Origin of the sequence: Sphingomonas sp. PAMC 26621 (assembly GCF_000251145.1) — a bacterium.
GTDB lineage: Bacteria > Pseudomonadota > Alphaproteobacteria > Sphingomonadales > Sphingomonadaceae > Sphingomonas.
The window spans coordinates 1-55,399 of record NZ_AIDW01000004.1 but is presented as its reverse complement, the minus strand read 5'-3'; the positions used below and the strand labels follow the sequence as shown (position 1 = coordinate 55,399).

General features: G+C 67.3%; 57 protein-coding genes, 1 tRNA gene and 1 pseudogene (1 of these 59 cut by a window edge). 27 read left to right on the top strand and 32 right to left on the bottom strand.

Annotated features, from left to right (window positions below):
* The 4 genes in view from RI03_RS01525 to RI03_RS01510 are tightly spaced (at most 13 nt apart) and all read right to left on the bottom strand, a layout consistent with a single transcriptional unit that may run on beyond the window.
* Positions 1-417, bottom strand: partial view of a hypothetical protein gene (locus RI03_RS01525; RefSeq protein WP_010214686.1) — the 5' portion only. 666 nt of this gene lie to the left of the window's left edge; the window shows 417 of its 1,083 coding nt (coding positions 1-417); it begins with the start codon at positions 415-417; its stop codon lies off the left edge, out of view.
* A gap of 13 nt (positions 418-430) precedes the next feature.
* Entirely contained in the window at positions 431-868 is a 438-nt protein-coding gene (tolR, locus tag RI03_RS01520) for a protein TolR (RefSeq protein WP_010161331.1), read from the bottom strand.
* A gap of 3 nt (positions 869-871) precedes the next feature.
* Positions 872-1,564: a protein TolQ gene (gene tolQ / locus RI03_RS01515; protein ID WP_026046356.1), complete on the bottom strand. Its 693-nt coding sequence runs from the start codon at positions 1,562-1,564 to the stop codon at positions 872-874.
* Between the two features lie 5 nt (positions 1,565-1,569).
* Positions 1,570-2,157, bottom strand: a complete 588-nt coding sequence (locus tag RI03_RS01510; protein WP_010214684.1) for a YbgC/FadM family acyl-CoA thioesterase — start codon at positions 2,155-2,157, stop codon at positions 1,570-1,572.
* Positions 2,158-2,253: 96 nt separating this feature from the next.
* On the opposite strand from RI03_RS01510, the gene RI03_RS01505 reads away from it, so the two are divergent.
* Both RI03_RS01505 and RI03_RS01500 read left to right on the top strand, forming a co-directional pair.
* Positions 2,254-3,000 carry an ABC transporter ATP-binding protein gene (locus tag RI03_RS01505; RefSeq protein WP_010161335.1) on the top strand — a complete coding sequence of 249 codons (747 nt, stop codon included), beginning with the start codon at positions 2,254-2,256 and terminating at the stop codon, positions 2,998-3,000.
* Positions 2,997-4,454 carry a hypothetical protein gene (locus RI03_RS01500; RefSeq protein WP_010214683.1) on the top strand — a complete coding sequence of 486 codons (1,458 nt, stop codon included), beginning with the start codon at positions 2,997-2,999 and terminating at the stop codon, positions 4,452-4,454. Before RI03_RS01505 ends, RI03_RS01500 begins: the two co-directional genes overlap by 4 nt.
* 12 nt (positions 4,455-4,466) lie before the next feature.
* Here RI03_RS01500 and RI03_RS01495 read toward each other — a convergent pair whose 3' ends face one another.
* From RI03_RS01495 to RI03_RS01485, 3 genes are read right to left on the bottom strand one after another with little or no spacing between them, the layout of a single operon-like run.
* Positions 4,467-4,865 carry a type II toxin-antitoxin system VapC family toxin gene (locus RI03_RS01495; RefSeq protein WP_138995579.1) on the bottom strand — a complete coding sequence of 133 codons (399 nt, stop codon included), beginning with the start codon at positions 4,863-4,865 and terminating at the stop codon, positions 4,467-4,469.
* A 28-nt stretch (positions 4,866-4,893) separates the two neighbouring features.
* Positions 4,894-5,130 carry a FitA-like ribbon-helix-helix domain-containing protein gene (locus RI03_RS01490; protein ID WP_010214681.1) on the bottom strand — a complete coding sequence of 79 codons (237 nt, stop codon included), beginning with the start codon at positions 5,128-5,130 and terminating at the stop codon, positions 4,894-4,896.
* A 44-nt stretch (positions 5,131-5,174) separates the two neighbouring features.
* A complete protein-coding gene (locus RI03_RS01485) occupies positions 5,175-6,206 on the bottom strand; it encodes an NAD(P)H-dependent flavin oxidoreductase (protein ID WP_026046355.1) in 1,032 nt (343 codons plus the stop codon).
* 46 nt (positions 6,207-6,252) lie between these two features.
* Here RI03_RS01485 and RI03_RS01480 point away from each other — a divergent pair, with 46 nt between their 5' ends.
* The 4 genes from RI03_RS01480 (at position 6,253) to RI03_RS01465 (ending at position 9,830) form a co-directional block, all read left to right on the top strand.
* Positions 6,253-6,669 carry a secondary thiamine-phosphate synthase enzyme YjbQ gene (locus RI03_RS01480; protein ID WP_010214677.1) on the top strand — a complete coding sequence of 139 codons (417 nt, stop codon included), beginning with the start codon at positions 6,253-6,255 and terminating at the stop codon, positions 6,667-6,669.
* An 84-nt stretch (positions 6,670-6,753) separates the two neighbouring features.
* Positions 6,754-7,611: an NAD(P)-dependent oxidoreductase gene (locus tag RI03_RS01475; protein WP_010214676.1), complete on the top strand. Its 858-nt coding sequence runs from the start codon at positions 6,754-6,756 to the stop codon at positions 7,609-7,611.
* A gap of 374 nt (positions 7,612-7,985) precedes the next feature.
* Complete coding sequence (locus RI03_RS01470; protein ID WP_238542194.1) at positions 7,986-9,128, top strand: hypothetical protein; 1,143 nt, start codon at positions 7,986-7,988, stop codon at positions 9,126-9,128.
* A 36-nt stretch (positions 9,129-9,164) separates the two neighbouring features.
* Positions 9,165-9,830 (top strand): hypothetical protein, encoded by a 666-nt coding sequence (locus RI03_RS01465; RefSeq protein ID WP_010214674.1) that lies wholly within the window; start codon positions 9,165-9,167, stop codon positions 9,828-9,830.
* Between the two features lie 41 nt (positions 9,831-9,871).
* Here RI03_RS01465 and RI03_RS01460 read toward each other — a convergent pair whose 3' ends face one another.
* On the bottom strand, positions 9,872-11,131 hold the full coding sequence (locus RI03_RS01460) for an aspartate kinase (protein WP_010161345.1): 1,260 nt from the start codon (positions 11,129-11,131) through the stop codon (positions 9,872-9,874).
* Between the two features lie 66 nt (positions 11,132-11,197).
* Here RI03_RS01460 and ubiG point away from each other — a divergent pair, with 66 nt between their 5' ends.
* Positions 11,198-11,938: a bifunctional 2-polyprenyl-6-hydroxyphenol methylase/3-demethylubiquinol 3-O-methyltransferase UbiG gene (gene ubiG, locus RI03_RS01455; protein WP_026046354.1), complete on the top strand. Its 741-nt coding sequence runs from the start codon at positions 11,198-11,200 to the stop codon at positions 11,936-11,938.
* A 39-nt stretch (positions 11,939-11,977) separates the two neighbouring features.
* Here the strand turns inward: ubiG and murA are convergent, their stop codons facing one another.
* Positions 11,978-13,261 (bottom strand): UDP-N-acetylglucosamine 1-carboxyvinyltransferase, encoded by a 1,284-nt coding sequence (murA, locus tag RI03_RS01450; RefSeq protein ID WP_010214672.1) that lies wholly within the window; start codon positions 13,259-13,261, stop codon positions 11,978-11,980.
* A gap of 183 nt (positions 13,262-13,444) precedes the next feature.
* Between murA and RI03_RS01445 the strand changes: the two genes are divergently transcribed.
* The gene (locus RI03_RS01445; protein ID WP_010214671.1) at positions 13,445-14,143 is read left to right on the top strand and encodes a Crp/Fnr family transcriptional regulator; all 699 of its coding nucleotides are present in this window, start codon (positions 13,445-13,447) and stop codon (positions 14,141-14,143) included.
* A 413-nt stretch (positions 14,144-14,556) separates the two neighbouring features.
* On the opposite strand, the gene clpS is transcribed toward RI03_RS01445, so the two are convergent.
* From clpS to RI03_RS25030, 4 genes are all read right to left on the bottom strand, one after another.
* Positions 14,557-14,895, bottom strand: a complete 339-nt coding sequence (gene clpS, locus RI03_RS01440; protein WP_010161350.1) for an ATP-dependent Clp protease adapter ClpS — start codon at positions 14,893-14,895, stop codon at positions 14,557-14,559.
* A gap of 131 nt (positions 14,896-15,026) precedes the next feature.
* A complete protein-coding gene (gene phaP, locus RI03_RS24430; protein WP_238542193.1) occupies positions 15,027-15,806 on the bottom strand; it encodes a phasin family protein in 780 nt (259 codons plus the stop codon).
* 124 nt (positions 15,807-15,930) lie between these two features.
* A complete protein-coding gene (locus tag RI03_RS01430) occupies positions 15,931-17,691 on the bottom strand; it encodes a PHA/PHB synthase family protein (RefSeq protein ID WP_010214665.1) in 1,761 nt (586 codons plus the stop codon).
* Positions 17,692-17,718: 27 nt separating this feature from the next.
* Positions 17,719-17,844 carry a hypothetical protein gene (locus RI03_RS25030; RefSeq protein WP_274517548.1) on the bottom strand — a complete coding sequence of 42 codons (126 nt, stop codon included), beginning with the start codon at positions 17,842-17,844 and terminating at the stop codon, positions 17,719-17,721.
* Positions 17,845-17,926: 82 nt separating this feature from the next.
* Here RI03_RS25030 and RI03_RS01425 point away from each other — a divergent pair, with 82 nt between their 5' ends.
* From RI03_RS01425 to RI03_RS01415, 3 genes are read left to right on the top strand one after another with little or no spacing between them, the layout of a single operon-like run.
* Positions 17,927-19,135, top strand: a complete 1,209-nt coding sequence (locus RI03_RS01425) for an LL-diaminopimelate aminotransferase (RefSeq protein ID WP_010214664.1) — start codon at positions 17,927-17,929, stop codon at positions 19,133-19,135.
* A 10-nt stretch (positions 19,136-19,145) separates the two neighbouring features.
* A complete protein-coding gene (locus RI03_RS01420; RefSeq protein ID WP_010161355.1) occupies positions 19,146-19,919 on the top strand; it encodes a sulfite exporter TauE/SafE family protein in 774 nt (257 codons plus the stop codon).
* Between the two features lie 2 nt (positions 19,920-19,921).
* Complete coding sequence (locus RI03_RS01415) at positions 19,922-20,344, top strand: acyl-CoA thioesterase (RefSeq protein WP_010214663.1); 423 nt, start codon at positions 19,922-19,924, stop codon at positions 20,342-20,344.
* Between the two features lie 35 nt (positions 20,345-20,379).
* On the opposite strand, the gene RI03_RS01410 is transcribed toward RI03_RS01415, so the two are convergent.
* From RI03_RS01410 to RI03_RS01400, 3 genes are all read right to left on the bottom strand, one after another.
* A complete protein-coding gene (locus tag RI03_RS01410) occupies positions 20,380-21,117 on the bottom strand; it encodes a hypothetical protein (protein WP_010161357.1) in 738 nt (245 codons plus the stop codon).
* Between the two features lie 111 nt (positions 21,118-21,228).
* Positions 21,229-22,680, bottom strand: coding sequence for an ATP-binding protein (locus tag RI03_RS01405; RefSeq protein WP_026046353.1), 1,452 nt, complete (start codon positions 22,678-22,680; stop codon positions 21,229-21,231).
* Positions 22,681-22,768: 88 nt separating this feature from the next.
* Positions 22,769-23,968, bottom strand: a complete 1,200-nt coding sequence (locus RI03_RS01400; RefSeq protein ID WP_138995578.1) for a Y-family DNA polymerase — start codon at positions 23,966-23,968, stop codon at positions 22,769-22,771.
* A gap of 275 nt (positions 23,969-24,243) precedes the next feature.
* Here RI03_RS01400 and RI03_RS01395 point away from each other — a divergent pair, with 275 nt between their 5' ends.
* Positions 24,244-26,670 carry a TonB-dependent receptor gene (locus RI03_RS01395; protein WP_010214658.1) on the top strand — a complete coding sequence of 809 codons (2,427 nt, stop codon included), beginning with the start codon at positions 24,244-24,246 and terminating at the stop codon, positions 26,668-26,670.
* A 202-nt stretch (positions 26,671-26,872) separates the two neighbouring features.
* Entirely contained in the window at positions 26,873-27,502 is a 630-nt protein-coding gene (locus tag RI03_RS01390) for an outer membrane protein (protein WP_010214656.1), read from the top strand.
* 69 nt (positions 27,503-27,571) lie between these two features.
* Here RI03_RS01390 and RI03_RS01385 read toward each other — a convergent pair whose 3' ends face one another.
* The 3 genes from RI03_RS01385 to manD are packed head-to-tail and all read right to left on the bottom strand — an operon-like array spanning position 27,572 to position 32,467.
* On the bottom strand, positions 27,572-29,965 hold the full coding sequence (locus tag RI03_RS01385) for a glycoside hydrolase family 31 protein (protein ID WP_010214655.1): 2,394 nt from the start codon (positions 29,963-29,965) through the stop codon (positions 27,572-27,574).
* Positions 29,962-31,221, bottom strand: a complete 1,260-nt coding sequence (locus RI03_RS01380) for an MFS transporter (protein ID WP_010214653.1) — start codon at positions 31,219-31,221, stop codon at positions 29,962-29,964. The genes RI03_RS01385 and RI03_RS01380 overlap by 4 nt, the downstream gene beginning before the upstream one ends.
* 37 nt (positions 31,222-31,258) lie before the next feature.
* Entirely contained in the window at positions 31,259-32,467 is a 1,209-nt protein-coding gene (manD, locus tag RI03_RS01375; protein ID WP_010214652.1) for a D-mannonate dehydratase ManD, read from the bottom strand.
* 91 nt (positions 32,468-32,558) lie between these two features.
* Here manD and RI03_RS01370 point away from each other — a divergent pair, with 91 nt between their 5' ends.
* Positions 32,559-33,332: a FadR/GntR family transcriptional regulator gene (locus RI03_RS01370; protein WP_010214651.1), complete on the top strand. Its 774-nt coding sequence runs from the start codon at positions 32,559-32,561 to the stop codon at positions 33,330-33,332.
* A 165-nt stretch (positions 33,333-33,497) separates the two neighbouring features.
* Here RI03_RS01370 and RI03_RS01365 read toward each other — a convergent pair whose 3' ends face one another.
* Entirely contained in the window at positions 33,498-33,971 is a 474-nt protein-coding gene (locus tag RI03_RS01365; protein WP_010214649.1) for a GFA family protein, read from the bottom strand.
* Positions 33,972-34,069: 98 nt separating this feature from the next.
* Here RI03_RS01365 and RI03_RS01360 point away from each other — a divergent pair, with 98 nt between their 5' ends.
* The gene (locus tag RI03_RS01360; RefSeq protein WP_010214648.1) at positions 34,070-34,495 is read left to right on the top strand and encodes a DUF2946 family protein; all 426 of its coding nucleotides are present in this window, start codon (positions 34,070-34,072) and stop codon (positions 34,493-34,495) included.
* 188 nt (positions 34,496-34,683) lie between these two features.
* Positions 34,684-36,048: a PepSY-associated TM helix domain-containing protein gene (locus tag RI03_RS01355; protein ID WP_010214647.1), complete on the top strand. Its 1,365-nt coding sequence runs from the start codon at positions 34,684-34,686 to the stop codon at positions 36,046-36,048.
* A gap of 11 nt (positions 36,049-36,059) precedes the next feature.
* Here RI03_RS01355 and RI03_RS01350 read toward each other — a convergent pair whose 3' ends face one another.
* Positions 36,060-36,353, bottom strand: a complete 294-nt coding sequence (locus RI03_RS01350) for a 4a-hydroxytetrahydrobiopterin dehydratase (protein WP_010214646.1) — start codon at positions 36,351-36,353, stop codon at positions 36,060-36,062.
* A 51-nt stretch (positions 36,354-36,404) separates the two neighbouring features.
* On the opposite strand from RI03_RS01350, the gene RI03_RS01345 reads away from it, so the two are divergent.
* The 4 genes from RI03_RS01345 to RI03_RS01330 all read left to right on the top strand — a co-directional run bounded on the left by RI03_RS01345 (position 36,405) and on the right by RI03_RS01330 (position 39,290).
* A complete protein-coding gene (locus tag RI03_RS01345; RefSeq protein WP_010214644.1) occupies positions 36,405-36,812 on the top strand; it encodes a metallopeptidase family protein in 408 nt (135 codons plus the stop codon).
* Positions 36,809-37,405: a heme ABC exporter ATP-binding protein CcmA gene (gene ccmA / locus RI03_RS01340; protein ID WP_010214643.1), complete on the top strand. Its 597-nt coding sequence runs from the start codon at positions 36,809-36,811 to the stop codon at positions 37,403-37,405. The genes RI03_RS01345 and ccmA overlap by 4 nt, the downstream gene beginning before the upstream one ends.
* The gene (locus RI03_RS01335; RefSeq protein ID WP_010214642.1) at positions 37,399-38,034 is read left to right on the top strand and encodes a heme exporter protein CcmB; all 636 of its coding nucleotides are present in this window, start codon (positions 37,399-37,401) and stop codon (positions 38,032-38,034) included. Before ccmA ends, RI03_RS01335 begins: the two co-directional genes overlap by 7 nt.
* Positions 38,035-38,231: 197 nt before the next feature.
* Positions 38,232-39,290, top strand: coding sequence for a glycosyltransferase family 2 protein (locus RI03_RS01330; protein ID WP_010214641.1), 1,059 nt, complete (start codon positions 38,232-38,234; stop codon positions 39,288-39,290).
* Positions 39,291-39,324: 34 nt separating this feature from the next.
* On the opposite strand, the gene RI03_RS01325 is transcribed toward RI03_RS01330, so the two are convergent.
* Together RI03_RS01325 and RI03_RS01320 are read right to left on the bottom strand one after the other, a co-directional pair.
* Positions 39,325-39,398 (bottom strand) — tRNA-Gln (locus RI03_RS01325).
* 88 nt (positions 39,399-39,486) lie between these two features.
* The gene (locus RI03_RS01320) at positions 39,487-40,536 is read right to left on the bottom strand and encodes a glycosyltransferase 61 family protein (RefSeq protein ID WP_010214640.1); all 1,050 of its coding nucleotides are present in this window, start codon (positions 40,534-40,536) and stop codon (positions 39,487-39,489) included.
* A gap of 283 nt (positions 40,537-40,819) precedes the next feature.
* Between RI03_RS01320 and RI03_RS01315 the strand changes: the two genes are divergently transcribed.
* Together RI03_RS01315 and RI03_RS01310 are read left to right on the top strand one after the other, a co-directional pair.
* Complete coding sequence (locus RI03_RS01315) at positions 40,820-41,908, top strand: Ppx/GppA phosphatase family protein (protein WP_010161407.1); 1,089 nt, start codon at positions 40,820-40,822, stop codon at positions 41,906-41,908.
* Entirely contained in the window at positions 41,905-42,579 is a 675-nt protein-coding gene (locus RI03_RS01310) for an RlmE family RNA methyltransferase (RefSeq protein WP_010161408.1), read from the top strand. Before RI03_RS01315 ends, RI03_RS01310 begins: the two co-directional genes overlap by 4 nt.
* A gap of 215 nt (positions 42,580-42,794) precedes the next feature.
* Here RI03_RS01310 and rpoZ read toward each other — a convergent pair whose 3' ends face one another.
* Positions 42,795-43,139 (bottom strand): DNA-directed RNA polymerase subunit omega, encoded by a 345-nt coding sequence (gene rpoZ, locus RI03_RS01305; RefSeq protein WP_010161409.1) that lies wholly within the window; start codon positions 43,137-43,139, stop codon positions 42,795-42,797.
* 138 nt (positions 43,140-43,277) lie between these two features.
* Here rpoZ and RI03_RS01300 point away from each other — a divergent pair, with 138 nt between their 5' ends.
* Together RI03_RS01300 and RI03_RS01295 are read left to right on the top strand one after the other, a co-directional pair.
* Positions 43,278-44,450 (top strand): phospholipase D-like domain-containing protein, encoded by a 1,173-nt coding sequence (locus RI03_RS01300; RefSeq protein WP_010214637.1) that lies wholly within the window; start codon positions 43,278-43,280, stop codon positions 44,448-44,450.
* A complete protein-coding gene (locus tag RI03_RS01295) occupies positions 44,447-45,808 on the top strand; it encodes an MFS transporter (protein ID WP_010214635.1) in 1,362 nt (453 codons plus the stop codon). The genes RI03_RS01300 and RI03_RS01295 overlap by 4 nt, the downstream gene beginning before the upstream one ends.
* Here RI03_RS01295 and RI03_RS01290 read toward each other — a convergent pair.
* Positions 45,755-48,036: pseudogene (locus RI03_RS01290) on the bottom strand (CDC48 family AAA ATPase). The gene RI03_RS01295 and the pseudogene RI03_RS01290 sit on opposite strands and share 54 nt — an antisense overlap.
* A 334-nt stretch (positions 48,037-48,370) precedes the next feature.
* Between RI03_RS01290 and RI03_RS01285 the strand changes: the two are divergent.
* Entirely contained in the window at positions 48,371-49,261 is an 891-nt protein-coding gene (locus RI03_RS01285) for a LysR substrate-binding domain-containing protein (RefSeq protein WP_010214634.1), read from the top strand.
* Between the two features lie 130 nt (positions 49,262-49,391).
* Here RI03_RS01285 and RI03_RS01280 read toward each other — a convergent pair whose 3' ends face one another.
* Complete coding sequence (locus RI03_RS01280; RefSeq protein WP_010214633.1) at positions 49,392-49,847, bottom strand: peptidylprolyl isomerase; 456 nt, start codon at positions 49,845-49,847, stop codon at positions 49,392-49,394.
* A gap of 127 nt (positions 49,848-49,974) precedes the next feature.
* On the opposite strand from RI03_RS01280, the gene mgtE reads away from it, so the two are divergent.
* Positions 49,975-51,372, top strand: a complete 1,398-nt coding sequence (gene mgtE / locus RI03_RS01275) for a magnesium transporter (RefSeq protein ID WP_010161417.1) — start codon at positions 49,975-49,977, stop codon at positions 51,370-51,372.
* Positions 51,373-51,397: 25 nt separating this feature from the next.
* Positions 51,398-51,811 (top strand): DUF1489 family protein, encoded by a 414-nt coding sequence (locus RI03_RS01270; protein ID WP_010214632.1) that lies wholly within the window; start codon positions 51,398-51,400, stop codon positions 51,809-51,811.
* Between the two features lie 150 nt (positions 51,812-51,961).
* Here the strand turns inward: RI03_RS01270 and RI03_RS01265 are convergent, their stop codons facing one another.
* The 6 genes from RI03_RS01265 to RI03_RS01240 form a co-directional block, all read right to left on the bottom strand.
* Entirely contained in the window at positions 51,962-52,678 is a 717-nt protein-coding gene (locus tag RI03_RS01265) for a head GIN domain-containing protein (protein ID WP_010214630.1), read from the bottom strand.
* A gap of 44 nt (positions 52,679-52,722) precedes the next feature.
* Positions 52,723-53,442 carry a head GIN domain-containing protein gene (locus RI03_RS01260; protein WP_010214629.1) on the bottom strand — a complete coding sequence of 240 codons (720 nt, stop codon included), beginning with the start codon at positions 53,440-53,442 and terminating at the stop codon, positions 52,723-52,725.
* Between the two features lie 257 nt (positions 53,443-53,699).
* The gene (locus RI03_RS01255; protein WP_010161421.1) at positions 53,700-54,233 is read right to left on the bottom strand and encodes a CarD family transcriptional regulator; all 534 of its coding nucleotides are present in this window, start codon (positions 54,231-54,233) and stop codon (positions 53,700-53,702) included.
* Positions 54,234-54,479: 246 nt separating this feature from the next.
* Positions 54,480-54,821, bottom strand: a complete 342-nt coding sequence (fdxA, locus tag RI03_RS01250) for a ferredoxin FdxA (RefSeq protein ID WP_010161422.1) — start codon at positions 54,819-54,821, stop codon at positions 54,480-54,482.
* A gap of 33 nt (positions 54,822-54,854) precedes the next feature.
* On the bottom strand, positions 54,855-55,187 hold the full coding sequence (locus tag RI03_RS01245) for a S4 domain-containing protein (RefSeq protein WP_010214628.1): 333 nt from the start codon (positions 55,185-55,187) through the stop codon (positions 54,855-54,857).
* Positions 55,180-55,399, bottom strand: a 220-nt coding sequence (locus tag RI03_RS01240; protein ID WP_010214627.1) for a hypothetical protein, incomplete at its 5' end; no start/stop codon positions are given. The genes RI03_RS01240 and RI03_RS01245, both read right to left, overlap by 8 nt.

The window sequence follows — 55,399 nt, the reverse complement described above, 5'->3', positions numbered from 1 at the left end:
CTGCGGCTTGGGTACCGGAACGGGTTTCGGGACCGGCTTGGGCTCGGGCTTCGGCTGGGGAACCGGCTTCGGCACCGGCTTCGGCTGGGGTTTCGGTTCGGCCTTGGGCTGCGGCTGCGGCTTTGGCTGGGGTTGCGGCACCGGCACCGGCTCAGGCTCGGGCGCAGCCGCCGCTTCCTCCGCAGGCGGCGCGGCATCCTCGGGCGGGCCCGCATCGGGCGCGGCGGATTGCGCAGGCGGTTCCACGGCGGGCGGCGCGGTCTGCTCGAGCGCGACAGTGTCGACCAGCGATACGTCGATCGGCTTGGTTGCGGGCGGCGGCAGCTTGGCCGCGCTCCAGCTCAGCGACAGGATCGCGAACAGGACAACGTGCCCCAGCGCGGCAACGCCGAGCGCGATTCCCTCGCTGCGGGTCATCCGCCCGTCCATCTCAGTTGCCGTCCTGGCTGACCGTCACCAGCGCCACGCGGTTGAGCCCGGCGCGATTGAGTTCGCCCATCACGCGCATCACCTTGCCGTAATCGAGCTTGGTGTCCGCGCGCAGGAACACCTGCGGCGGCTTCGAGGGATCTGCCTTGGCGGCAAGCTGCGACAGGATGTCGGGGAGCATCGCGTCGCTCGCCAGATCCTTGCCGACGAACACCTTGCCTTCGTTGTCGATCGAGATCTCGATCGGCTTCTGGTCCTGGTCGAGCGCCTTGGCGCGGCTGTCGGGCAGGTTCACCGGCACGCCCGCGGTGAGCAGCGGCGCGGTCACCATGAAGATGATCAGCAGCACCAGCATCACGTCGACCATCGGGGTCACGTTGATGTCCGCCATCGGCGCGCGTCGACCGCGCCCGCGCTGCGAGGGGAGGTTCATCGCCATCGCTTAGCGCCGACCCTCGCTCTCGAGCTGCCGGCTGAGCGTCGCGTGGAAGCCGTCGGCAAAGCGGTTGAGCCGCGCCTCGATCCGGTTGATGCCGTGGCTGAAGCGGTTGTACGCGATGACCGCCGGAATAGCCGCGAACAGGCCGATCGCGGTCGCGAACAACGCCTCGGCGATCCCTGGCGCGACCACCGCGAGCGATGTGTTGTTAGCGCTGGCGATTCCCGTGAAGCTGCGCATGATCCCCCACACCGTGCCGAACAGCCCGACGAACGGCGCGACCGATCCGATCGTCGCGAGGATGTTGAGCCGGTCGGCCAGAATGTCGATCTCGTTCGCGACCGAAGCGCCCATTGCGGTTGCAAGCCGTTCGCGCGTCGCGCCGCGATCGACCTGACCGCCGACGGTCGAGCGCCGCCATTCCGCAACGCCCGCGACGAACACCCGCGCGATCGGCAGCTTGCTGTCGACATGCTCCTTGTAGAAGGCGTCGATATCCTCTGCCTTCCAGAACGCCTTTTCGAACGCCCCGATCTGGCGGCGGATCCCGCTCAGCTTGACCACGAACCCGATGATGATCGCCCAGGTCCACACGCTGGCAAGCAACAGCCCGATCATGATCGCCTTCACGACCACATCGGCCTGGAGGAACAAGGCGATCGGCGACATGCTCGCCGCGTCGGTATTCAGCATCATCTCGTTCACGACGTCTTTTCCCCTGATGGCATCTGCTTCGCACCCATCACTTGCTCGCCCATGACCTGCTCGCCCATGACCTGCTCGAACGCGGCGATCCATGCGCGCGGCTGGCGCACCGGTCGCCCGGCGGGCGAGACCAACGCCGCGGTCACTTCGGCCTCGGTGAGTATCTGGGCACCCAACATGACCTGTTGATGAATATCGACCGAAGCGGCGCGGATCTGGCGCAATCGCGTCACCACCACCAGCGCATCGTCGAGCCGTGCGGGCGCGCGGTAGCGGATCGACAGCGCAGTGACCGCATAGGCCCCGCCACCCGCTTCCTGATGCGCGCGCTGGTCGATCCCGGCGCGCACCAGCATGTCGGAACGTGCGCGCTCCATGTAGCGCAGGTAATTGGCGTGATAGACGATCCCCGAAAGATCGGTGTCCTCGAAATAGACGCGCAGCGGAAAGCGATGTTCGCCCCCGACGATCCGCCCGTTCGCGGGCGCGTCGAGCCCCTGCGTCGCGGGCACGACCGGGTCGCACGAGCGCTCGGCGCGGGCTGACCCCATCGGAACAGGCGTATCGGGATCGGACTGCGGCATTCCGTGTCGCTCTAGCGGCAAGCCGTCGGTACGAAAACCCCGCATGGCCCCGGCGATCCGGCTGGACGGGCGCAGGGTACCGCTTAAACAGAACAGATGACCGATTCAGCGCTGCGCATCCGGGGGCTTGCGAAGAGCTTCGACAAGCCCGTGATCCGGGATCTCGACCTCGATATCGCGGCGGGGCAACTCTATGCGCTGCTTGGCCCCAATGGCGCGGGCAAGACGACGACCTTGCGGATGGTCGCGGGTCTGGCCGTACCCGATGCCGGGACGATCGAGATCTTCGGGATCGACACCGCGCGCGATCCGCTGGGGGCGAAGGCGATCACCGCCTGGTTGCCCGACGAGGCGATGCTCTACGACAAGCTCACCCCGCTCGAATATCTCGCGTTCGTCGCGGGGCTGTGGCGGATGGACCCTGCCCGCGCCGCCGCCGAGGCTGACCGGCTGCTGCAATGGCTCGACCTGTGGGACCAGCGCGACACCCGCTGCGAGGGGTTCTCCCGGGGCATGAAGCAGAAGGTCGCGCTCGCGGGCGCGCTGATCCACGATCCGCGGCTTCTGATCCTCGACGAACCGCTGACCGGGCTCGACGCGACGATGGCGCGGCTGGTGAAAGATGCGCTCCGCGCGCAGGTCTCCGCGGGCAAGACCGTGATCATCACCACGCATATCCTCGAGGTCGCCGAGCGGATGGCGGACCGGATCGGGATCATCGCGGGCGGGCGGCTGCTCGCCGAGGGCACGCTGCAGGACCTGCGCGACCGCGCGGGGACCGAGGGGATGACGCTCGAGGACACGTTCATCCGCCTGACCAGCACGCCCGCGGTCGCCGCATGAGCCTGGCGCGCCCGGGAAGCTTTGCCTGGCTTGCGCTGCACGAATTGCGGCTCGCCTTCCGCGCGCGGCCGACCAAGGGGAAGACGCGCTGGATCGGCTATCTGCTGGTCGGTGGCTGGCTCGTGATCGGGTGCCTGGCGGGCTGGGCCCTTCGTAACAAAGCGATCCCCGTCCCGCCGGACGCGCTGATCGGCGTGCTCGCGGTCAGCACGCTCGCGCTCAGCTTCATGACCGCACAGGCGATGATCGGCAGCCAGCGGACTTTGTACGAACGCGGCGACCTGCCGCTACTGCTGTCCGCGCCGATTCCGGGGCGGAGCGTGTTGCTCGCGAAACTGCTCGGGATCGCCGCGACGATCGCGCTGACCTATGCGGTGCTGTTGCTGCCGATCGTGCTGCCGGTCGCGATCCTCGGGCATCCGCGGCTGTTCGGGCTGGTCGCGCTGCTGATTGCGCTCGCGCTGGTCGCGGCATCGCTCGGGCTCGCGTTGACGCTCGTCATCGCTGCGCTGGTCGGCCCGCGCGCGGCGCGCACCATCGGGCAGGTCGCGGCGGCGGTGCTGGGGGGGGCGCTGTTCCTGTTCACCCAGGTCCTGCCGCACAGCGAAGGGCGCACCAGCACCTTCACCGTGGTGTTCGAACGGCTGCGCGACGCCGGGATCGGCACGTCGGGGGTCAGCGGCCTGCCCGGTCACGCCGCGTTCGGCGATCCGCTTGCGATCGTGGTCCTGCTCGGCGTGGGGCTGGCGGCGTTCGCAGGGGCCGGCATCACGCTCGAACGGTGGTTCCTGTCGGGCTATTTCGACGGCGGCGCTAAACTCTCGCGCAGCCGCCCGACCGGTCGTGCGAGCGCGCGGCTGTTCCATGCCGGGCTGACCCGCACCGTATTCGCCAAGGAATGGCGGCTGCTCGCGCGCGACCCGGCGCTCGCGTTCCAGATCGTGCTCCGGCTGATCTACCTCGCGCCGCTGGTGCTCGGGCTGCTCGGTGGGCGGCATGCCGTCCCCATCCCCGCCGCGCTTGCCTTCGCCAGCGTATTGATCGCGAGCCAGCTCGTCGGCAGCTTCGCGTGGCTGACCGTCTCGGCGGAGGATGCGCCCGACCTGCTCCAGGTCGCCCCCGTCGCGCGCGCCACAATCGACCGTGCCAAGCTGCTCGCCGCGTTTGCGATGGCGGCGCCGTTCGCGCTGATCCTGCCGATCATGATTGCGCTGCAGACACCGCTCGGGGCGGCGATCACGCTGGTGATGACGGTGCTGGGCGGCGCGGCGGCAGGCTATGTCGAACTCAAGCTCGGCAAGCCCGGCAAGCGCGGCGCGTTCAACCGGCGGCGCTCGGGGTCGATCGTCGCGGGGATCCTGTCGCTCCTGATCGCGCTTGTGTTCGGCGGCGGTGCGGCGGCGCTGGTGTTTTGGGTGACCGGGGGGTTGGCGGGGGTACCGGCGTTTCAGTAAGGTATGCCGAGGTTACCGTCCATATTCCGCCAGCATCCGCGTCCCAGGATATCGGCCCGCAGATTTTGCGTGAGATTTTGCGTCACAGGTCGCGAGGTCGCAATCCAGTTCGATGGCAAGCGAGAGGTAGACGCAGTCCGCAAGCGGGTGCCCGAGTTCGAGCGCGATTCGCGCCGCACGCGCGACCCGATCGGTGGTGAGGCGGTGCAACGCGATCCCGCCATGGTCCCAGAACAGCATCACCCGCTCCAGTGCCGACCGTGCGTCGTCCGCAAAACCCTTGTCGCTGTTGGCGCGCCGGACGATCGCACCACTGACCTCGGTCAGCAGCAAGTCGGGCGCACAGATCGACCGGTCGAAATTCTCCAGAACGTGATCGCAAGATCCTGATCCTGTTCGCCGACGAACCACTTCGTCGCGAAACTCGCGTCGACGACGATCACCCCTCGTCGCGGATCTGGCGGATGATCTCGGTACTGTCGGACAACACGCCCCGTCGGGCGATCATGTCCCGATTGGCAGCTCGGAAGGTTTCGACGAACGAACGACTGCCGCGCGAACGCTCGTCCAACATCTGCGCGACCTCGTCCTCGGGCGAACGGTGGTTCTCCGCCGCGCGCAGCTTCAGCCGTTCAAAGACGGCGTCGTCCAGGTCCCGGATCGTCAGAGTCGCCATGCCCGCAACGTAGCAAATCGCACGCCGCTCGCAAACGCCCCGCCTTACGCCGCCCGTTGCGCCAGCGCCGCCGCCGCCTCGTCCATCAGGCTCGCGATGATCTCGGCGGCGGGTTCTTCCTTCGTCACCATCCCGACCGACTGACCCGCCATCACGCTGCCATGCTCGACATCGCCGTCGATCACCGCGCGGCGCAGCGCGCCCGCCCAATAATGCTCGATCTGCAACTGCGCCTCGAGCATCGCGACCTTGCCTTCGTCGAGCGACAAGGCAACTTCGCGCTGCTTGGCGGTGAACAGCTCCGCCCCCGCATTCTTGAGCGCGCGCACCGGTATCACGGGGAGCCGCGAGTCGAGCTGGACGCTCGCCACCGCATCGCGCGCCGAGGCGCGGAGGAACGCCTTCTTGAAATTGGCGTGCGCGATGCTCTCGGTCGCGCAGACAAAGCGCGTGCCGAGCTGGACGCCCGCCGCACCCATGTCGAGATACGCCGCGATCGCCTCGCCCCGGCCGATCCCGCCCGCGACGAACACCGGCACCTTGTCCGCGACCTCGGGGAGAATCTCCTGCGCGAGCACGCTGGTCGAGACCGGGCCGATATGCCCGCCCGCTTCCATCCCCTCGACGACGAGCGCGTCGACGCCCGAGCGGATCAGCTTCTTGGCGAGGCTCAGCGCAGGTGCGAAGCAGATCAGTTTCGCGCCGTCTGCCTTGATCTTGTCGATCGATCCCGTCGGCGGCAGCCCGCCCGCAAGCACGACATGCCCGACGGCATGCCGCGTGCACACGTCGATCAGGTCGAACAGCGCGGGGTGCATGGTGATGAGGTTCACGCCGAATGGCTTGTCGGTCAGCAACTTGGTCGCGGCGATCTCGCGGTCGAGCAGCTCGGGCGTCATCGCGCCGCACGCGATCAGCCCGAAGCCGCCCGCATTCGAGATTGCGGCGACGAGGTTGCGCTCGGATACCCACGACATCGCGCCGCAGACGATCGCGACCTCGCTGCCGAGGAACGCCGCGCCACGCGCCATGCGGCGCTGAAGGCGCTCTGCGCCGATCGAGGATGTCTGGTTCATGGGACCGGCCTAGCCTTCCCCGGGGGTTTCGGGCAAGGGCGCGCGGATGCGACAGGAAATTGGTGAACTCACCTTCGATACGCCCGGCCAGGGCCTGCACGACTGTACCCGCGCGGTGAACCGCTGGGTCGAGGCGACCGGGATCCAGACCGGGTTGTTGACGGTGTTCGTCCGGCACACCTCCGCTTCCCTGCTGATCCAGGAGAATGCCGCCCCGGCCGCACGGCGCGATGTGGAGCGCTATTTCGCGAAGATCGCGCCGGAAGACGCAAGCTACGAGCATGACGACGAAGGTGCCGAGGACATGCCCGCGCATCTGCGCGCAGCGCTGACCGCGACGAGCCTTTCGATCCCGGTTGCCAGCGGCGAACCGGTGCTCGGAACGTGGCAGGGCATTTACCTGTTCGAACACCGCCGCGCCCCGCACCGACGGCTGATCGCGGTGCACCTGATCGGGGAATGATCGGTACCGCCCCCGCGGGCGGGCGCGGAACTTAACCCCGTGCGAGACGCTACGCCCCCGACTTTCGGCATCTGGAGCAGCACCATGGAAATCGGTTTTGTCGGCCTCGGCCTGATGGGCAGCGCGATGGCGGCCAACCTCGCCAAGGCGGGGCACCGCGTCGTCGCGTGGAACCGCTCGCCGGTAAAGCCCGAGGATGCCCTCGGCGTGACGATCGGGACGCTCGATGACGTGCTCCGCAGCGAGGTCGTTTTCACGATGCTGTCGGAAGATGCGGTGATCCGCAGCGTCCTGCTCGATTCGGGCGCGCTCGACAGCGTCAAGCATGACCTGATCCATGTCGTCGCGTCGACGATCTCTGTCGACTTCTCGAAGGAGCTCGCCGCCGACCATGCGCAGCGCGGGATCGGCTATGTCGCCGCCCCCGTGTTCGGCCGCCCGGATGCCGCCGCCGCCGCGCAGCTCAACGTCGTCGTCGCGGGCGACGAAGCCGCGGTCGCGCGGGTCCAGCCGCTGCTCGAGGCGATATCGAGCAAGGTCTGGCCGCTCGGCCCCGACGCGAGCAGCGCCAACGCCGCCAAGATCGCGGGCAACATGATGATCACCATGGCGATCGAGGCGATGGGCGAAGCCTTCGCGCTCGTCGGCGACAATGGCGTCGACAAGGCTGCGTTCCTCGAGCTGATGACGGGCACGCTGTTCGGCGCGAAGGCGTATCAGAATTACGGACCGAAGATCGTGTCGGAGGATTTCACCCCCGGCTTCCGCATGAAGCTCGGGCTCAAGGACCTGCGCCTCGCGACCGAGCTTGCGGACGCGGCGAATGTGACGCTCCCCGTGCTCGACGCGATTCGCACGCGAATGCACGACGCGGTCGAGGACGGCATGGCGGACAAGGACTGGTCGGGAATCGCGGCACGGCCGTTTGCTGCGAAGCGATAGACCTGTTGTAGCCCGCCGACGGCAGCGCCTGCGGGCTGCGACGAAAGCTGAGGTTCGCCGTCTTCGAGCCGTCTTCCGCCGAGGTGACGGTCGGCGGCGATACGGTGGATGGAGCGGGCTCGACTCGATACCAGGGTAATCGACCCCGACACGATTTGATCGGGGAGAAATGTCGCCGGAACGGCGCAAAGCCGGGCGCTCCGCCGTGCTGATCGCGTCGTTTCGGTCACGCTTGAGCGCGCTTGCGGGCGCAAAGACGGTAAGATGCCATCACGGATTTCGCGCAAGCTCGAACCGTTTGTCGCGTCCCCCTCATCCCCCGGGATCACCCCAAGGACGATACCGCACACCCGATCCCGGGGCACGACGATCGCATGCCGTCATCGCGCGATCCGCGCGATGCGAAACGGTCCGCCCCGTCCGGGCGGGCGACGGCCAGTTCCGCGTCTTCCAACATCTCGGAGGATACCATGGCAACGAACTACACGATCTACCTCGTCAATCAGTCGTCGACGACCCAGACTTTCTGGTGCTTCCTGACCCCTCCAGCGGAATTGGCAGGCGACCCGAATGTCTTCGCCAACTCCAGCGCCTCGCTGGCGATCCCGTCGAATTATCCCGGCACGAACTCCTTCACCATTCCCGTCCAATACAGCGTCGGTGCCGGTGCGAGCAATCAGGCGGTCGGACTGGATGTCGAGATCAATTCGACGATCTCGCAACAAAGTAGCCTTACCCAGGTATGGGACGCGACCTACGGCACGGTTCCGCCGAAGATGGGCCCCAACCTGACCCTCTCCAGCAGCAAGGTCGGTGCCAACAGCCTGAAGATCGTAACGAACGCTTTCCCCCAGGATAATAACGAATCAAAAGGCTGGTACGCCAACCAGTCGTTCGGCATCGAAAGCGCATCCGGTTTCATGGGAATGACCTGGTCTCCGTCGCCCAGCCAGAGCCGCACCCTCACGCCAAAGCTCAGTTTCTATGTCAGCATCGGCTCTTTCGGCGATTCGACGCTGGCCGACTGGACGCAAGTCAGCAACGAAGCCGCGCTGCTCACGGTACCCAATTCGTTTAAGGCCGGGGCAGCCACGGTGACCCTGCTCAACGATGGCACCTGGTCCGTGACGCCCGGCAAACCGGCCAGCCTCACGCTGCTCGACAATCTGTCCCTCGTGAAGTCGGCGGCATTCCAGCAACTCACGGCGCTGGCCTATCTGTCGGATGGCACCTTGCAGCAGGACGTCGTCAAATCCGTCTTCTGGCCGACGCAGTTGGACGGCGTTGAATTGGTGGACGACGGATCAGGCGAAACGATCCTGTCCGGAAAGATGACGGTGGCCACGGCCCTGACCGCGGCCTTTGCGTTTTTCGTGATTGCGAGCATCAAATTCACCGTCAACAGCATCGTGGGCGGCACGACCGTCAACTTCACCTATGATGGCCCGCAGACGGCCACGACCATCAAGGAAACGGTGGTTGCGGGCGCGACCGCCGTCTTTGGCAAGGATGCCTGACCCTACCCTAACGATGTACGACGCGGTCGGCGCGCGATGAACGAGCCGTTTGCGGTCACCCCCGCACAGCGGATCCGAGCCGACCCGCGTTTCCCTGCGGTGGCTGCGACGCGACCCGTTGCAGCCACCGTCACTGTCGCCAGGACCAGCGTCCAGATCGTCGCAGCCGCCGATTATGCGATCGAACTGGTCGCAACGTTCGCCGCCGCCGACCCGGCCGGCGCGCAGACTCTGGTTGCCGGGCTGCAAACCGTCGACACGACCGTCACCATCGACTTCACCTCCGCCCTGCCCCTGTGGTGGTTTGCAGCAGTACAGAAAGCGGGTGAGATTGCCGCCAATACGACGGCTTGCGCGTATTCCAGCGATTCCGACATTTTCCAGATGCAGCTGAACAAGAGCATCACGCTGACCCATGACGGTACCGGCTGGCACATTCCCAGGTACGATGGGACGCTGTATACCGTTTCGGTCGGCTTCGGGCTCGGCGCCGAGATCGTGTATTTCGCGTACGCTGCCGTCGTTTCCCCGATGACATCGGTCCTGATCAACGCCGGTGGCTATGAACTGGCGCGGTCGAGCGGCGCGCAGACGATCGGCTCGACCATTACCGCCGATCAGGAGTCGTGGATCATGCCACTCGGCGGCGCGTATCGGCTGACGTTCGATGCGTCCGGGGACGGAACGTTGAGCAACCGGTGACCCGATCGGTACTCAATCAAAACCAGTCCAAACCACGCGGGTCAGGCGGCATCCTCGGCATCAAGCCCATAAGCGGTATGCAGCACGCGCACCGCGAGCTCGGTATAATCCTCCTCGATCAGCACCGAGACCTTGATCTCGCTGGTCGAGATCGCCTGGATGTTGATCCCGCGCTCGCCGAGCGTCGAGAACATCGTCGAGGCGACGCCCGCATGGCTGCGCATCCCCACGCCGACGACCGAGATCTTGGCGACGCGCGTGTCGTGGACCAGCTCGCTGAAGCCGATTTCGCCACGCCCCTGGTTGAGCACCTCGATCGAGCGCGCAAGGTCGGCGGCGGGCACGGTGAACGTCACGTCGGTCGATCCCGCCGCATGCGCGATGTTCTGGATGATCATGTCGACGTTGATGTTGCCCTTGGCGAGCGGCGCGAAGATCGCCGCCACCGCGCCGGGCTTGTCGGGGACCGCGATCAGCGTGATCTTGGCCTCGTTCTTGTCATGCGCGATGCCGGTGATGAGCTGGCGTTCCATATCGTCGATCTCCTCTTCGCCCACGATCATCGTGCCGGGTAATGTGTCCGCCATTGGAGCGTCCTCGCCCGTGAAGGACGACAGCACCTGGACGCGGACGCCTTCCTTCATCGCAAGGCCCACCGAGCGGGTCTGCAACACCTTCGCGCCGACGCTGGCGAGTTCCAGCATCTCCTCGTAGGTGACCTTCTTGAGTTTGCGCGCGCGCGGCACGATCCGCGGGTCGGTGGTATAGACGCCATCGACGTCGGTGTAGATGTCGCAGCGGTCCGCCTGCATCGCCGCCGCCATTGCGACGGCTGACGTATCCGAACCGCCCCGCCCGAGCGTGGTAACGCGGCCGTCGTCGTCGACGCCCTGGAACCCCGGGATCACCGCGACCTCGCCCGCGGCGAGGCTGGTTTCGAGTGCGGCCATGTCGATATGCTCGATCCGCGCGGACGCATGCGCGTCCGACGTCGCGATCGGCAGCTGCCAGCCAAGCCAGCTCCGCGCGGGCACGCCCGCCGCCTGAAGCGCGATCGCGAGCAAACCGCTGGTGATCTGCTCGCCCGCCGAGACGACGACGTCATATTCACGCGCATCGTACAGCGACGACGCCTCGCGGCAGAAGCCGACCAGCCGGTCGGTCTCGCCCGCCATCGCCGAAACGACGACCGCAACCTGGTTGCCCGCCGCGACTTCGCGTTTCACCCGCGCGGCGACCGAGCGGATCCGCTCGATCCCGGCCATCGAGGTGCCGCCGAATTTCATCACGATACGTGCCATGGTCCGGGTCACGAAGTCCTTGGGGTGGGGCTTGGGGTATTGGGGTGGTCCTGATAGAAAGCGGGTATGAATAGCGCAACCGTAACGTCTGTAACCACTATCGACCCGGCCGAGGCCAAGCACTTCGGTGCGATGGCGGCCGAATGGTGGGATCCCAAGGGATCGTCCGCGATGCTCCACCGGCTCAACCCGGTGCGGCTGGGGTATCTGCGCGCGCAGATCGACACGCAGTGGCATGGCGACGAAACCGGCTTCACGCCGCTCGCCGGCAAGCGCGCGCTCGATGTCGGGTGCGGTGCCGGGCTGCTGTGCGAACCACTGGCGCGGCTGGGGGCGGAGGTCACCGGGCTCGATGCGGCGGCGGAGAACATCGCGGCGGCGCAGGCGCATGCAGCCCTTTCGGGCCTCGCGATCGACTATCGCACCGGGAGCGTCGAGGATTTGCGGGACGCGACGTTCGATCTCGTCACCAGCCTGGAGGTGATCGAGCATGTCACCGATCCGGCGGGCTTCGTCGCCGGGCTGGCGCGCGCGCTTGCGCCGGGAGGGCTTCTGGTGCTGTCGACACCCAATCGCACCGCCTTGTCCCGCCTCGCGCTGATCACGCTGGCTGAAGGGACCGGGACGATCCCGCGCGGGACGCATGACTGGAACAAGTTCCTCACCCCCGACGCGCTGACACCGCTGGTCGAGGCCGCCGGGCTGCGCGTCATCGACGTGCGTGGGCTCGCGTTTTCGGTGGCCAAGGGGTTCGTGCTGAGCGACGACACCAGCCTCGATTATTTCGTGACGGCGGTGCGGGCCTGACGGGGCACGCCCCGCCCGCCGTCATCGGTCGGGTGCGAGTCAGCCGTCGCCGACGCGCTCGATATCCGCGCCGACCGCGCTCAATTTTTCCTCGAGCCGCTCATAGCCGCGATCGAGGTGGTATACGCGACTGACCTGCGTCTCGCCCTCGGCGACCAGCCCCGCGATGATCAGGCTCATCGATGCGCGCAGGTCGGTTGCCATCACCGGCGCGCCGACGAGCCGCTCGACCCCGCGCACGACCGCGGTGCGCCCCTGGACATGAATGTCCGCACCCATCCGCGCCAGTTCGGGCACGTGCATGTAGCGATTCTCGAAGATCGTCTCGGTCAGCGTGCTTTCGCCCGGCGCCATGCACAGCATCGCCATCAGCTGCGCCTGCATGTCGGTCGCAAAGCCCGGGAACGGCGCAGTCGATAGCGTCACCGGCCGCAACGGGCCGTTCGCTTCGACGAACAGGTTGTCGCCGCGCTCCTCGACGGTGACGCCCGCTGCACGCAGCGCGTCGATCGTCGCGATCATGTCGTCGGCCTTGACCCCGACCAGCTCGAGCGACCCGCCGGTGATCGCCGCGGCGCAGGCATAGCTGCCCGCCTCGATCCGGTCGGGCATCACGCGGTAGGTCGCGCCGTGGAGCCGGTCGACGCCCTCGATCTCGAGCGTGCTCGTACCGATGCCGGAAATCTTCGCCCCCATCGCGACGAGCAGGTTGCACAGGTCGACGATCTCGGGCTCGCGTGCCGCATTCTCGATCCGGCTGCCGCCCCTCGCCAGCGACGCCGCCATCACGACATTCTCGGTCGCACCGACCGACACGACCGGGAAGGTATAGCTGCCGCCCGAAAGCCGCCCGCCCGGCGCGCTCGCCTTGACGTAGCCCGCCGCCATTTCGAGCTGCGCGCCGATCGCTTCGAGCGCCTTCAGGTGCAGATCGATCGGGCGATTGCCGATCGCGCAGCCGCCCGGGAGCGACACCGTCGCCTCGCCCGCGCGCCCGAGCAGCGGGCCAAGCACGAGGATCGACGCGCGCATCTTGCGGACGATGTCGTACGGCGCCTCGGTCGCGGTCAGTTTCCCCGCGCGGATCGTCATCACCCGCCCGAAATCCTCGGGCCGCGCGCCTTCGATCCGGGTCGAGCAGCCGAGCTGGTTGAGCAGATGCCCGAAGCTGTCGACATCGGCGAGCCGCGGCAGGTTGCGCAGCGTCACCGGCTCCTCGGTCAGCAGCGCGCACGGCATCAGCGTGAGCGCGGCGTTCTTCGCGCCGGAGATGGGGAGACGGCCAGAAAGGCGGTTACCGCCCCGAATGAGAATACGGTCCATCGACCTCGTTTATCGTCTTGCCCCGCGCGCGCAAGCTGGCGTGCGCGGAATCACCCGATCGGTCGTCTCGTGGACACGCTTGATCGACTTTAATGCAAGGATACTGCCACACTGCTTTGTGGCCGGAGAACAAGGGGTGATCACCGCGTGCCACAAAGTTGTTTCGCCGAGCGTCTCGGCGATATGGTGGAGCTTACGACGCAGGAACGCGGCGCGCTCGACCGTCTGGAGGAGCGCGAGCGCGCCCTCAAGCGCAGCATGACGCTGCAGCGGGAAAACGACCGCGCCAACGAAATCTATATCCTGCGGCGCGGCACGATGATGAGCTCGGTGCTGCTCCACGACGGCAGCCGGCAGATCCTGCGCTTCCACTTCGCGGGCGATCTGCTCGCCGTGTCGAACATCATCTACAGCGACGCGACCGAGACGATCACCGCGCTGACCGATTGCGTCGTCTGCCCGTTCGAGCGGACCGCGCTCAGCACGGTGATGCTCGAACACCCGCGGATCGCCGCGCTGATCCTCGTCTACAACCAGATCGAGCGTGCCGCGCTGACCGATCGCCTCGCGGCGCTCGGGCGGACTTCGGCAAAAGCGCGGGTCGCGGCGATGCTGATCGAAATCCGCAACCGGATGCGGACGCTCGACCGGAGCGTCAGCACCAGTTTCGTGCTCGGGTTGACGCAGGAAGAGATTGGCGACGCGACCGGGCTGACCGCGGTCCATGTCAACCGCATGCTCCGCCAGCTCGAGGACGAGGGGCTGATCGCACGCGAAGCGGGCCGCGTCGAGTTCCTCAACGAGCGCGGACTAACCCGCTCGGCCAATTTCGTCGATCGCTATGCCGGGCTCGATCTCGGCTGGTTGCCCGCGGCGCGCTGAAGCCGGCGTATCGGGTGTCAGTTCCCCGGCGAAGGCGTGACCTCTGCGAAGTTATAGCCGTTCTCCCGCGAAGGCGGGAGTCCAGGAGTCACGAGAACTGTAAGCAGTTGCTTTGCTTAACCCTGGATGCCCGACTTCGCGGAAAAACGGCAAACGGAGGGTCTGCAAACCGTCCTACGCTAGGCTGCGCGGAAGGCTCGGATACGGTAGTACCCGACCACGCCTCCCCCCAACTGCCGTCATGCTGAACTTGTTTCAGCATCCACAGCGCAATGGGCACGGACCGGATTTGTGCCGCGGTGGACCCTGAAACAAGTTCAGGGTGACGCTGGACGTAGGTTTCGCAAAAGTCCGGCCCCCGCCGGGGAAGCCCGGTTCCTTGACCCAAAACCCAACGTCGACCGCCACAACGCTCAGGCCTTCTCCAGCATGCACTGGAGCGGATGCTGGTTCTGCCGTGCGAAGTCGAGCACTTGCGCGACTTTGGTTTCCGCGACTTCGTAGCTGAAGATCCCGCACACCCCGACGCCCTTCTGGTGGACGTGGAGCATCACGCGAGTGGCGGCTTCCATGTCCATGCGGAAGAACCGCTGCAGCACCAAAACGACGAATTCCATCGGCGTGTAATCGTCGTTGAGCAGCAGGACGCGGTACGGCGTCGGCTGCTTGGTCTTGGAGCGCGTGCGGGTGGCGACGCCAGTGCCCCCATCGCCATCGGAGCCATCGGTTCCGTCGTCGCGGCGTTCCGCCATGGAGATGTGAAGGTGGTCGGTCATGCAGCCCTAAAATATGGCATTGTACCCCGTGAGGGCAAGGGGTCCGCGCAAACGAAAAGGGCGGCTCCCGTCGGGAACCGCCCTTCGTGGTCACAAAGCAGGATCGCTCAGGCGGCGACCTTGACCTTTTCGACCGCAACCGCGACCCGGTTCGAGATCGGCTGCGCGATCTCGCCGAGCAGCTTGACGTACCCCTCGGTGAACTTGGCGGTTTCCGCCATCATCGAATCCATCGCCTGCTTGGTCAGCTCGCTCTGGAGCTTGAAGAACTCGGTCGGCGACTTGATCGACGCGAACTGGCTGGCAGTGGCGTTGGCCTTTTCGACCGTGGTGCGGACATAGTCGCTGGTGTAGCGCGCGATATCCTCGGCGCCCTTCGCCGCGATCTTGCTCGACTCGACGACCGCCTCGAGGTTGCCCTTCGAGAATTCGTTGAGGTCGGCGATCATCTTCGAGCCCTTCTCCATCGCGGTCTTCGCCCGGTCGTTGACGTCGGCGAAGACGGTCTTGGCTTCGGCCTGCGCGGTGTCGGCAGCGGTGTTGATCGTGGCGGTAGCGTCCATGGTGCTGAAGTCCTTCTGCATGACGGCCGTCGCGGGTGCGATGGCGGGGGTTGGTGTCTGGGCTGGAGAAACGGAGACAACGGGAACCTGCGCCGGCACCGGTGCTGGCACGGATTCGGTACTTTCCACGGGAGCCAGCGGCACGGGTGCCGGCTTCGCCGTCGGTGCACGCGGAGTCGCGGGCTTGGAGACGGATTTCGGCGCAGGCTGCGCGACGAACGGAATGGGCGGGGCCTCGGTCACCGCCGCCGGAAGGGGCGGGGTCGAGTCGATCGGCTTGGCAATCCCCTTGGGGGGGACGGACTTGGGGCCTTTGCTGGCCATGACCGGGCTTCTCCTGAGCTACTTTTGCTGCGGCGCAATATAGCAGCAAAAGTAGCCTGGAACAATACCTATGTTGCACCGCAACATCAAAATCCAGTTTAGCGAAATTATTGATAAATCGCCGTTATCTCGCGCGTACGTAGAGTCCCGGAGCATCCTCCAAAGCGGACAGCGCGCCCTCCCCGGGAAGCCGCGCGCCCGTCGCGGCGACCTGTTCTTCCCCCATCGCCCGGAGCCACTCGCGCCAGTCCGGCCACCAGCTCCCCTTGGTCTCGGTCGCGCCCGCGACGAAATCCTCGAACCGTTCGGTCTCGCCCGGGTTGAGCCAATATTGGTATTTCTGCGCGGACGGCGGGTTGACCACGCCGGCGATATGTCCCGAGCCCGCGAGCACGAACCGCTTCGGCCCGATGAAGTGATGCATCATCGCCCACACGCTCTCCGCGGGCGCGATATGATCCTCGCGCCCCGCCTGAATATAGGCCGGGGTCGCCACGGTCGACAGGTCGATCGGCGTCCCCAGCGCCTGCATCTCGCCGGGCCTGGCGAGGCGATTGTCGCGGTACAGGTCGGTCAGATAGGCGATGTGCCACGCCGCGGGCAGGTTGGTCGTGTCGCCGTTCCAGTGGAGCAGGTCGAACGGCGCATAATCCTTGCCGAGCAAATAGTTGTTGGTGACGTAGTTCCAGATCAGGTCACGCCCGCGCAGCTGGTTGAACACCGCCGCCATATACCGCCCGTCGAGAAACCCGTCCCGCGTCAGCGAGCGGATCAGCGCGAGCTGGTCGTCCGCAACGAAATGGAGCAGCTCGCCTGCCTTCTCGAAATCGACCTGCGCGGTAAAGAAGGTCGCGCTCGCCACCTTGTCCGCCTCGCCGCGCGCGGTGAGGATCGCGAGCGTCGCCGCCAGCGTCGTCCCCGCGACGCAATAGCCGATCGTATGAACCGCCGGAACGTCGAGCACCGCGCGGATCGTGTCGACCGCGTCGATCTGCGCGGCGATATAATCGTCCCACACGACATGTTTCATCGTCTTGTCAGCCGAGCGCCACGAGACCATGAACACCGTGATCCCCTGCTCCACCGCCCAGCGGATGAAGCTCTTTTCAGGACTCAGATCTAGGATGTAGAAGCGGTTGATCCACGGCGGAAAGATGACCAGCGGGGCGGCCAGCACGGTCTCGGTCGTCGGGTTGTACTGGATCAGCTCGTACAAATCCGTGCGGTGGACGACCTTGCCCGGTGTCATCGCGATGTTGCGGCCGAGCTCGAACGCGCTCTGGTCGGTGTGCGTCAACTGCCCCTTGCCGAGATCGGCGAGCATGTTGTGCAGGCCCTTGAGCAGGTTCTCGCCCCGCGTCTCGATCGTCCGCGCGATCACCTCGGGGTTGGTGCCGGGGAAATTGGTCGGGCTCATCGCATCGAGGAACCCGCGCGCGGTAAAGCGCATCTGCTCGCGCTGCTTGTCGTCGATGCCCTCGACCGCCTCGACCTGTGCGAGCATTGTGTCGGCGACGAGGAAATAGCTTTGCCGGATGAAGTCGAACACCGGGTCGTTGTGCCAGCGCGGGTCCTTGAACCGCTTGTCGCGCGCATGGTCGGGCGATTCGGCGCGGGGCGCGGGCTTCGCCGGGTCGAGCATCCGTTGCCACAGCGACAGGCTCTCGCTCCAGAAATCGCGCGTCCGTGCGAGCGTCGCCGGGTCGGTGAAGCCGGGGATGGCGGGGAACAATGCGGTGTTCGCGGTCATCGTCGCCATGCCCTGTTCGAGCAGCATCTGCTGCGCCCGCCCGAGCACCCAGGTCCAGTGCTGCATGTCGGCAAGGCTGGGTGCGGAAGGGGGCGGCGCGGTGCCGGTCGGCGTGGTGGTATCCGAATCGGCCATGGCATCCTCGATCCTGTTTGCGCTCTTCTATCGTGCGGGCGCGGCGGCGTCATGCCGGATCGCACGGACGATCAACCGCTTGGCCGCATTGGGAAGTTCCCGCGCCGCTCCCCCGGCGCGCGACAGCCCCCACGGGGGGAGGAATTCGGCCACGCAACCAGCCACGACAGCTCTGGGGTGACGAAGCGCGTGCGATTGGCGTAAGGATCGGTCTCCTCAAGCCGGGTTCCGCGCAATGTCCGACGATTTCTATCGCATCAAACGCCTGCCACCGTACGTGATCGCGGAAGTGAACGCGATGCGCGCGGCGGCGCGGGCGAGCGGCGAGGACATCATCGATCTCGGCATGGGCAACCCCGACCTGCCCCCGCCGCCGCACGTCATCGAGAAACTGATCGAGGTCGCGCGCAAGCCCGACGCGCACGGCTACTCCCAGTCCAGGGGCATTCCCGGGCTGCGCAAGGCACAAGCCAATTACTACGGCCGCCGCTTCGGCGTCGATCTCGATCCCGAGACCGAGGTGGTCGTGACGATGGGCTCGAAGGAAGGGCTGGCGAGCCTGGCGACCGCGATCACCGCGCCGGGCGATGTCGTGCTCGCGCCCAACCCGTCCTATCCGATCCACACCTTCGGCTTCATCATCGCGGGCGCGACGATCCGCGCGGTCCCGACCACGCCCGACGAAGCCTATTTCGAATCGCTCGAACGCGCGATGGCGTTCACCGTCCCGCGCCCGTCGGTGCTGGTCGTCAACTATCCGTCGAACCCGACCGCCGAAGCGGTCGACCTCGCCTTCTACGAACGGCTCGTGGCGTGGGCGAAGGAGAACCAGGTCTGGATCCTCTCCGACCTCGCTTATTCCGAGCTTTATTACGACGGCAACCCGACGCCCTCGATCCTGCAGGTGCCCGGCGCCAAGGACATCGCGGTCGAATTCACGTCGCTCAGCAAGACCTATTCGATGGCGGGCTGGCGGATCGGCTTCGCGGTCGGCAACGCGAAACTGATCGCCGCCATGTCGCGGGTGAAGTCGTATCTTGATTATGGCGCATTCACCCCGATCCAGGCGGCGGCGTGCGCCGCGCTCAACGGGCCGCAGGATATCGTCGAGGCGAACCGCATCCTCTACCACAAGCGCCGCGACGTACTGGTCGAGAGCTTCGGCCGCGCCGGATGGGAGATCCCCGCCCCGCGCGCGTCGATGTTCGCCTGGGCGCCGCTCCCGCCCGCGCTCGCGCACCTAGGTAGCCTTGAGTTCTCCAAACAATTGCTGACAAGCGCCAACGTCGCGGTTGCGCCAGGGGTTGGCTATGGCGAGAACGGAGAAGGCTTTGTGCGCATCGCGATGGTCGAGAACGAACAGCGATTGCGGCAGGCCGCGCGCAACGTGAAGAAGTATCTCCAGTCGATGGGCGTCAACACGCCAAGCGCCAAGGCCGGTTGACCCAAGCCGGATGATCAATCCCCTGTATTCGATGGCGGGCGTGCTCGTCGGCCTCGTCGTCGGCTTGACCGGGGTCGGCGGCGGCTCGCTGATGACGCCGCTGCTCGTGCTCGCCTTCGGCTTCCACCCGGCGACCGCGGTCGGCACCGACCTGCTCTATGCCTCCGCGACCAAGACGGTCGGGACGACCGTCCATGGCTGGCGCGGAACGGTCGACTGGCGCGTGGTCGGGCGGCTCGCGGCCGGCAGCGTGCCCGCCGCGCTGCTCACGCTCGTCGCGCTGCATTACGAAGGCGAGCGGTCCGCCAATACCGGGCACGTCATTTCGGTCGTGCTCGGCATCACGCTGCTGCTGTCGGGAATCGCGACGCTGTTGCGCAAACGGATCGTCGCGGCGCTGGGGCAGCGGCTCGGCGCGGTGTCGCCCGGTCGACAGGCGCGGCTGACCGTGCTGCTCGGCGCGGTGCTGGGGGTGCTGGTGTCGCTGACGTCGGTCGGCGCGGGCGCGCTCGGGATGACCGCGCTGCTGATCCTCTACCCGACGCTGCCGATCAACCGGCTGGTCGGATCGGACATCGCGCACGCGGTGCCGCTGACGCTGCTCGGCGGGATCGGGCACTGGATCCTCGGTTCGGTCGACGGGGCGTTGCTCGTCTCGCTGCTGATCGGGTCGATCCCCGGAATCATCGTCGGCAGCCTGATCGCGACGCGCGTGTCGGACCGCGTGCTGAGCCCGATCCTCGCGGTCGTGCTGGCGATCGTCGGCATCAAGTTGCTGTTCTGAAGATGCGGGACGGGTTCGCCTTTTCGACGCGGTTCCGCGTGCGCTACGCCGAGATCGACGGGCAGAAGGTCGTCTTCAACTCGCGCTATCTCGAATATGCCGACGTTGCGGTCACCGAATTCTGGGAATGGACCGGGATCGGCGATGCGCTGGGCGCGGCGTGGCACGAGACCGAATTCCACGTGCGGCATACCGCGATCGATTTTCTCAAACCGTTCGTGCTCGGCGATACGGTCGAGGCGTTCGTGCGGATCAACCGGATCGGCGGGTCGAGCCTGACCCAGACGTTCGAGCTGTGCCACGCGGAGACGGGCGAATTGCACACCGTGATCGCGATGACGGTGGTCAACGTCCACCTGCCGACGGGCAAGGCGGTGAGGATCGCCGACGACGTGCGCGGGTTCCTGGAGCGGATCCCGGGGTAGGATCGGTTCTCCTGCGAACGCAGGAGCACGAGACCTCAGTTGTCCTTCACCCCGACCGTCAGGTCGAAGCGGATCCTGACCCACGCCCCGATCATCGGTTTCCCCCCGATCCGCGGCGGGCGCACGCGGAACTGCCACGCGGCCAGCCGCAACGCGCGCGACAGGCCCGATCCCGGAGGCGATTCGCCCAGCGAGCGGCAATTCTCGACGTGATAATCCTCGATCGTCTTGCACGCGATCAACCCGTAGCCGCTCTGCACCCCGGCGGGCAGATAGGTCGCCAGTTCGGCGCGGGTCGGCTCGCGATACCATTCGGCGTTATAAAGTGCCGCCCCGCCCGGTCCCTGCCCGGGACCATATGCCGCGACGCTGTCCTTGCCGGTTCCCTCGGAATCGCCCGACCCCTTGCTCGACGGGATCTTGCCGATGTCGGACGCGGCGAATTCGTCGTGGCTCAGCTCGATGAACTTCGGGCGCACCGGCGTGACGACGGGCGGCGGCGCGACCGGCGGCGGGGGCGCGGGCGAGGTCGTGCTGGTCGCCTGTTTCTGCTTGGTCGGCGTGCGGGTGCGCTGCGTCGGCTTGGGGCCGATCGCGGGGGCATCGGGCGGGACCTCGAAGGTCTTGAGCTCGCGTTGCGGCTTGGGCGGCGTGAAGACGCCGGTCCCGAGCTGCAACAGCAACAACGCGACCAGACCCTCGACGACCAGCGCAAGGATGATCCCGCGCGCCCGGCCGCGATCATTGGAAGAACGATAAGACGAGGATGCCATCAATACGGTGCCCAGAGCGCGTTTTGGCGCGCTGCACGATAATCGGGGCGATTCAAAGGCCCGTCCGTCCGCATGACGGCGATTTCATCCGACATGCGCGGCCTGGCCCCGTCAACCCGCATCGGCGCTTTGCGTCGTCCAGCCGAGCGTCGGGATCGTCACCGAACGCTTCCCCGCAAGGTCGATCCGCGTGACGAACAGGTTGCGCCCCTCGATATAGCTGAGCACGCGCCGCGCGCGCCCGAGCGAACTAGTGCCATAAGTCTGCGCGATCTCGGCATCGCTCGGGCAGGGCAGCCCCTCGCGCGCCGCCTTCGCCACGAGCAGGAACGCGCCGAGCATCTCGTCGGGAAGTTCGTGCGCGGTCGCGATCGCCTCGGCCCAGTCGCCGTCGAGCCCGTCGAGGATGCCCGCACGCGCCGCCGCCAGCCGCCGCGCGAAGCCCGAGGGATCGAGCGGCGCGGGCGACACGCCGACCATCCGGCAGCGCACCTGGAAATCCTGGTACAGGATCGCCGCGGGCCGAGCGGTCGAATCCGGATCCTCGACGATCGCGGACAGCACGTCACGGACGACCGCGGCGAGCTCCTCGTCGGTGTGGCGCGGCACTTCGGGAACGGGATCGGGGATCGAGTCCGCCGCGATCCGGTCGATCACCTTGGCGGCGGGTGCGGGGCGCGGCGGGGGCGCGGGCATCGGCATCGGTTCCTCGAGACCGAGCAGCAGCAACTGCTTCATCTCGCCGGTCGGGGCCTGCGGGAGCGGCGTCAGCACCGGCCCGCCACCGCGCGACCCGGTCTCGACCGAACCGACCTTGATCGACACCGGACGGCGGCTGACCGCCGGCCCGAGCGCGAGGAAGGTGCCGCGCGGGAGATCGCGGATCTGTTCGGCCTGGCGCCGCTCCATGCCGAGCAGGTCCGCCGCGCGCGCCATGTCGATGTCGAGGAAGGTGCGCCCCATCAGGAAGTTGGAGGCTTCCGCCGCAACGTTCTTGGCGAGCTTCGCCAGCCGCTGCGTCGCGATGATCCCGGCAAGCCCGCGCTTGCGCCCGCGACACATCAAATTGGTCATCGCGCCGAGCGACGCGCGCCGGACCTCTTCGCTCACTTCCGCACCCATCGACGGCGCGAACACCTGCGCCTCGTCGACCACGACGAGCGCCGGGAACCAATGCTCGCGCGGCGCATCGAACAGCGCGGAGAGGAAGGCGGCGGCGCAGCGCATCTGCCCCTCCATTTCGAGTCCTTCGAGATCGAGCACCACCGACGAGCGATGCTCGCGGATCCGCGTGCCGAACCGCGCGATCTCGCCGACCGAATAATCCGCCGCCGAAATCGCGATATGGCCGTAGGCGTCGGCGAGCGTGACGAAATCGCCCTCGGGGTCGATGATGATCTGCTGGACCTGCCCCGCGCTGCGTTCGAGCAGTCGGCGCAGCAGATGCGACTTTCCCGAGCCGGAATTGCCCTGGACCAGCAGTCGTGTCGCCAGCAATTCCTCGAGATCGATCGGTACCGACCGCCCGCCCGTGTCGAGCCCCATGTCGACTTGAAATGTCATGGCCGTCCAATGGCCGATGCCGGGGGGCATGAGCAAGCGCGGTGACGGGTCCGGGGGCGGAATTCGACGCCGCGCGCCGTGCGGGCGGTCAAAGCCCGAGCACGCCCTGTTCCGGAAGCGCACCGTCGTTCGCGGCCGAGCGACGGATTCGCGTGCGCTCCCCCGGGGCGTCGGCGACACCGCCCTCGAGCCGCAGTTGCGTCGGCGCGAGCGGTTCGACCCGCGGCAGCGCGAACCGGATCAGATCGCACCCCGTCCGCAGATCGAGCGGATCGGCGAGCGCGGCGATCCGTTCGCGGAACAGCCGGACGAGCAGCGCGGGATCGCGCACCGGGAGCGCGGTCTTGATCGCAAGCGTGCGGACGGTGCCGTCGCTGTGGAACAGCCGGATGCAGAACCGCCGCCCGCCCTGGTGCCGCGCTTCCAGCACCGCGGTCGCCTCAGCCGCGAGCGCGGTGATCGCAGCGTGGAGCGGTCTGATCCGCGTGATCGGGGCCGCGAAGCCGCGTTCGAAGGTGAGCGCGGGCAGGCGACGCCGCGGATCGAGGCCATCGTCGTCGGTCCCGAACAGCCGTTCGAGCGCCTCGGCGGTATCCTCGCCGAAATGCTCGGCGATCGCGGCGGCGGGACACGCGGCGAGGTCGCCGATCGTCTTCACCTTGGCGTCGCGGAGCGTCGCCAACGTATCCGCGGGCAGTCGCAGCGCCGCGACGTCGAGCCGCCGCAACGCCGCCGCCGCGTTCGCGGCGGGTATCGTCCGGAAGCGGGCGAGCGCCTGCGCGGCAGCGGGGGTGCCGGCAAGCCCGTGACGGATGTCGTCGCTCCAATGGCCCAGACGCGTTTCGAGGTCCGTCAGCAGCGCGTCCTCGCCGCCGAACGTTTCCGCGCATTCGGTCAGGTCGAGCGTGATCCCGTCCGATTCGTCGAGCGCGACCATCGGCGTGTAGCGCTCGCACAGATCGGCGATCCGCTCGATCCAGTCCTGGTCCGCCTCGGGCGCTACGTCGTGGATCGCAAGGTCGGGCACGAGCGCCTGCGCCGCCGCAACCGGCATCCCGGGCGCGACCCCATGCGCCTGCGCACGCGAATCGACCGCGCTGACGCGGATCGTCCCGCCCTCCCGCGCCACCAGCACCAGCGGCGCGTGCGTAGGCCCGGCGTCGCCCGGGGCACGCCGCGCCCGGTCGCTCGACAGGAAGGGGAACCACAAAGCGAGATACCGCCGCTCGGGTTCCGCCACCGCCGCAACGGCCCGGCGCGCCGCTCGCGCGGAAACTTGTTTGGTCACAGTTCCACTCCACCAGCCAAAGCGCGCCAACGGGGTCGCGACGCGACCGACTCTGACTCAGTGTTCGTCCTATGTTCCGTATCGTTCAGATCGGCGGAGGGGTCAAGTTCGGGTCGTTCGCAAGCTAAGCATGACGGCGGGTCTAACCTTAGACACCGTTGTCACAAAACTGGTCAAACCACTTGACAGATTTGCCGACGCTCTGGTCTAACAGATCCAATCGACGGCAATCCGACGGGCAAAAGTCCGCATATGCTTCCGGGGAGGACAGACACATGAACACCACCGCACGCTCGCGCCTTCACCTCGCAACCGCTGCTGCCGCGCTCGCGACGGCGCTGATGGCCGCCGCCGCGCAGGCGCAGACCGCACCCACCGCGACGCCGCCCGTGCAGGCGCCAAGCACCGAACAGACCGTCGCGCAGCCGGTGCCAAGCGACGACATCGTCGTCACCGCGCAACGCCGTTCGGAAAACCTCCAGACCGTCCCCGTCGCGATCAGCGTCGTCGGCGCGGAAGCCTTGCGCAGCGGCAACGTCAACAGCGCGGAGACGCTCGACCGGCTCGTCCCGTCGCTGACCTTCAAGCGCGGCACCGCCAACGTCAATTCGACGATCGCGATCCGCGGGATCGGGACGCAGTCCTTCGCCTCTGGCGCCGAGCCGAGCGTGTCGACGATCATCGACGGCGTCGTCTACGGCCGCTCCGGCATGGCGACGCAGGATTTCGCCGACATCGACCGGATCGAAGTGCTGCGCGGGCCACAGGGCACGCTGTTCGGCAAGAACGCCTCGGCGGGCGCGCTCAACATCGTGACGCGGGCGCCGAGCAGCGTGCTCGCCGCCGACGCCTCGGTCGCCTATTTCGACAAGAACGAAGTCCGCGCGACCGCCAACCTGTCGGGCCCGCTCAGCCAGAACATCGCCGCGCGGATCGGCGGCTATTACGGCTATTATAACGGCAACGCGCGCAACGTGTACAACGACAAGATCGTCAACGGCTACAAGCGCTGGGGGATCAAGGGCAAGGTTCGCGGCGACTTCGGCGACCTGACCGTCACGCTCGCGGCGGATTATTCGCATGCCAACGACGATTGCTGCGGCGACGTGCTCGGCACCACCATCCCAAACGCGCAGTTCAGCAACATCTTCCTGCCGCAGCAAGGCGCGGTCGTCCCGCGCTTCGGCAACCGCGACATCAACAACAATTTCGGCCCGGGCACGACCGACACCAACACCGGCGGCTCCGCGACGATCGACCTCAAGCTCGGCGATCACACGCTGACCTCGATCACCGCCTATCGCAACTGGAAGAACCGCCAGCTGCGCGACGGCGATTTCGGGTCGCAGAGCGGGCAATATGTCGCCGCCGCCTCCGCCACCACGCCCAATGCCGCGACGCAGAACATCGACCAGCGCGACGACGGTGCGCTCGATTTCAACCAGTATAGCCAGGAAGTCCGGATCGCCTCGCCGACCGGCCAGCTGATCGAATATGTCGCAGGCGGGTTCTTCTGGTGGACCAAGGAGCATGACACGTTCACGCGCTCCGACACCTTCTGCTCGGCCTCGACGCTGCCGATCGACGCGACCGGCTTCCGCCCGTGCAGCACTGCGCCCGGCGTCAGCACCTTTACCACCGCGACCGGCCCCGCCGCGTGGAACACGCGGTTCCGCAGCCAGGCGGGGTTCGCGCAGGCGACCGTCAACGTCAGCGAGGCGTTCAAGCTGATCGGCGGGATCCGCTACACGCATGACACCGTGTCCTACGATTATGCGCGCACCAACACCCCCGCCGGGGTCGCCGCCGCGCTGCGCCCCGGCATCCAGGGCCCCTTCACCTTCGCCGAGCGCACCAGCGCGAACGGCGTTTCGGGCAAGGCGGGCGTCCAGTTCCAGGCGACCCGCGACGTGATGCTCTACGGCACCTATTCGCGCGGGTATAAGGGGCCGGCGCTCAATGTGTTCTACTCGATCACTGCGAACAACACCGGCGCGATCTCGCCCGAGACGAGCAACGCGTTCGAACTGGGCGCGAAGACCAAGCTGTTCGACCGGCGGCTGACGCTCAACCTGGCGCTCTACAGCCAGGTGCTCGACAATTTCCAGGCGAACAGCTTCGTCACCATCCCGCCGCAGACCTTCGTCACGCTCACCAACGCGGGGCGCGTCCGCTCGCGCGGGGTCGAGATGGATTTCAGCTGGCGCCCGACCGACCGGATCTCGTTCAACGGCGGCTACACCTATAACGAGGGGACGATCCGCGAATTCCGCTGTAACGCGGCGACGCTCACCCCCGCGCAGCTCGCGACCTGCGTCGCGCACAATGGCAAGCCGCTGCCGTTCGCGCCGAAGCACAAGTTCAACATCGGCGGCGACTGGAAACTGCCGGTCGACGATGTGCTGCCGTTCACCGTCCGGCTGGGTTCGGCGATCGCCTATTCGAGCCGGATCAATTTCGACCTCGACCAGACCCCGCTCGCGCAACAGGCACCCTATGCCCTTGTCGATGCGAACCTCACCTTCGCCACCCGAGACGGTCGGTATGAAGTCGCGCTGATCGGCAAGAACCTGACCGACAAATATTACACCAGCTTCGTCACGCCCGCGGGCAATGGTGTCAGCGCCTTGTCCTATGCGCGATTGCAGGTGCCGCGCGATGCGCAACGCTACTTCGGCGTGCGGCTCGGGGTCAAATACTGACGATCCCGCATGGTTAATTGCCCTGAGAGCGCGGCGGGAGACCTGCCGCGTTCTTTTCATTGGCGATTCCTGAACATCTCCTTAATCGCCGCCACCGCCCACACCCGCTGTTGCTGCAATGCAACAGGTTCCGGCAAAGGTCGATTTTGCGCGGATCGCTTTGTGTCCTGACGGGTTTGGCGGACCTCAACGGAGAACACACATGCGCAAATTTCTGATCGTAGCAGCCGCTGCAGCGGCATTCACGGCTGGCGCCGCATCGGCCCAGGACGTGACGACCACGTCGGCAGAGACCGCGAACACGTCGAACACGTCGTTCCGCGGCTTTCGCCTCGAAGGCAACGCCGGTGGCGATCGCTTCCAGTCGCAGGGCCAGCACAACGACAAGTTCGGCTACGGCGCGACGATCGGCTTCGACGGCATGATCGGCCAGCGGATCGTCGTCGGCCCGGAAGCGACCTACTGGAACGCAGACGGCGGCAATGAGAATTGCACCGGCGTCAGCAACGGGACGGTCTGCCACAAGTCATTCGAAGAGTTCGGCGTCGGCGTCCGTGCGGGTTACCTCGTCACGCCGCGCGCGCTCGTCTTCGGCAAGGGCGGCTGGGTCACGAACGAGCAGCGCAAGCGCTTCGACACGACGGCAGCAGGCCAGCAGTCGTTCTACGATCACGTCAACACGACCGGCTACCAGGTCGGCGGCGGCGTCGAGTACACGGTCGTCGAAGGCCGCCTGCCGGTCTATGCGAACGCACAGTATGTGTACTCGCAGTATAACGACCACACCTCGCGTCAGCGGATCATGGGCGGCATCGGCGTTCGCTTCAAGTAAGCGAACCGCCGTTCCGGCAGAGAGGGGCGCGCCCAGCGATGGGCGCGCCCTTTTTCGTGGCTCGAGCGGTTACAGCGTGACCCGGTAGATCGGACGATTGCCCGCCTGGCGTTCGGCCGTGCCGCCTTCGATCACGGTCTCGCGGGTTTCGGTGACGGGCAGGACGATCGAGATCGTGTTTGCCGATGATGCGGGGCCGTGTGATGTCACTTTGAGGGTGATGGTCTTGGCGGTCGCCACGCCTTCGATCCGCCAGACCTGCGGCTCGCTCCCGGCGCTTTCGCCATCGTCGTCATACCCGTCCCAGTCGAACGCCCCCGCCCCGACCGGAGGGAACAGCCAGACCCCAAGCTCCGGCACACCGGCGCGGAACCCGCCCGCCGCAAGATCGACCAGCATCGCCGACCCCGCGCGCGCGAACAGCGGCGGCGGGCCATCGAGCGGTGCGGGCACGTCATGCGCCCCGCCGCCGTCGAGCACCGCGCCGGTCCACACGTCATACCAGTGCCCCTGCCCCGGCAACCGCACGCGGCGAGTCGTTGCGCCAGGCTCGACCACGATCGCCGCGAGCACGTCGCGCCCGATCATGTGATCGTCGCCATCGACCCACGCGCCCGCATCCTCGGGATGATCGAGCCACACGGGCCGCAGCACCGGCGCATAATCGCGCGCATAGCGGTGCAGCAGGTCGTTGAAGAACGGGATCAGCGTCTGCCGCAGCGCCATCAGCCGCCGGATCGCGGGGAGCGCATCGGCGTGCATCCACGGTTCGTTGACGGTGCGGTCGTCGTTCCAGCTATGGATGCTGAAGCGCGGCATCAGTACGCCTGCCTGGACCCAGCGCACCAGCAGTTCGGCATCGGGCGCGGGGCCGGAGAAGCCGCCGACGTCATGCCCGCTGTTCGACACCCCCGACAGCGCTAGCCCCAGCCCCATCTTGAGATTGTACCGCAGCGTCTTCCATTCGGTGCGATTGTCGCCCGACCAGGTCTGCCCGTAGCGCTGGAGCCCCGCCATCCCCGACCGTGTGACGACATAGGGCCGGACGCCCGGCTCATGCGCGACCTGCGCCGCGCGCGACGCGCGCATCATCAGCAGCGCCTGGAGCGGAAGCGCATCGGCGGCGGGGCGCGGCGCCCCGAAACCGTGGATTCGTGCGCGCGCGTCCCACACTTCATATTCGTTATTGTCGTTCCACGTCGCCGCGATGCCGCGGTCGAGCAACGCGGTCGTCACCTGTCCGCGCCACCAGGCGGCGGTCGCGGGGTTGGTGAAATCGAGATAGACCCCCGGCGCGTCCCAGAATTGCGCCTCGGTCGGCACGCCGTCCGAGTCCGCGACGAGCAGCCCGGCGTCGCGGACTTCGGCGATGCGCGGATGATCGAGCAGCATCGCGGGTTTGATGTTCGCGACCAGCCGGACGCCTGCCGCCGCATAGCTCGCCGCGAAACCCGAAGGATCCGGGAATTTGTCGCGGTTCCAGTGGAACACGTAGCGCGTGTCGCCGATCGACGTGTAGCCCGACGACAGATGGAACGAGCCGCAGCCGATATCATGCGTCTCGAGGCCGGTGATGAACTCGGCCATCCGCACCTGTGCATCGGGCGCGTCGGTGTAGGTCATCGTCGACCCCGAATAGCCGAGCGACCAGCGCGGCGGCATCGCGGGCTTGCCGGTCAGCCAGGTGAAGCGCCGCGTCACCGCCGCCGGATCGGGGCCAGCGATCATGTACAGGTCGAGATCGCCGCTTTCCGCCACCATGTGCCGATACGGCCCATGGTAATTGTCCATTTCCCGCCCGAAGTCGAAGGTGACGCGCGCGAGCGTATCGTAGAATGCGCCGTGGCTAACGCCGTCGTCCTGCGCGGTCAGGATGTACGGGATCGTCTTGTACAGCGGGTCCGACGTCTCGGCGTCATACCCCATCGGATCGACGCTGTTCAGCCGGAAGCGCCGCCCGCTGCGGTCCATCGCGCCCGCGCGCTCGCCGAGGCCATAGTGGCGCTCGCCCGGCTGGCGCGCGACATAATGATAGGTGCGCCCGTCCCACCAGCCGAAGTCGTAGGCCTGCGTCGGGCGATCCGCCGCCATCGTCCGCCAGCCGCCGCCGACGCGTTGTTCCCAGACGCAGCGGAAGCCGTCGAGCGCGACCGTCAGCCGGATCCGCGCGGTCTCGATCACGAGCTGCCCGGGCGTCTCGGTCAGTGCGAAGTCGGGCAAGGCAAAGCCATCGGTCGCCATCCGGTCGCGCCCGGGTTCGGCGATATCCTCGGCCCCCGGCGCGATTGCCCAGCTCGGCATGCTGGTGACGGTGCCATCGGCGAGCAGCAGCAGCCGGACCACATCCTCCTCGAGCACGAACACATGCGCGACCTGCCCGCTATCCGCGCGGAGCGTCACGCGCCCGGGCTCGCGCTCGGCGACCGCGAACAGCGGGGGAGCGGAAAGCGTCGCGCGTCTCATGCCAGCACCTTTTTCTCGGAAATCGCGAGCCGCCCGATCGTCAGGATCAGCACCCCAGCCCCGACCAGATCGAACACCGCGAGGCACGCGAACAACGGGCCATAGCCGATCGTATCCGCCAACTGCCCGATCGCGAGCGAGAACAGCAGCCCGCCGGTCCACCCCGCCATCCCGACGAAGCCATTGGCGGTGCCGACCTCCTCGGGGGTGAAGACATCGGCGGACAGCGTGTTGATCAGCACCGAGATCATCTGGTGCGCAAACCCGCCGACGCAGAACAGCGCGATCGCGACCATCGGCCCCGACGCCAGCCCGATGCACCCCGGCGCGATCATCAGCACCGCGCCGATCGCGATCCCCGCGACCCGCGACGGAATCAGCTTCATCCCGGCGCGCTTCATCAGGAACGGCGAGAGATATCCGCCGAGGATCCCCCCGAGATCGGCGGCGAGAAACGGCAACCACGCGAACAGCGCGATCTGCTTGAGGTCCATCCCACGCTCGGTCACGAGATACAGCGGGATCCAGAAGCTGAACGTCTGCCACGCGGGTTCGGCGAGGAACCGCGGCAGTGCGATCGCCCAGAAGCGCCGGGTGCGGAGAATCGCCTTGGCCGAAACCTTCCCCGGAACCACCGCCGGGCGGTCCGCCGCGATCAGTGCCTGTTCCTCGGGGGTGATCGCGAAATGGTCGGCGGGGGAGCGGTAGAAGGCGTACCACAGCGCCGCCCACACCAGCCCGAGCGCGCCGGTGACGATGAACGCCATCCGCCAGTCATACAGCGCGCTGATCCCGATCACGACCGGCGGCGCGAGCACCGCGCCGAGCGACGTCCCCGCGTTGAACCACCCGGTCGCGACCGAACGGCTGCGCGCGGGAAACCATTCGGCGATCGTCTTCATGCCCGACGGAATCGCCGCCGCCTCGCTCAACCCGAGCAGCCCGCGGAAGAAGGCGAGCCCCTGCCAGCCCCCGGCAAAGGCGTGGAGCATGTTCGCGACCGACCAGGCGATCGCGAACAGCGCGAAGCCGATGCGTAACCCGACCGAATCGACGATATAGCCGCACACCGGCTGCATCACCGTATAGGCGAGCTGGAACGCGCCGACGATGTAGCTGTACTGCTCGGTCGAGAAATGCAGCTCGGTCTTGAGTTGCGGCGCGAGCACGCCGAGCGAGTTGCGCGCGAGATAGTTGAGGATCGTCCCGAGCGAGACGAGCCCCACGATCCACCAGCGCAGCCCGCGGAGCTTCACCCGCCGCTCCGCCGACCGCCGATGGCGGAGGGGGCGCTCACCAGTTCCACATCGTGCCGTCGCGCAGCCGCGCGATCGGCAACTGGCGCGGATCGTACGGATATTTCGCGGCCTCGGTCTCGTCGATATCGACGCCGTGGCCCGGCGCGTCGCCCGGATGGAGCATCCCCGCCTCGAACGTATAGGCATGCGGGAAGACCGCGTCGGTCTCGGGGGTGTGCCGCATATATTCCTGGATCCCGAAATTGGGGACCCAGCTCTGGAAATGCAGCGACGCGCCCATCGTCACCGGCGACAGGTCGGTCGCGCCGTGGCAGCCGGTGCGGACCTGCCAGATCGCCGCGAAATCGGCGATCCGGCGCAGATGCGTGATCCCGCCCGCCCCCACGATCGTCGCGCGGATGTAATCGATCAACTGGTTCTGGATCAGGTCCTTGCAGTCCCACAAGGTGTTGAACACCTCGCCGACCGCGAGCGGCGTGGTGCTGTGCTGGCGGATCAGCTTGAACGCTTCCTGGTTTTCGGCCGGGGTCGCATCCTCGAGCCAGAACAGGTCATAGGGTTCGAGCGACTTGGCGAGCTTGGCGGCTTCCTGCGGGGTCAGCCGGTGGTGCGCGTCGTGGAGCAGCAGCGGGGTGTCGCCGAACTTGGAGCGCAGCGCATCGAACAGTTTCGGCGTGTGGCGCAGATATTCGGGTGTCGACCAGATCGTCTCGCTCGCGAGCGCGGCATCGGCGGGTTCGTAGAACAGCTTGTCGGTCGACACGCCGTACGGCTTGTCGAGCCCGGGGACGCCGCTCTGCGCGCGGATCGCGTGATAGCCGAGGTCGATATAGCGCGCGACCTCGTCGCTGGTGTGCGCGATGTCCGCGCCATTGGCATGACCATAGACCATCACGCCATCCCGGCTCTTGCCGCCGAGCAGGTCGTAGACCGGCGCGCCGAGCGCCTTGCCCTTGATGTCCCACAAGGCGACGTCGACCGCGGCGATCGCGCGCATCGTCACCGGGCCGCGCCGCCAATAGGCACCCCGGTACAGCAATTGCCAGATGTCCTCGATCCGGCGCGCATCGCGACCGATCAGCAACGGGCAGACGTGATCTTCCAGATAGCTGACCACCGCCTTCTCGCGCCCGTTGAGGGTCGCGTCGCCGATTCCGTAGACGCCCTCGTCGGTCACGATCTTCAGGGTCACGAAATTGCGACCCGGGCTGGTCACGATCACGCGGGCTTCGCGAATGCGCATCTCGACTTGTCCTCTCCGTCGTTGGGGTTACGCTAGCAGAGCCGATCCGGCGTGTCTATATTGGCCTGACCAATTTTTGAGGAGTTGTCGCATGGCGGTTCAGCCACGCGAAGAGGGCAATCGCCTGTACGCACAAGTCGCGCGAACGCTTGCCGCGCGTATCGCCGAAGGCGTGTATCCGCTGGGCGGGCGGCTGCCGTCGGAACGCGACATCGCCGCCTCCACCGGCGTGTCGCGGCCGACCGTGCGCGAGGCGATCCTCGCGCTCGAGCTCGACGGACTGGTCGAGGTGCGCACCGGCTCCGGCGTCTATGTCGCCGCGCTCACGCCATCGCGCGCGCAGGCGGACACTAGCGGGTTCGGTCCGTTCGAGATCCTCGAGGCACGCGCGCTGATCGAGGGCGAGACCTGCGCGCTTGCCGCGACGCTGATCGACGATGCCGGGGTCAGCGCGCTCGCCGCGATGATCGACGCGATGGAGCTCGAGAACGAGCGCGACGTCGAGCGGTCGGAGGAGATCGACCGGCGCTTCCATCTCGGTATCGCCGAGGCGACGCAGAACAGCGCGCTCGTCGCAGCGGTCGATTCGCTTTGGGCCGCGCGCGACCGTTCGCCGCAATATCGGTTGCTGTCGGACAAGGTCCGCCGTGCCGGGATCAAGCCGCGCGCGGGCGAGCACAATGCGATCCTCGCCGCTTTACGCCAGCGCAACCCGCACGCCGCGCGCAACGCAATGCGCGACCATCTGCGCCGCGTGATCGATTCGCTGTTGCAGGCGACCGAGAGCGAGGCGGTCGAACAGGCGATCGAACAGGCCCGCGCGACGGTCGCCGCGACGCGGCAGCGGTACAGTGGGATCGCGTGATGGAAACGGCGGGCGTTTAATTGTCCGTTCTGCTCCGCCCCATCCCGCCGTCATGCTGAACGTGTTTCAGCATCCACCGTGCAACGACCATCGACCGGGGTTGCGGCACGGTGGACCCTGAAACACGTTCAGGGCGACGCCGGTAATTCAAAGAACTAGCTGTGATCATGCCGGCCGGATGTCGCTCGTCTTGAACGCCGCGACGATCGGCGATGGATCCTCGAACTCGGTCTCGTAGCTGAACGCCGTCGACAGCCGCGCCCAGGGGAGTGCCGACCGCGTGAAGATTTCCGCGATCGGGCGGACCCAGGTGGGATCGTCCAGCGACGACGGGCGGACGATCACGCTGTCGGGTGATCCGGTCGTCGTCGTATGCGTCCAGCCCGCGCACTCGGGGCAGACGTAGCGGGTCGAGGTCGCCCCCGATTCCGCCTGCTTGTCGAGTGCGAGCGGGGGCGTGTCGGACGTAACGGTGAACCCGTCCTTCGCGACCGCAAGCCCGAGCGAGAACGCCGACGCGGTCATCTGCTGGCAGTCGGTGCAGTGGCACGCCATGGTGAACAAGGGCGGCTGGTCGATCCGGTACCGGATCGTGCCGCAAAAGCAGCCGCCATCGAGCGGGAGAGCGAAATCGGTCATGGCACCCCCAACGCACCAACCTGCATTCGGTGGCACGCCCGGTGGTCGGGCGGTTTGTCCAAGTGACAGCGAGTCCTTCGCAGGCTAGCGCAAACGCGATGGGTCCGCTCCGTATCCTCTTGCGACGCAACGCGCTTGCCACCTGGATGGTGATTGCGGCGGCGGTGCTGATGAAGGCGATCGTGCCCGCGGGTTTCATGCCGGAGCGGACCGCGAGTGGGATCGCGGTGGTGCTGTGCCCGGGAATGGCGACGGCGCCCGAGCGCGCGGGCGTCATGCCTGGAATGGCGGACCCTGCGCTGTCGCCGCATCGCAAGGGGCATGACCAGGCCCCGGCAAAACCCGATGTCCCCTGTGCCTTCGCGGGGCTGACCGCGCCGAGCTTCGGCGGGATCGACCTCGTCCTGCTGGCGATCGCGGTCGCCGCGACGCTCGCGGCCGCGCGCCTGTTCGCTCCGAACGCGCCGATCGCGCGCCGCGCGTTCCTGCGCCCGCCGTTGCGCGGCCCGCCCGCGGTCGCTTGAGCCTTGCCGGGGAGGGTCCGCCACCCGCCCCAGAGGATCGATCGCGCGCCGCTTGCGCGCATCGGACAGGAATTTCCCATGACAGAACGTACCCGCTCTCGCGGTGCGGCCGTGACGCTCGCCGCGCCGGCCGGCCCCGTGCCGATTGCCGTCCCCCGATCGCGGGCGTCGGCCCCTGCGAGAAGACCATGAGCGTCCAGGCGCCGGGGACCCGTTGGTACAATACGGTGTGGCGCTGGCATTTTTATGCCGGCCTGCTGTGCATCCCGTTCGTCCTGTGGCTCGCGCTGACCGGGTCGCTGTACCTGTGGCGGCCGCAGGTGGAAGCCTGGCTCGACCAGCGGTTCGACCACCTCGCGACCAGCGCGCCCGCGCGATCGCCCGATGCGCAGGTCGATGCGGCGCTTCGCGCGGTGCCGGGGGCTAGCCTGCGGAGCTACGTGCAGCCCGATGCGCCGGGCCACGCCGTGCGCGTCATCGTCACCAGCGGTGGCGTGGACACGCGCGTCTATGTCGACCCCGCGACACTGGCGGTGTTGCACGTCGCCCCCGAGGCGACCCGGCTGTTCCCGTTGCTCTCCCGACTCCACGGCGAACTGCTCGCGGGGACGATCGGGAGCAGTATCGTCGAGATCGCCGCGTGCTGGGCGGTGACGATGCTGCTGACCGGGCTGTACCTGTGGTGGCCACGCGCGCGGCGGGGGCTCGGCGGGGTGCTGTATCCGCGCCTTCGCGGCGGCAAGCGGCTGTTCTGGCGCGATCTTCATGCGACGGCCGGGATCTGGGTATCGCTGTTCGCGATCGGGCTGATCGTGACAGGACTGCCCTGGGCGAACGTTTGGGGCAGCTATCTGGTCGAGATCCGCGCGCTGACGGGGACGAGCAACGGGCCGGTCGACTGGACGATCGGGGGCAAGCCCCCCAAGCCCGATCCCGCCGCCGACCTGCATGCGGACCATATGGGGATGGCCGGGATGGCCGGGATGATGGCGCAACGAAGCCCCGCCGCGCCCCCCGGGGGCGACCTTTCCCGGGTCGTGCTCGCGGCGCGGCCGCTCGCGCTCGCGCCGCCGGTGCTGGTAGCGCCCCCCAAGACGCCCGGCGCGCCGTGGAAGGTCTCGTCCGACGCCGCCGACCGCCCCTTGCGCGCCGAGGCGACGATCGACGGGGCGACCGGGCAGATCCTCCACCGCAGCGACTTTGCCGAGCGCCACTGGATCGACCGGCTGATCGGTTATGGCATCGCGGCGCACGAGGGCGCGCTGTTCGGGCTCGCCAACCAGATCGCGGGGACGCTGACCGCGCTGCTGCTCGCGCTGCTCGCCGGGTCGGGCGCGGTGCTGTGGTGGCGCCGGCGCCCGGTCGGGTTGCTCGGCGCGCCGATCCCGCTCAAGCGCCCGCGTTATGGACCGGTGCTGATCGGCGGCATCGTCGCGCTCGGCCTGTCCATGCCGCTGTTCGGCGCGACCCTTCTGCTGGTGCTCGCGGTCGAACGGCTGGTGCTGCGCAACCTCCGCAGTCCGAGGAAGTGGCTGGGGCTGTCGCGAGTGTAGCGCGCGCGCCCTTACACCATCAGCGCCTCGATCGCCTCCGCCATCGCGACGTCCTTGTGCGACAGCCCGCCCGCGTCGTGCGTGGTCAGCGCGATGTCGACGCGATTCCAAACGTTCGACCATTCGGGATGATGATCCGCCTTTTCCGCAAGGAACGCGACACGCGTCATGAACGCGAACGCCTCGCTGAAATCGGCGAAGGTGAAGCGCCGCGTGATCGCATCGCGCGATTCGTCATAATCCCATTCGTCGAGCGCATCGAGCGCGGCGGCCCGGTCTTCGTCGTTCAGCGGCTCCACCGTCACCTAATGCTCTCCCGCTGGCGCAAGGCGCGCCATCGCCGTAAGACTTAGCGCATGGCGCAGACCGATCAACTCCCGCCCGATGCCGACACGATCGAATCGATCGCGCGGGCGACGATCGCCGGGCTCCCGCCCGAATTCCGCGCGCATCTCGGCGACGTCGTGCTGATCGTCGAGGAGTTCGCCGACGACGAGACGCTCGATGCGCTCGGGATCGAGGATCCGTTCGACCTGTCGGGGGTCTATCACGGCCGCCCGGTGGGCGAGAAATCGTCGATGGATTCAGGGACGCTGCCCGACCGGATCCACCTCTACCGCCGCGCGATCCTCGACGAATGGATCGCGACCGGCGTCGGGCTGACCGCGCTGGTCGCGCATGTCACGATCCACGAGATCGGGCATCATTTCGGGCTTTCGGATGCCGACATGCACGCGCTGGAAGCGGCGGCGTCGGACCGGTGAGCGACCACCCCGCCGCCTTCGCCTTTTCGGGGGTCAGCTGCGTGCGCGGCGGGCGGCGGCTGTTCGAGGCGCTGTCCTTCGCGCTTGCGCCTGGCGACGCTGGGCTCGTGTCGGGGCCGAACGGGGTCGGCAAGTCGAGCTTGCTCCGGATCGCGGCGGGGTTGCTCCGCCCGGCCGCCGGAACCGTGACGCATCCCGCGACGCGCGCGTTGCTCGCGGAGGCGCATGCGCTCGACCCCGCGCGGCGGCTGATCGATGCGCTCGCCTTCTGGGCCTCGCTCGATCCCGACACCGCCGCGGCGCGCGACCGGGCGCTGCGCGCGCTGGCGGACGTCGATCTCGCAGCGATCGCCGAAGTCCCGGTCCGGCTGCTCTCGACCGGTCAGCGCCGCCGCGCCGCGCTGGCGCGCGTCGTCGCCAGCGGCGCGACGCTGTGGCTGCTCGACGAACCCGCCAATGGGCTGGACGTCGCCAGCGTCACGATGCTCGAACGGCTGGTCGCGCGGCATCGCGCGGCGGGCGGGATCGCGCTGGTCGCGACTCACCAGCCGCTCGCACTCCCCGCCGCGCAGCCGATAGACCTGTCATGCTGACGTTGATCGCGCGCGACCTGCGGATCGGCTGGGCAAGCGGCGGAATCGTCAATGCGGTCGCCTTCTTCCTGCTCGTCACGATCCTGTTCCCCTTCGCGGTCGGGCCAGATACCGTGCTGCTCGCGCGCATCGGAGGGGGCGTCATCTGGGCCGCCGCGCTGCTCGCCGCGCTGATGCCGGTCGAGCGGCTGGTCGGCCCCGACCTCGACAGCGGCGTTATCGATCAGCTTGCGGTGCGCGGGGTGAGCCTGTCGGCGGTCGCGGCGGCCAAGATCGTCGCGCACTGGCTCGGCTTCGGGCCGCCGCTGATGCTCGCCGCGGTCCTTGCCGCTGGCTTGCTCGGCCTGCCCGCCGCGACGCTCGCCGCGGTCGAGCTCGGGTTGCTGATCGGTACCCCGGGGCTGGCGGCACTCGCGGTCGCGACGTCCGCGCTGGTGACGGGGTTGCGCGGCGCGGGCTCGGTCGCCGGGTTGGTGATGCTGCCGCTTGCGGTCCCGCTGCTGATCTTCGGCGCGGGCTCGATCGAGGGCGGAATGGGCGCGCTCAAGCTGCTCGGCGCGGTCAGCCTGCTGTTGCTCGCGGGCGCGCCGTTCGTCGCGGCGGCGGCGATGCGCGCGGGAATGGAGTAAGCCGCGGCTTTCCGCCAAGACGATCGCTGCGGCCGGATGATCAAGCTGGATCGGATCGGTCCAGTATTCGAGTTGCAATCTTTCCAGAGCCGTTATAATTTTGGCAAGCGCTACTGATACATTCCGTGTGCCCGTTCGTACTGTTCACAAGCAGCTACCATAGGCGAACTTTCTTGATGACCACTATAGACACTATAGTGACACCGGAAGATCAAGACCTCGTAACCATCGTTATCATCAACTATAATTATGCGGCGTATCTTGCGACCGCGATCGATAGCGCGCTCGCGCAGGATCATCCCGCGATCCAGACCGTCGTCGTCGATGACGGATCCAGCGACGGGTCGCGCCATATCATAGAATCCTACGGTTCCGCGGTCGAGGCGCTCTACTGTCCGAACAGGGGGCATTCGGCGGCGCTGAATACCGGTTACGCGCGCGCGCGGGGAAACGCTGTCCTGTTCCTCGACGCGGACGACCTGCTCCATCCGACCTGTATCTCGACCGCGCTGCGAAACCTGATGCCGGGCGACGTCAAGATCCAGTTCCAGCTCGAAACGATCGATCCACAAGGGGTCAGCCAGGCGATGGCGTTCCCGTATTTCAGTGCGGCGTTCACGCCCGCCGAAGTGCGCCGCCAATCGCTGCTGTCCGGCTGGTATGCCTGGACCGTATCGACCGGCAATCTGTACCGCCGGCAGTATCTGGATGCGGTGTTGCCGCTGGACGACACCAAGATCTACCGATCGCCCGACGGCTATCTGAACAAATTGGCGCCCTTGTTCGGCAACGTTCGGTCGTTGGCGGTCCCGCTCGGGGCCTACCGCGTGCATGGTCGCAACCAATGGGCGTCGGCGGCCGGTGCCTGGGATATCGCGGCGGCCGTTCGCTGGCTCAGGTTCGAAAGCGCACTTGAGGACGCCTTCCTGCGCGTTGCCGCGCACCGGGGTATTGCCGTCCGCCGCCCATTGTTGTCGAGCTTTCACCAGTTGGAGAGTCGTATCCTGGTGTTGCGCTTCGCCACGGATCGCCCGCTGCCGGACGACAGCCGGCGAAAGGCCATCGCTGCGGCGCTGAACTGGTTGCTGTTGCTGCGGACGGACGGATGGGCGGGCGGCATCGGTCGACTGAGCTGGCTGCTGTTCTTAGCTTTCGCGCCGCGGGACATGGCGCTTGCGCAGATGCGCGTGGCGCGCGCGCAATCGGGTCGCTCGCTGTTCTGGCGACGGGCGGTCAACTGGACGCGGCGGTTGTGAACCGATGGCGCGCTGCGATGGGGGGGGGGATGGCTGGATGCCCCGTGAGGATTCGAACCTCAATAGGCGGTATCAGAAACCGCAGTCTTACCATTAGACGACGGGGCATCAGCAGGCGTGCGCTCTAAGGCCGCGCATTCCGAGGGTCAAGCCGTTTCGGCGCGCGGGGGTGCGACTTAATCGGCTTTCCCGGAAATCACGAACGATCGATCAGGTCGAGGATGCGCATCAGCCGGTCCTCGCCGAGCGTGAACCCGGTGCCTGAATCGTCCGCAACGGTATGCGCCATCCGCAGTCCCGCCCAATCGGTATTGTTCTTCTGGATGCACGTCACCCGGCGCGGCGGCTGGATCGCGAGGATCGTCCCGCCTTCGGGCATCGCCATGACCGGATGGCACAACGCCGATCCCTCGACCGACACCACCAGCGGCGCGTTGCGGAAGGCGGCGACGAGGCCGTCGACGGTTTCCGCCTCGGGCGAAAGGATCGTGAAGCCGCGCCGCGCCAGGAAATCCGCGAGCGCCTGCTGGTTGAGCAGCGGCCGCGCCGCGCCGCCATCGCGCAGGATGAAGACCGGGGGGCCGCTGCGGTCGTTCGTCGCGCCTGCGCGGATCCGCTCGCGGAGCGTGCGGAATCGATCCGTCCGCCGCTGGTTGAGCGACTCGTCGTTGACGACCCAAAGCCCCTCGACCTCGGCGAATGCGGTCCGGTGCAACTGCAGGTCGACCAGCGCGCGATATCCCGGCTCATGGACCCACGGCTTGCGCGCCACGCCGAGCGCGGTTTCCGGGCGATCCTGGGCGAGCAGTTCGAGCGCGAGCCCGTCGGTTACCCAATGGCCGAAATAGGTCTCGGTCACCCAGCTGGTGGCCAAGATCTGATCGCGCAGATGCTCTCCGACGCCGCGCCGCATTACCGGACTGCGCCCGGGATGATTGTTGAACGCCTTCATCGACCCGTTGGCGAAGACCATCCCGTCGGCGATCGTCGCGCGCTTGTAATGATGCGCGATCGTCGGTTTATGCGTCAGTGCCCCGCTGCTGCAGAAGCGGATATATTCGTCCTTCGCCGACGGCTTCTCGAATGCGATGATCCGCTCGCCCTCGTCGGGCAACTGGATGATCGGGCGATATTCGGAGGTCGACCCCGGTGCCCAGGTTTCGGTTCTGTCCGCGACAGCCTCGAGCGGCTGGCCGTGCAGCAGCTTCCGGCGGGCGCGGGCGATCAGCGGTTGGAAGGAGATCATGAACGATGCGATCTTTCGGCAGGGTCGGGCGCTGGTCGTGCGACATAGACCGCGCGCGCGACTTTCGCACCCGGTGTTTTGGGGAAAGGACGGTACGACTCTGCCCCGATGGGACAGGCGGGGGGACGATTCCGCGCGTCACCGCCGTGTCGCGTCGCTTGCTGCAACGCCATCGCTGCGCTAGCGTTACCTCAAAGCACCGAACGGCGCGCGGATCCGCGCACGCCGCGACGGCAGAACAGAATAAGCGAGTTTTAACGGCATGGGGGATGTTCCACCCGATATGCCGGTCCGGCAGGCCCGCCCTGCCCGTTCGGCGCCGACCCACGGCCGCGAGGTCCGTGGCAAGCCAGCCAAGGGCAGGAAGCCCGGCGGCAATCCGGCAAGCACCGCGCCGCGGGGTCGCGATTCCCGGCATTTCGCCGCGCTCGATCTCGGCACCAACAATTGTCGGCTGCTGATCGCGCGGCCGCAAGGCGACGGCTTTGCGGTGGTCGATGCGTTTTCGCGGATCGTCCGGCTGGGCGAAGGCCTTGCCAAATCGGGGCGGCTGAGCGACGCCGCGATCGACCGCACGATCGTCGCGCTCAAGATCTGCGCGGAAAAGCTCAAGCGTCGCAACGTCACGCTGTCGCGCGCGGTCGCGACCGAAGCCTGTCGCCGCGCCGAGAATGGCGCGGACTTCATCGCGCGCGCCTATGCCGAGACGGGAATCCTGCTCGACATCATCTCCGCCGAGGAAGAGGCGCGCCTCGCCGTGCTGGGGTGCCATGCGCTGATCGAGCCGGGCGACGATCCCGCGCTGGTGTTCGACATCGGCGGCGGGTCGACCGAACTGGTGCTGGTCGATACGCGCGGGGAGGCCCCACGCGTGCTCGACTGGCACAGCACGCCGTGGGGCGTCGTCTCGCTGACGGAGAGCGCGGGGCACGGCCCCCCGGGCGCGGATGGCGGCCCCGAGGGGCGCGCCGCGGCCTATGCGCGGATGCGGTCGCTGGTGGCCGAGAGCATGGCCGGGTTCGCGGCGCGGCTGCCTCGCGAAATCGCGGTGCCACGGTTGCTCGGCACGTCGGGCACGGTGACGACGCTCGCGAGCGTCCACCTCGGGCTGTCGCATTATGACCGGTCGCAGGTCGACGGGCTGATCGTGCCTGCCGCGGCGATGCGGCGGATCAGCCTCGACCTTGCGAGCAAGGACCTGAACCAGCGCGCGCAATTGCCGTGCATCGGGACCGAACGCGCCGATCTCGTGGTCGCGGGCTGCGCGATCCTCGAGACGATCCTGGATTTGTGGCCCGCCGAACGGCTGGGCATTGCCGACCGCGGCATTCGCGAGGGCATCTTGCGCCGATTGATGGAGAGTTCTTCGTGAGCAAAGACGGCGGCGGACTTCGCGTCCGCGTGAAGACCGCGCGCAAGCGCACCGCGCAATCGACGCGCTGGTTAGAGCGCCAGCTCAACGACCCTTATGTGAAACGCGCCAAGGCGGACGGTTTCCGCAGCCGCGCGGCGTACAAATTGTCCGAACTCGACGAGCGGTTCGATTTCCTGAAAGGCAAGCGCCACGTCGTCGATCTCGGGATCGCGCCGGGTGGCTGGGCACAGGTGGTGCGGCGGCAGGTGCCCAAGGCGGCGATCGTCGGGATCGATCTGCTCCCGGTCGATCCGATCGACGGGGTCGAGATCCTCCAGCTCGATTTCATGGACGATGTCGCGCCCGAGCGGCTGATGGCGGCGCTGGGCGGCGCGCCCGATCTGGTGCTGTCGGACATGGCGGCGAACACCGTCGGCCACCCGCAGACCGATGCGTTGCGCACGATGGGGCTGGTTGAGGCAGCGCTCGATTTCGCGATCGACGTCCTGCAGCCGGGCGGCGCGTTCGTCGGCAAGGTGTTCGCGGGCGGCGCGGATACCGCGCTGGTCGCGGAGATGAAGCGCAACTTCACCACGGTGAAGCACGCCAAGCCACCTGCGAGCCGCAAGGCATCGTCGGAATGGTATGTGGTGGCGCAGGGTTTCAAGGGGCGGAAGGTCGAGGGCTAGCCTCGGCCGTATGCTTGCGGTGCCGCCGTTCACCCGCAATATGAAATCCGGGGCGAAGGCCCTTCGACTTCGCTCAGGGCGAACGGGCGGTGGGAAGCACCCGTTTCACCATCACGCCTGCACGGATGTGCAGCGGTAGCCACCACATCCGTTCGGGCTGAGCGAAGTCGAAGCCCCTGGCGCAACGCCGGGGTCAAACTTCGCTCAGAAAGGCCTCAGCCCTCGTAGTCGGCACCCAGATTCTGGTTCCGCGGCGGGGCGGCGGCGGTGAGGCGGAGCGCCTCGGCCGATGCCGACAGGCTGCCGACCGCATCCGCTTCGTCCTCGTCGTCGACCTGGACGCGCTGGAGACCGTTGATGACCGACTCCTTCAGATGCGCCGGACGCACGCGCTCTTCCGCGATCTCGCGCAAGGCGACGACCGGGTTCTTGTCGCGGTCGCGATCGACGGTAAGGTCGGCACCACCCGAAATCGCCCGCGCACGCTGGGCGGCGAACAGGACAAGATCGAACCGGTTGGGGATCTTGTCGACGCAATCTTCGACAGTGACGCGCGCCATGAATGGCTTCCTTCGCAAACGACGGTATTCGGAAAGATGATCCCCTAGGCGGCAACCCGACAGGAGTCAAGAAAATCGGCCGCGCGCACGGCTTCGACACCTTGCGGCGCCTGCCGCTTGGCGGCATCACGCGCTGCGATGACCGAACTGGCGCCACAACCGACGTTCTCCGTGGCGGGCAACCGGCTGACGATGCTCGATACCGGGCCGCGCCGTCTGGCGGCACTGATCGCGCTGATCGATGGCGCGCGCCAGTCGCTCCGCGTGATCTTCTACATCTACGTCGATGACGACGCGGGCGAAGCGGTGCGCGCCGCGTTGCTCCGCGCAAGCGCGCGGGGCGTGGCGGTGTCGCTGATCGTCGACGGGCTCGGCAGCGAGGTGGCTTCGGCGCACGATTTCTTCGATCCGCTGCGCGACGGCGGGGTGCAGGTCTGCCGCTTCGTGCCGCGCTGGGGACGGCGCTATCTGCTCCGCAATCATCAGAAGCTCGCGCTCGCGGATGGCGAAACCGCGACCCCCCGCGCGATCATCGGCGGGTTCAACGTCCAGGACAGCTATTTCGGCACCGTCGCCGAACAGGCGTGGCGTGATCTCGGGCTGATCGTCGAGGGGCCGGCGGCGCAGCGGATCACGGGCTATTTCGACGTGCTCGCGCGCTGGGCGGGGCAACCCAAGCCGCCGCTGCGGACGCTGCGTCGCGCGCTCTCGGCATGGAGCGAGCCGCAGGGGACCGTGCGCTGGCTGTTCGGCGGACCGACGCGGCGGCTGTCGCCCTGGGCGCGGGCGGTGAAGCGCGACCTGCGCGACGCCACCCAGGTCGACCTGATCTCGGCCTATTTCGCGCCCAATCCGGGGATGCTGCGGCGGCTCGACAAGGTCGGGATGCGCGGGCGCGTGCGGATCGTGCTGGCCTCCAGGAACGATCACGGCGCCGCAATCTGGGCATCGCGCTTCACTTATGCCGGGCTGCTGCGCAAACGGGTGAAGATCTACGAGTACCAGCCGACCAAGTTGCACACCAAATTGTTCCTGATCGGCGACGTCGTCTATATCGGCTCGGCCAATTACGACATCCGCAGCCTGTTCCTCAATCTCGAGATGATGCTGCGGATCGAGGACAATGCCTTCGCCGCGCACGTCCGCCGCTATGTCGATGGCGAGGTCGCCAATTCGGAGGCGATCACGCCTGAACTCTACAAGGCGCGGACCAGCCCGTGGATGCGGGTGAAACAGGCCGCGGCCTTCTTCGTGATGACCGTACTCGACTATAACATCACCAAGCGCCTCAATTTCGGACCCGAGCGGTGACGGCGGCAACCCGATCCAGAGGCCGGATCGACCGCGAGTTCGGCCTGCTGTTCACGGTGATGCTGACGATCGCGGCGGGGAACACCGCGCTGCAATCGGTCCTCCCCGCGCTTGGCCGATCCCTGAAGGTCCCCGACAGCGCGGTGGCGGCGGCGTTCTCGGTCTCGGCGTTGTTGTGGGTGATCGCCGCGCCGTTCTGGGCCCGCCGGTCGGACCGGCACGGGCGGCGTGCGATGATCCTGCTCGGGGTCGGCGGGTTCTGCGTGTCGCTGCTGGTGTGCGGGGTGTTCCTCGCCGCCGGGATCAACGGCTGGATCGGCGGGACGACCGCGTTCGTCTGCTTCATCCTCGGGCGGCTGATCTACGGCAGCTTCGGCTGCGCCGCGCCGCCGGCGGTGCAGGCGCTGGTCGCGGGCAATACGACGCGCGAGGAACGGACCAAGGCGCTGACCTTGCTCGGCTCGGCGTTCGGGCTGGGGACGATCCTCGGCCCGACGATCGCGCCGTTCCTCGTGCTCGGGACGATCGCCGGGGTCGAGATCGGGCTGTCCGGCCCCGCCTTCCTGTTCGCGCTGTTCGGGCTGGGCGTGTGGATCGCGGTGCGGCGGCTGCTCCCCAACGACCTGCACCCCGATACCGCGACGCACGGCGCGGCCAACGCCTATCCCTCGATCGGCGGGCAAAGCGGCGGCGCGAGCATCGTCGCAGCGACCGAGGCCGCGACCGAACAGCACGCCGAACAGGTCGGCTATCGCGACCCGCGCATCCGCGCGTGGCTGATCGCGGGACTCGTCGCGGGGCACGGACAGGCGATGACCGGCCAGGCGATCGGCTTCCTCGTCATCGACCGGCTGCACCTGCTCCCCGCGACAGCGCTCCAGCCGACCGGGATCGTGCTGATGATCGGCGCGCTCGCGGCGCTTCTGGTACAATGGGGGATCATCCCCAATCTCGACCTGCGCCCGCGCGCGATGATGCTGGTCGGGCTGGCGATCGCGGCGGTCGGTTGCGCGCTGACCGGGGTGGCGACGTCGCTCTACGGCATCGCCTGCGCCTATGCGCTCGCGTCGGTCGGGTTCGGCTTCACGCGACCTGCCTTTACCGCTGGCGCATCGCTCGCGGTCGGGCATCATGCGCAGGGGTCGGTCGCGGGGAAGGTGACGTCGATCAACGGCGCGGCGTTCGTGCTCGGGCCGTCGATCGGGGTCGGGCTGTACGAAGCCCAGCATGCGCTGCCCTACCTCGTGGCAGGGGCAGCGATGCTGGTGCTTCTCGTCTACTGCCGCGTCACGTTGCGCGAGCCGTCAGCGCGGTCCCTCGCCGGTGCGGGGCGGGAAGGCGAAGCCGATCGGCTGTAGCGCGGTCGCATCCTGCTTGAGCCGCGCGGACATCGCCTCATATTCGCGCTCAAGCTCCGGCGTGACCGACGCGCGCGAATCGCCGAGCGCGGTTTCGAAATGCGCCATCGTCACCTCGCTGATCGACATCGACTCGCGCAGCGCGGTGAGACCCGCCCGCCGCACCAGATCCTCGAGATCCGCGCCGGTGAAGCGATCGGTCCGTCCCGCGACGACATCGAGATCGACATCCTCGGCGAGCGGCATCTTGCCGGTCTGGATCGTCAGGATGCGCTTGCGCCCTGCGCGGTCCGGCACGCCGACATAGATCAGCTCGTCGAACCGGCCCGGCCGCAGCAACGCCGGGTCGATCAGGTTGGGCCGGTTGGTCGCGCCGATCACGACGACCGACTGGAGTTCTTCCAACCCGTCCATCTCGGCGAGGATCGTGTTGACGACGCGCTCGGTCACCTGCGGCTCGCCACCACCGCTCCCGCGCGCCGGGACCAGCGAATCGAGTTCGTCGATGAAGATGACGCACGGGGCCACCTGCCGCGCGCGCGCGAACAGCTTGGCGATCTGCTGCTCGCTCTCGCCATACCATTTGCTGAGCAGATCGACGATTTGGTCGCGATGAAGTTGGCCTGCGCCTCGCGCGCGACCGCCTTGGCGAGCAGCGTCTTGCCGGTGCCCGGAGGACCGTACAGCAGGAAGCCCTTGGCCGGACGGATGCCGAGCCGGCGGAAGGCGTCGGGATCCTTGAGCGGAAGCTCGACGCCTTCCTTGAGCCGCATCTGCGCCAAGTCGAGCCCGCCGACATCGTCCCAGCGGACGCGCGGGGCCTCGACCATCACCTCGCGCATCGCGCTCGGCTGGACGCGCTTGAGCGCATCGAGGAAATCCTCGCGAGTCACTGCAAGCGTGTCGAGGATCTCGGGCGGGATCGTGCCTTCGGAGAGGTTGAGCCGCGGCATCAGCTTGCGCACCGCTTCGATCGCCGCCTCGCGTGCGAGTGCCGCCAGATCGGCGCCGACGAAGCCATAGGTCGTCCGCGCGAGTTCGCCGAGGTCGACCTTGTCGCCGAGCGGCATGCCGCGCGTATGGATGCCGAGAATCTCGCGCCGCCCCCGCTCGTCGGGAACACCGACGACGATCTCGCGGTCGAACCGGCCGGGACGCCGCAAGGCCTCGTCGATCGCCTCGGGGCGGTTGGTCGCGGCGATGACGACGACGTTGGCGCGCGATTCCAGCCCGTCCATCAGCGTCAGCAACTGCGCGACGAGGCGCTTCTCTGCCTCCCCCGACACCTGCCCACGCTTTGGCGCGATCGAGTCGATCTCGTCGATGAACACGATCGACGGCGCGGCCTTCGCCGCTTCCTCGAACACCTGGCGGAGCTTGCCTTCGGACTCGCCATAGGCGGAGCCCATGATCTCGGGCCCGTTGATCAGGAAGAATTCCGCCGCCGACTCGTTAGCAACCGCGCGCGCGAGGCGCGTCTTGCCGGTTCCGGGCGGCCCGTGCAGCAGCACGCCCTTGGGCGGATCGACACCCAAGCGCTGGAACAGCTCTGGATAGCGCAGCGGCAGCTCGACCATCTCGCGCAACTGGTCGATCGTCGGGCCCATGCCGCCGATGTCGTCATAGGTGACGTCGGCGCGGCGCGCTTCCTTCGGCTCCTCATATTCGGGGCGAAGCTCGATCTCGGTCGTCTCGTCGACATGCACCACGCCCTTGGGGACGGTCGAGATGACTGCGAGGCGGATCTCCTGCAGCGCATAAGCGGGCGCGCGCAGCATGTTCTGGACGCCCGGCGGCATGTTGTCGACGCGTTGCTGCCCTGCGGTAGCGACGACGTCGCCCTGGCACAAAGGCCGCCCGAAGAAGGTGCGCTTGAGTGCATTGGACGAACCCTGCAACCGCAGGTTCTGTTGTGCGGGTGCGAACACCACCCGCGTCGCGGGCTTCGATTCGATCTTGCGAACCTCGACGAAGTCGCCAGACCCGACCCCGGCATTGGCGCGCTGAAGCCCGTCGATCCGGATGATCTCGAGCCCCTCGTCCTCGGCATAAGGCGCGACCGCGCGCGCAGGCGTGGTCGACTTGCCGACGATCTCGATCACGTCGCCCTCGCCGATCCCCAACGCTGCGAGCATCGAGCGCGGGACATGTGCCAGCCCCCGCCCGCTGTCTTCCGCGCGGGCATTGGCAACCTGCAATTTCCGAATCGGCGCCTCGGCGTCCGCCATAGTCATTCCCTCACGAAACCCGCTGATGAGCGCGCGAGATAGGGGGTCGGTTCCGCGAATACGAGGGCGCGCGCCAAGGCGGTCCGCATCTGCGCCCGATCTGCGACGGACAAAAAAAGGGCCGACCCCGGAGGATCGGCCTTGAAAGTTTTAGGAGAGGATGCCTGAAAGGCACCGTCTAAATGCCCGGACCGGGATTATGTTGCAAGTGCGAAAGGATTGGAGACGATTGCGCTTTCTGCAATCGTCGCTATCGATTGCGCGTGTCGCGTATTCTGTAATTGAACGATAGCAACATGGTGCGTCGCACCATTTGGCTTGGGAAAGGCTCCTCATGCGGAGATTACCGCCACTCACCGCGATCGAAGCGTTCGTCCAGGTCGCCCGGACCGGGTCGATCAAGGCGGCGTCGCAGGAACTGGCCCTGTCGCCGCCGGCGCTCAGCCGCCGGATCCAGTCGCTCGAACGATTCATCGGGCGTCCGTTGTTCGAACGCCGCCATCAGGCGGTGGTGCTCAACGCCGATGGCGACCGGCTGCTCCAGCAGATCGCGCCTGCGCTCGACCAATTGTCCGACGCGGTCGAGGTGATGACGAGCAATACCGATGTGCTCCGGCTGCGGCTCGGCATTTTGCCGCTGTACGCGTCGCAACGGCTGTTCCCGCGGCTCGGCGAATTGCGCACGCAGCATCCCGAGCTGCATCTCGACATCGATACGAGCACGCACAACATCTCGCGGCTCGGCGAGGGGCTCGACGCGGTCATTGCCTTAGCGCGCGATATCGATCCGGCGCTCTATTCGCGACGGCTCGATCGCAACCAGGTTTATGTGATCGGGGCGAAATCGCTGATCGAAGGGCCGGATCCGGTCGTGCGGCCGGACCAGCTCGCCGGGCTGACCGCCTTGGTCCACCGCGAGATGCCCGACACGTTCAGCGCATGGCGCGCCGCGGCGGGGCTAACCGATCTCGAGCCGCTCGCGGTCGACCATTTCGATTCGGGCGCGCTCATGCTCGAGGCGGCGGCGCAGGGGCTCGGCATCGCGTTCATGCACGAAAGCCATTTCGCCGATGCCAACGATCCACGGATCGTGCGGTTGTTCGATATCTCGGTGGAGAGCCCGTACAGCTACTGGTTCGCGTGCCGCCCGCGGGCACTGCTGCAGAAACCGGTCAAGCTGTTCCACGACTGGCTGATCGCGACGATCGCGGATCCGAGTGTGTAAATTTTTCTTCTAAAGCCCCTCCCCTTCAGGGGAGGGGTTTGGGGGTGGGGAAGTGCCTAGCAGAGAGGTGGCCCTGCTGGACTTCCCCACCCCAACCCCTCCCCCGAGGGGGAGGGGCTAAGAAAAGCGTTTAAGCAGCCGTCGCCTTCAAGATCTTGCCCGGCTCGCGCGGCGGCTCGCCCTTGGGCAGCGCGTCGATGTGCTCCATGCCCGACGTCACCTGACCCCACACGGTGTACTGGCCGTCGAGGAAGCGTGCGTCGTCGAAGCAGATGAAGAACTGGCTGTTCGCCGAGTTCGGATCGTTGGTGCGCGCCATCGACGCGACGCCGCGGACGTGCGGCTCCTTCGAGAATTCGGCCGGCAGGTTGGGCTTGTCCGAACCGTGCATGCCGGTGCCGGTGGGGTCGCCGCCCTGCGCCATGAAGCCGGGGATGACGCGGTGGAACACGACGCCGTCGTAGAAGCCGTCATTGGCCAGCTCGGCAATGCGCGCGACGTGCTGCGGCGCGAGATCGCCACGCAGCTTGATCACGACGTCGCCGCCGTCGAGGGTGAGCGTCAGGTTTTCGGGAAGATCGGCCATGTTGGGCTCCTGAATTGGGACTGACGCTGCCGTAGCGATGCACCGCCGCAGAGGCAAATCGCCACTGATTGGCTTTGTTCCCATATCGGGCTAGACGAGCGGCTTAAGGGCAACAGGAGGTCCACCCGTGAGCGAGACCGAGCTCCTACCCGAAACCGACACGACCCAGCTCGACGAGGACGATCGGCTCAAGCCCGAGTTCGTCCGCGCGGTGATCGACGCGGTGCAGGCGGGCGACGCCGAAACGGCCCGGTCGCTGGTCGAACCGCTCCACCCCGCCGATATCGCGGATCTGTTCGAGCTGACCCCGGCGGATTGCCGCGCTGCGCTCGCGAGTGCGATCACCGACCTGCTCGACGGCGACGTCTTTGCCGAGATGAACGATTACGTCCGCGAGGATCTGATCGATTCGCTCTCGGCGAGTCAGGTCGCGGATATCGCGTCCGAACTCGACACCGACGATGCGGTCGCGATCATCGAGGACATGGAGCCCGCCGACCAGCGCGAGGTGCTCCGCGCGCTCGACCCCGATGATCGCGCCGCGATCGAGGAAGCGCTGAGCTATCCCGAGGAATCCGCGGGCCGCCTGATGCAGCGCGAGCTGATCGCGGTGCCCGAGCACTGGACCGTCGGCGACACGCTCGATTACCTCCGCACGCACGACGCGCTGACCACCGATTTCTGGGAAATCTTCGTGGTCGATCCGGCGCACAAGCCGATCGGCACGGTCGCGTTGTCGTGGATCCTGCGCACCCCGCGCGGGATCGGCATCGGCGACGTGATGCAGCGCGAACAGACGCTGATCCCGGTCGACATGGACCAGGAAGAGGTCGCGCTGCGCTTCCAGAAATATGCGCTGATCTCGGCGGCGGTGGTCGATCCCGGCGGGCGGCTGGTCGGGATGATCACGGTCGACGACATCGTCCACATCATTTCCGAGGAAGCGGGCGAGGATATCCTCCGCCTGTCGGGCGCGGGCGACGGCGACATCAACGAACCGATCCTGCTGACGGTGCGGACGCGGATCACCTGGCTGGTCGTCAACCTTGGCACCGCGATGCTCGCGGCGTCGGTGGTCGGCGCATTCCAGGGGGAAATCGCGCGGTTCGCGCTGCTGGCGGTGCTGATGCCGATCGTGTCGGGGATGGGCGGCAATGCGGGGACGCAGACGCTCGCGGTCGTCGTGCGCGCGCTTGCCACCAACCAGCTGACCAGTTCGAACACCGCGCGGATGATCCTGCGCGAATTCCGCATCGCCGCCGCCAATGGCGCGATGCTCGGGGTGCTGGTCGGGAGCGGGACCTACCTCGCGTTCGGCAACACCGGGCTCGCGATCGTGATCGCGATGGCGATGATCATCAACAATCTTGTAGCGGGGCTGGCGGGCGTGCTCGTGCCGGTGTCGCTGGAGCGCGCCGGGGTCGATCCCGCGGTGTCGTCGGCGGTGTTCGTCACGACGATGACCGATGTGATGGGTTTCTTGTCGTTTCTGGGACTTGCGACGCTATGGGGGCTTGGCGGCTGACCCCGCCGCGCCCAAATCGCATCCCATGTTGCATCTGACCAAGGTTGCGTTCGGCGCGACGAGCCTCGACCATCTCGCCGAACGGCTCAAGCAACGCGGCGCGGAAGGTCCGGTGTTCCTCACCACGCGCTACCTGCCCAAGCGACACGAGGAGATCGTGCGCGATGGCAGCACGGGCGGGTCGCTCTACTGGATCATCAAGCACACGCTGGTCGCGCGCTCGCCGATCCTCGGCTTCGGCGAGGCCGAGGGCGGGCGCGTCGCGATCCACATCGATCCCGCGCTGGTGCTGACCGAAGGCCGCCCCAAGCGCGCGCACCAGGGGTGGCGCTATCTCGAACCGGGCGATGCGCCCGCGGATCTGGGCGGCGACGTGGTGGTGGGGGATGCGATGCCGGCGGCACTCATCGGCAAGCTGGCGGCGTTGGGACTGATCTGAGGCGCATCGATCCCAGGGGTCTCCCCCAACCGTTCGTTTCGAGCGAAGTCGAGAAACCTGCGCTGTGCCCGGTTTCTCGACTTCGCTCGAAACGAACGGGAGGAGGGGCGTTGGGTACATTCCATCCCAGTCCCGTTCGATAAAAGCGCCTTACGGTGCCGGACCAGCGCCACATCGGATCGGCCCGGTCGCCGCGCTCGAAACCCGGCACGTCGGCTTGCCGTAGATCGTCACCGCGCCAAGCCCCGTGCTCGTCGCATCGGCGGTGTAGCGCGCGGTCGCGGTCACCGTCCCCGATCCGTCGAGCCGCACGGTCAGCGCATCGCTGCGCAGCGCCGTCGCGTCGATCCCCCCGGTTCCGCTGGTCAGCAACCGTACGCGCCCCCCGCGACCGCCGAGCGTCATCGCGCCGGATCCGAGCATCGTCGCGTTAAGCTCGTCGCCATCGAGCCCGGGCGCGTCGATCGATCCGCTCCCCGTGACCTGCAGGTCGATCCGTTGCGCGCGGAACGGCCCCGCCACCGCGAGCCGCCCGCCGCCGACCACGGTCGCGCCGCGCAGCATCGGAACGCCGAGCCGGATCACCAGGGCCTTCGCCGTCCCGCGCCGGGGAACCTCGCCCCAGCCCCGGCTACCCGCGCGCACGACGAGCGTCCGCCCCTCGACCCGGATATCGATCGTGTCGCTCGCCTCCGCCGGGCCATCCGCGCGCGCCGACGGCGCGGTGCGGGTCGTCAGCGCAACGTCGAACGGTCCGTCGATCCGGATCCTGTCATAGTCGGTGACGACATAGGAGCGCCCCGTCGCCGCCGATGCAACACCGGGCGCAACGAGGAGAAGCAAGGCGAACAGGCGGACATTCCTCATCCGAACGGCATCGCCGCGAACGGTTCCTTACGCAAGCGCGCGCTTCAGCCGCCGCAGTGGACGTCGCCCGACCCGGTCTTGCTAACCGTGCAGCGCGCCTGCGGCCCGAGATCGACATCGCCAGAGCCGACCAGCGAAACGCGTGCCGGGCCAGCAACGTCCGCGCGGACATCCCCCGATCCCGCAACCGAGACTGTCGCCGTCCGCGCCTTCACGCCGCCCGCCGCAACGCTGCCCGATCCGGCGACGTCGATCGTCAGCCGTTCGACCCGGCCCTTGGCATCGATATCGCCCGAACCCGCGACCGACAGCCGCGCCTCGGGAACGCTGAGCGCCCCGATCGAAAGGTTGCCCGACCCCGCCGCTTCGCCGCCGAAGCGCTGCCCCTCGACCCGGTCGATCACGAGATCGCCCGATCCGGCGATTTGCGCGCCGGTGATGCGCGGCATCGTCACGAACACCTTCACGCCCCGTCGCCCGCCGCCCCAGCCGAACCCGGCGAGGCTTTTCTTGCGCCCGATTTTCAACGTATCGCCGTCCCGGACGATCTCGAGCTTGTCGAGCTCGGCGCGCGGCCCTTCGGCGCGGACCGAGAAGCCGGTGCCGACCCGGACATCGACATCGTCCGATCCGCGAAGCGAGACCGCGCTGAAATCGCTGATCGCAAAGGTGCGGGTGGTTCCAGACCCGGCAGGTTCGGCCGCGTCGCTCGTGTTCGAACACCCCGCGAGCGCGAGGACGGCGATCAAGGTCAGACTGCGCATACGCCACCTCCCGTGTGTTGCCTTATTAGTACACCTTTGCGCGTCCGGTGCAACCCCCCGCCCCAAGCTGCCGTCCGGCTGAACTCGTTTCAGCATCCACCGTGCAACGGGAGCGGACCGTTATTGTGGCGCGGTGGACCCGCGCACGCGCTCGAAACGCAGGCAAGGCACTCCCGTCAGCGATCGACCCGCCACAACGAAAAAGGGGCGGCCGTTGCCGGCCGCCCCTTTTTCGTACCACGTCCGTCCACAAACGATCAGGCCGGAGCCTTGTCCTTGTTGTGGATCGCGGCCGCCTTGCGGAGGATCTCGAGGATCTTTTCCTGTGCGGTCGGCTCGTCGACCTGCTCCATCGCGGCGAGTTCGCGCGCGAGGCGGCTGGTCGCGCCTTCGAAGATCTGCCGCTCGGAATAGCTCTGCTCGGGCTGGTCGTCGGCACGGAACAGGTCGCGGACCACTTCGGCGATCGACACGAGGTCGCCCGAATTGATCTTCGCTTCATATTCCTGCGCACGGCGCGACCACATGGTGCGCTTGACGCGCGGCTTGCCGGTCAACGTCTCGAGCGCCTCGCGCAGCGTCTTGTCGCTGGAAAGCTTGCGCATCCCGACGCTTTCCGCCTTGTTGGTCGGCACGCGCAGCGTCATCCGCTCTTTTTCGAACCGCAGAACATAGAGTTCGAGCTGCATCCCGGCGATTTCCTGCCGCTGGAGCTCGATCACACGGCCAACGCCGTGCTTGGGGTAAACGACATAATCGCCGACGTCGAAGGACAGCGCCTTGGCAGCCATTCCGTTAGACCTTTCTGTGAACCGGGTATCCCGGTGCAACGCACTACACGCAGCAAGGCTGCATCAGCGCACGCGGGGGGTGTATGGGTTTGAACGTCTCCGTGTCGGAAAAGCACTGATAGCGCTTACCGTCAGTCCCGGTTTAACATAGTCGTAATAAAATTACCAGCCAAACGTCGCCGAACGCGCTGCGCCGGCGTCGTAAAACGCCGGCGGCAGTCCCGAATCCGATCCGTCGGTTCCAGCTCAGTCGCCCGCGCCCGGTTCCGCCGAGAAGAATTTGTCATACTTGCCGGTCTCGCCCTTGTGCTCGTCCGCGTCCGCCGGAGTCTGGTCCGCCTTGCGCGTGACGTTGGGCCACTGGCTCGAGAAGGTCGTGTTAAGTTCCAGCCACGGCTCGAGGCCGCTCTCGGTATCGGGCAGGATTGCTTCCGCGGGGCACTCGGGCTCGCACACGCCGCAATCGATGCACTCGCTGGGGTTGATCACCAGCATGTTCTCGCCTTCGTAGAAGCAGTCGACCGGGCACACCTCGACGCAGTCCATGTACTTGCACTTGATGCAGGCATCGGTGACGACGTAGGTCATTAGGTAACTCCCGGAGCAACGAACCCGACGCTGCTATGCCCGAGCGCCCGCCTCGTCAATGATTGCAGTGCCTGTTCGGTCATTTTCGATGAGGTCGGTATAGCAGGCGCGCCCCGCTTCGGGCGGTCCGCGGCGTTCGGGGAGGCATTCGACGCGGATCGCGCGAACCCGGCCCGAGGGGGTGGCGAAGGCGAGCACGCTGCCGACGCGCACCGCCGCGGCGGGCCGGTCGACCGCACGTCCGTCGATCCGCAACCGCCCGCCCGCCGCCATCCCCTGCGCGATGCCGCGCGTCTTCACGATCCGGGCGAACCAGAGGAAACAGTCGAGCCGCATGCTCGGGCCGCGGGGGAAGGCTTCAGCCATGCACCGCCAGATCGGCGAGCGCCGCAAAGGCCGTGCCGCGCGGCGCGGCGACGGGTCGGACGGTAGGGAGGCCACGCCAGACCCAGCGCGGTGTTGAACCGGTGTCCTCCGCAGGTGCCGGGCGAAAGCCGAACCCCGCCATCAGTTTCTCGATCGTCGGCGGGGTCAGCCCCATCGACAGCGCGAGCGCCGGATCGAGCGCGAACGGCTGG

Excerpts from the sequence above, each read along its gene's own strand:
- tolR (WP_010161331.1), bottom strand. The coding sequence starts at position 868 with ATGGCGATGAACCTCCCCTCGCAGCGCGGGCGCGGTCGACGCGCGCCG.
- tolQ (WP_026046356.1), bottom strand. The coding sequence starts at position 1,564 with ATGATGCTGAATACCGACGCGGCGAGCATGTCGCCGATCGCCTTGTTC.
- RI03_RS01510 (WP_010214684.1), bottom strand. The coding sequence starts at position 2,157 with ATGCCGCAGTCCGATCCCGATACGCCTGTTCCGATGGGGTCAGCCCGC.
- RI03_RS01505 (WP_010161335.1), top strand. The coding sequence starts at position 2,254 with ATGACCGATTCAGCGCTGCGCATCCGGGGGCTTGCGAAGAGCTTCGAC.
- RI03_RS01500 (WP_010214683.1), top strand. The coding sequence starts at position 2,997 with ATGAGCCTGGCGCGCCCGGGAAGCTTTGCCTGGCTTGCGCTGCACGAA.
- RI03_RS01490 (WP_010214681.1), bottom strand. The coding sequence starts at position 5,130 with ATGGCGACTCTGACGATCCGGGACCTGGACGACGCCGTCTTTGAACGG.
- RI03_RS01485 (WP_026046355.1), bottom strand. The coding sequence starts at position 6,206 with ATGAACCAGACATCCTCGATCGGCGCAGAGCGCCTTCAGCGCCGCATG.
- RI03_RS01480 (WP_010214677.1), top strand. The coding sequence starts at position 6,253 with ATGCGACAGGAAATTGGTGAACTCACCTTCGATACGCCCGGCCAGGGC.
- RI03_RS01475 (WP_010214676.1), top strand. The coding sequence starts at position 6,754 with ATGGAAATCGGTTTTGTCGGCCTCGGCCTGATGGGCAGCGCGATGGCG.
- RI03_RS01470 (WP_238542194.1), top strand. The coding sequence starts at position 7,986 with ATGCCGTCATCGCGCGATCCGCGCGATGCGAAACGGTCCGCCCCGTCC.
- RI03_RS01465 (WP_010214674.1), top strand. The coding sequence starts at position 9,165 with ATGAACGAGCCGTTTGCGGTCACCCCCGCACAGCGGATCCGAGCCGAC.
- RI03_RS01460 (WP_010161345.1), bottom strand. The coding sequence starts at position 11,131 with ATGGCACGTATCGTGATGAAATTCGGCGGCACCTCGATGGCCGGGATC.
- ubiG (WP_026046354.1), top strand. The coding sequence starts at position 11,198 with ATGAATAGCGCAACCGTAACGTCTGTAACCACTATCGACCCGGCCGAG.
- murA (WP_010214672.1), bottom strand. The coding sequence starts at position 13,261 with ATGGACCGTATTCTCATTCGGGGCGGTAACCGCCTTTCTGGCCGTCTC.
- RI03_RS01445 (WP_010214671.1), top strand. The coding sequence starts at position 13,445 with ATGGTGGAGCTTACGACGCAGGAACGCGGCGCGCTCGACCGTCTGGAG.
- clpS (WP_010161350.1), bottom strand. The coding sequence starts at position 14,895 with ATGGCGGAACGCCGCGACGACGGAACCGATGGCTCCGATGGCGATGGG.
- phaP (WP_238542193.1), bottom strand. The coding sequence starts at position 15,806 with ATGGCCAGCAAAGGCCCCAAGTCCGTCCCCCCCAAGGGGATTGCCAAG.
- RI03_RS01430 (WP_010214665.1), bottom strand. The coding sequence starts at position 17,691 with ATGGCCGATTCGGATACCACCACGCCGACCGGCACCGCGCCGCCCCCT.
- RI03_RS01425 (WP_010214664.1), top strand. The coding sequence starts at position 17,927 with ATGTCCGACGATTTCTATCGCATCAAACGCCTGCCACCGTACGTGATC.
- RI03_RS01420 (WP_010161355.1), top strand. The coding sequence starts at position 19,146 with ATGATCAATCCCCTGTATTCGATGGCGGGCGTGCTCGTCGGCCTCGTC.
- RI03_RS01415 (WP_010214663.1), top strand. The coding sequence starts at position 19,922 with ATGCGGGACGGGTTCGCCTTTTCGACGCGGTTCCGCGTGCGCTACGCC.
- RI03_RS01410 (WP_010161357.1), bottom strand. The coding sequence starts at position 21,117 with ATGGCATCCTCGTCTTATCGTTCTTCCAATGATCGCGGCCGGGCGCGC.
- RI03_RS01405 (WP_026046353.1), bottom strand. The coding sequence starts at position 22,680 with ATGACATTTCAAGTCGACATGGGGCTCGACACGGGCGGGCGGTCGGTA.
- RI03_RS01395 (WP_010214658.1), top strand. The coding sequence starts at position 24,244 with ATGAACACCACCGCACGCTCGCGCCTTCACCTCGCAACCGCTGCTGCC.
- RI03_RS01390 (WP_010214656.1), top strand. The coding sequence starts at position 26,873 with ATGCGCAAATTTCTGATCGTAGCAGCCGCTGCAGCGGCATTCACGGCT.
- RI03_RS01385 (WP_010214655.1), bottom strand. The coding sequence starts at position 29,965 with ATGAGACGCGCGACGCTTTCCGCTCCCCCGCTGTTCGCGGTCGCCGAG.
- manD (WP_010214652.1), bottom strand. The coding sequence starts at position 32,467 with ATGCGCATTCGCGAAGCCCGCGTGATCGTGACCAGCCCGGGTCGCAAT.
- RI03_RS01370 (WP_010214651.1), top strand. The coding sequence starts at position 32,559 with ATGGCGGTTCAGCCACGCGAAGAGGGCAATCGCCTGTACGCACAAGTC.
- RI03_RS01365 (WP_010214649.1), bottom strand. The coding sequence starts at position 33,971 with ATGACCGATTTCGCTCTCCCGCTCGATGGCGGCTGCTTTTGCGGCACG.
- RI03_RS01360 (WP_010214648.1), top strand. The coding sequence starts at position 34,070 with ATGGGTCCGCTCCGTATCCTCTTGCGACGCAACGCGCTTGCCACCTGG.
- RI03_RS01355 (WP_010214647.1), top strand. The coding sequence starts at position 34,684 with ATGAGCGTCCAGGCGCCGGGGACCCGTTGGTACAATACGGTGTGGCGC.
- RI03_RS01345 (WP_010214644.1), top strand. The coding sequence starts at position 36,405 with ATGGCGCAGACCGATCAACTCCCGCCCGATGCCGACACGATCGAATCG.
- RI03_RS01335 (WP_010214642.1), top strand. The coding sequence starts at position 37,399 with ATGCTGACGTTGATCGCGCGCGACCTGCGGATCGGCTGGGCAAGCGGC.
- RI03_RS01320 (WP_010214640.1), bottom strand. The coding sequence starts at position 40,536 with ATGATCTCCTTCCAACCGCTGATCGCCCGCGCCCGCCGGAAGCTGCTG.
- RI03_RS01315 (WP_010161407.1), top strand. The coding sequence starts at position 40,820 with ATGCCGGTCCGGCAGGCCCGCCCTGCCCGTTCGGCGCCGACCCACGGC.
- rpoZ (WP_010161409.1), bottom strand. The coding sequence starts at position 43,139 with ATGGCGCGCGTCACTGTCGAAGATTGCGTCGACAAGATCCCCAACCGG.
- RI03_RS01300 (WP_010214637.1), top strand. The coding sequence starts at position 43,278 with ATGACCGAACTGGCGCCACAACCGACGTTCTCCGTGGCGGGCAACCGG.
- RI03_RS01285 (WP_010214634.1), top strand. The coding sequence starts at position 48,371 with ATGCGGAGATTACCGCCACTCACCGCGATCGAAGCGTTCGTCCAGGTC.
- RI03_RS01280 (WP_010214633.1), bottom strand. The coding sequence starts at position 49,847 with ATGGCCGATCTTCCCGAAAACCTGACGCTCACCCTCGACGGCGGCGAC.
- RI03_RS01270 (WP_010214632.1), top strand. The coding sequence starts at position 51,398 with ATGTTGCATCTGACCAAGGTTGCGTTCGGCGCGACGAGCCTCGACCAT.
- RI03_RS01265 (WP_010214630.1), bottom strand. The coding sequence starts at position 52,678 with ATGAGGAATGTCCGCCTGTTCGCCTTGCTTCTCCTCGTTGCGCCCGGT.
- RI03_RS01260 (WP_010214629.1), bottom strand. The coding sequence starts at position 53,442 with ATGCGCAGTCTGACCTTGATCGCCGTCCTCGCGCTCGCGGGGTGTTCG.
- RI03_RS01255 (WP_010161421.1), bottom strand. The coding sequence starts at position 54,233 with ATGGCTGCCAAGGCGCTGTCCTTCGACGTCGGCGATTATGTCGTTTAC.
- fdxA (WP_010161422.1), bottom strand. The coding sequence starts at position 54,821 with ATGACCTACGTCGTCACCGATGCCTGCATCAAGTGCAAGTACATGGAC.
- RI03_RS01245 (WP_010214628.1), bottom strand. The coding sequence starts at position 55,187 with ATGGCTGAAGCCTTCCCCCGCGGCCCGAGCATGCGGCTCGACTGTTTC.